Genomic DNA, 51,089 nt, shown 5'->3' with positions numbered 1-51,089 from the left:
CCTTGCGGCCGGTGGCGGTCGACAGATCCGGCACGAACGCATTGATCTCAGCCTCGACGTGATCGCGAAGCCGGGAATAGAGGTTGTCGTCAATCAGAACCGAAACAGGATTGGTCTCGATGATTGTGGCAATATCGTTTACTTCGGCGCGCGCGTTCATGCCGGCTCTCCTGCGTTGATGGTATTGCCTTCCTCGTCGAATTCGGTGCCATCCGGCCCATAACGATGCGCGCCGTTCGGATGCTTCGATGCCCGCTGCTCCTCGGTGCGGACGTCGCGCCGTGCGACGGCGACCTTCGCGACCTCGGAATGATCCTTGATCTCGACGACCTCGACCGAGATTTCCCCACCTCGCATGGGGACCATGACGCGATCACCGATGGCGAGATTGAAGCCTCCGCTGAGATAGTCGTAGAAGCGGCCGTTCTCACCGAACTTCACGGCGACAGCCTTGTTTTGATCCGACATTTGCAACCGATCCTGTTTCACGTGAAACCAAAATGGCACCATTCGACGCATGCCGACGCGGGAAGGGGACACCCGCGCCGGCTACGCCGCGCAGCACTCAGAACATTTGCTTGAACCAGGGGGTTTTGGGACTTACGCCTACGGGGACGGGCGGCGTTTGCTGGTCAATCAATCTGCGCAGGATCAATGTAACCATATCGGTTACCGTCCGCAATAGCGTAACCAGAGCGGCACCAAAATTATTTACTGTGCTTCGTTAAATTGTGGAAATCTTCAATCGGGCCCGGCCTATGATGCTCAAATCGCCCGGTTTTGCCGTTTCCTCGGGAATATTCGGATTGTCCGAGCGAACCAGAATCGTTCCAGCGGTTGTCGGCGACAGGAACCGCAACTGGAGCTCGCCGGCGATTCGCATCGCGTAAAGCCCGGGTCGCGTCGGAGTCTTGGCGTCCAGGTCGAGGATGACCGCGTCGCCACGGCGCAGATGCTGGTTCATGTCGTCGCTGTCGACGATGACGAGCTGCAGTTTGTGGCTCGTCGCGCCCGGCATGAGGTGCGCCAGAAGATCCTGCTGGATCGAAATACTTGGTTCGGATGGAAGTGCGCCATCCCCGCCAGCGATCTCAAACACGCTTTGGAACCGATTTAGATCGGCCTTTGCGATGTTCGGGAAGATCAGCTCTTGGGGTGTCGTCTCCAGGTGGGGCGCGATGCGGACGGCCCATTCGCTGGTAAGTTTGCGCTTGGAGCTCTCCAGCCGGCCCATGTGCTGGCGCGTGAGGCCGACGCGGCGAGCAAGCTCCGAGATGCTCATCTTCTTGCGCTCGCGGAACAGTCTGATGCCGTTTTTCATGTCAGTCATGCGGACGCCAACGATTTCCCCCAGGATGGTCTTCATTGGCGTAGCCGAAGAACGTCCACAACGGAATTGCGCCAAATTGGTTACAAAGGCTTGACGAGTAACCATTCAGGTGACATCTCTTGTGACATGGAAACAGCGGTTCATCAACTCACGGCATGGCTTGACAGGCCGAACGCGCCTCCGCGCTCGGCCTTCGCCGCCAAGATCGGCATCGCGCGCCAGGTCCTCTGGCGCTATGAGAACGGCCGCATGCCGAAGCGGACCATCCTTGAAAGGATCGTCGTCGAGACCGACGGCGCCGTCACCGCCAATGCCTGGCTCGGGAAGGAGGCTGCGGATGTCGTTTCGACACGACCGACTGCCGCTTGATCCGGGCCACGCAAAACCTTTCCGCCCGGCGCTCAGCGCGCCCCAACGTCCGCTGAAGAACCCGTGTCGCCACAACACTCAAGGGTTCCCAGTTGTCATCGTCGATAGCCATCTGCAGCCTCCAGGTAACGGCGGCAACGATGGCACCGAAAAAGGTCGAGGTGTCTCACAGGTCGTTCTGAATCCACGACAAGCCGTCCCCCCTTCTCCTGTTGTTCGTGAGGGATTGATGACGCAGCATGCCATTGCTGAGGAACTAGAGCGTCTGGTCAAAGACGCAGCCGGCGAGATTGTGCCCGGCATGACAGTGAAGGCCCAGATCAACCGGGCCTGCGAGAACCTCGGCTATTCCCGCGGCAACTGGCGTGTTCGCCAGGCCTGGTATGGATTGGCCGAGAACTGGCGCTCGGAGCCGGTCTTCGACCTGCTCGGCCGCTACAACCGATTAGTGCAGCAGCGTACCGCGTGCGGGTCGCATACCGTCCAGGCGGTTGACCCACTTTCCAATTTGATGGCCGCCGCGACGCGCAGGCAATAACCGTCCGTTAACCGAAGTTAATGGCGCGGCAAAGCTTTGCTTGCTTGTGGCGACTTTGTCCAGAACGAGATGATGGCGTGAGGCCAATGTTGCGATGGCCTCACGTTTTTTGCGGAAAAGCCCAGGGGGAGTGTGAAATGGACGCCAGGGGGGCGAGGACGCGCTCAATTGAAGGGGCCGCGCATCTCTTCGATCGGGCTAATATTATCGGCAGGCAAAGCGCTGTTGATGACGCAACCGCGAGTATAGTCGCGTCCACGGTCTTTCTTGAGCAGGCGATGGGCGTCGAGCGCACCATCGCTATTCTCACCGCCACAATCGAGGCCGTGCGGAACGGCCGAATGTCAAACTGATTTTCTCAGGCATCACCATCTGTACCGAGTAGGGGTTGCCTCTCCAGCCACCCGGGGAGACGACGTTGACGATTGTAACCCGCAAGCGACGGGATAACTTCGCTATCATACCGAATGAGGTCGCAAGCGATGAGCGGCTGACGTTCGAGGAGCGTGGTGTGCTGGTCTATCTACTGGCGAAGCCGCACGACTGGAACGTCAACGTCAAGAACTTGCAGACTCAGGGCGGCATCGGCCGGGACAAGGTCTATCGGATCCTGCAGAAGCTGGAGACGACTGGCTATTTGACCCGCGAGCAAGCCACCGATAGCAAGGGGCGCTTCGGCTCCTACAACTACACCATCCACGATGATGCTGTGCCGCAGCTGCTCCCGCTGCCGTCTCCTGATATGCAGGAAGCGGCCTGTCCGCGTCCTGATAATAAGGAACCGGAGTTGCCGCTTCCTGAAAATCCGTCAACTGGTTTTCCGGTTAACGGAGAATCCGACACATACAAAGAACCTATTCAACAAAAATCCCCCCTAGCCCCCCTCACGGGGGGGACAGATGGTCTTTTGGATAAAATTGTCTCCTCCTGGCCGCTGGAGCAACTCGGCAAGCGAGATGTGGCTGAGCGAGAACTGGTGAGCCTGTCGCCTGAAAAGAGGCAGCGAGCAGTCGACTGCGTCTCGGCATTCCTCCGGCACTGCAGGCTCCGCAAAGAGCGAATTCCCAGGCTCTCAGTTTACCTATCGGCGCAGATGTTCGAAATCGTCTACGGCGCCCCGGAGTTGGACCATGCCGGGTATTACCGCATTCATCCGAGGCGGGCAGAATGGAGCCCTTGGTTGGAGTGCATCAGGGCTAAGCACGGCGAGGCGAAGGCGGCCAAGTGCGAGGCCGACGAATTGGTCCTCGCAAAAACACGGTGGCCGGCAGATCTTCCGCTTGCCAGCCGTGTAACCAATTTGGCACCATCGGCAACGGGATCGGTTGCTGATTCGCGATCAGCTGGGGGTTCGCTGCTTTGACCAAGCTTTTTCTCGACACGCCAAAGGAACTCGAGAAGCGGATCGACCGCCTCGTCGAGCACCTTCGCCACGCCGAGTTCCTGTTCTTCAACGTCAGCAAGCACGGACTGCCGTCGCCGCGCGATCTTCTGTGGCTGCTTCTCTCCGATGCGATGGAAACGGCCAGCAACGTGCCGCGCGATGATCTGCGTATGGTCTCGCATGTCGGCACGGTAATGCCTGGAACGCGCGACACAGCCGACCTCGCCTACGCTCGCGAAGTCGCGAGGCTGCAAGCCGGCATGCCGCAATACGATCGCACCTCGGTCAAGTCGGTGCCCAGCGAGCAGGCGATCGAGCGCATGGTCGACGTCTTTGACCTGATGCGCTTCGTCATCGCGGGGCGCGCCGGCAAGGACGTGCTTCGCATGAAGCGCACAGTGATGGCGCGCGCCGCCGGGCTCTCGCTCGAGCAGTGCGGCAGGATCTGGGACCGGCATCGCATCGATTTCGATCGAAGGGCCATGCACGACCTCAAGCAGCTCGTGTTGGGGCAAATCCTCAAGGGCATTGAAAAGCAGTTCGGCCTGGTCCGCACCAGCCGTTCGTTCCGGCGCCTCACCGTCAGAGAAATCGAGGAACGAAAAAAGGCTCGCAAGCGCGAGGAAGCCCGCCGCCGGCGCGAGAAGGCGGAAGAGCAACAGGAGCAGGCAAATGGATGACCCTCAGGCAGAGACGATACGCCGCCAGATCGCTGAAGCGAAGGTGCGCCGGATCGTTGCGGAAAACCTCATGAACGAGATGCGCCAGGGGCCTCTGGCCTGGCTCCGTTATCAGATGGCTTCCACCGTCTCGCCGCTTGCGTTCGCCAGGCGGTCGGCCGTCGCCGATGCCAATTGACATCAGCACCCCGAAGGATCTGCGGATCAGGCGTAAGAGCATCGGCTACTGCGCCATCTGCGCCGTCAGCATGGTGACGGATCCAGCGGTGTTCCGCCTCGCCACGGCCGAGAACGTCGAGGCGCATCTCTCCCAGCTGCAGCCCGGCACATGGCAGGCGCTCCAGTTCGAGCGCGTGCTGTGGACGCCAGGCTTCGCAGTGGCGCGCACCATCGTCGTCGGCGTCGAGCGCTTCCTCACCGACATCGGCAAATCGCTCGGCAACCACTGGTACATGGCGCCGCTCGATCTGCTCGATCAGCTGATCGTGGCCCAGCAGATGACGCTGAAGGCCCGGCTCTGGACGCACCAGGAACTGGTCGCGCGGCTGCGCAACCATGCCAACGAGGAAGCCGACCGCTTCGCCAAGGGGGTTTTCTGAACGTGGACGAGAGCGCGCTCCTTTATCGCTTCACCGTCAAGTGCGACCGCGACACCAATCGCGCGATCGAGAAGCTGGCGAAGGCCTGCAATCTCTCGCCGACGGCCTACGTCCAGCGGCATTTCGAGAGCATCACCGGGGAAGAGTTGGCCGGGGATGCGGCGGACCCGATTTTGGCGCCGCCCAGCGGTTTTGTCACCGCCTCAGAGCCGGCAATCGTCACGCGCCTCACCCCATCGCAGGCGGTGCGCATCAAGAAGCGCGGCCCGGTCGAGCGCATCATGGCGGCGCTCGACGACGTCAGGCGCGCCGATGGCCTTTCAAGTCTGGCTCAGCCGCGACTGGCGCAGCTCGCGCAAACCTCGATTCCGACCCTGCTGAAATATCTCGACCAGATGATCGAGGCCGGCTCGGTCGAGATCGTCCGCGAAGGCCAAAAGGGCAAGCCGACGCTCTACCGCGTGCTCGCGATACCCGCCTCCCAATCTGCACCAAGCAAAGGACCGACCAGGAATGGATGACGCCGCCGCATTGAAGGACATCGCCGAGCATCTCAACGCCTCGCTCAACAATGTGGTGCCATTCGCACCATTGAAGCCCGAAACGGAGCTTGAGCGCCTCTCTGCGGCCCATCGCAAGGCCATCGCCAAATACGATCAGCGCGCCGCAGATGCGCAGAAGCTGCTTCGGGAGAACCTCGACAAGATCGAGGCGGACCGCGCCGCCGAGCTGAAGCGGCACCAGGATGAGATCGCAGCGCTCGACGCACGACGGGCCGAGGAGCTCGCCCGGGCCGAGAAGGACATCGCTGCCGATCAGCGCCTTTCCGCGTCGTGCCGCGCCGCGCTCGCTGCGCTGGACCAAAAGCCATGAGGGGCGCGGTTCTCATCCTGCTGCTTTCGACGGCGGCCGCCAGTGCGCACCACGCGCCGAGCGGCGTCAGCTACCCGCCAGAATGCTGCAACAGCGCTGCAACCTCGCCCACGGGCGATTGCGCCCCGATCGACGATCGCTACGTCACCGAGGAGCCGGACGGCTACCACGTCAACCTCCCGGCCGGCGCACACCCGAGGCTCAAGACGCATGGCTATTCGGGGATCGTTCCCTATAGCGCCCGGCGCCAGCCGATCGACAACTCCTACCACATCTGCCTTTCGAACGAGGGCGCGTACCGCTTCTGCTTTTTCCCGAAGCCGGGAGCAGTGTGAGCATGAACGAGGTCGCCACTCTCGACACCTCCAGCATTGCCCAGGTCGTGGAGCGCGCTCGAGCGCTTTTCGATGACGGCGATATCCAGGCGGCGCATCTGCTGGCCGCCATGGCTTATGACCAGGCAAAGTCAGCCGCCACCTATGCGGCCCGCTTCCGTGCTGGCGAGCAACTCATCAACAAATCGCGCCGGATGCAGGGTGAAGCACTCCTGATCGAGGCAAAGGCCAAGATCCGGCTCGCCGATGAATATGATGCGGCACAGCGGAATGGCGAAGCTTCGAAGGGGCGACCGAAAACTATTCCAGACGGGAAGACTTTCACTCAGGCGGAAGCCGGCCTTTCAGCCAAGCAGATCCATGAGGCGCGCCAGCTCGCCGAGGCGGAACGGAAAAAGCCTGGCATCGTCGAGCGCGCCATCGCGGTTCGCCTCGAGGAAGGGCTCGAACCGACGCGGGCGAACCTTCGCGCCGCAATCGGCACCGATAGCGCCAGCGCAGCCGAGCGCGGCAACAACCTCTATGAGACGCCGCTGGAAGCGACGCGCACCCTGTTGGCGCTAGAAAGCTTCTCGAACATCGTGAAGGAGCCGGCCTGCGGCAAGGGCGCGATGTCGAAGCTCATGGAGGACGCCGGCTATGAGGTAGAGATCGCCGACCTGGTCGACTACGGAACCACCACGCAGTTCGGCGAGGTCCAGCGCGTCAGCGATTTTCTGACGGCTGAGCCGTGGCTCGTCGGCGCCGACATCGCCACCAATCCGCCCTATGGCCAGGCGCTCAACGCCTTTGTCGCGCATGCGCTACGCGTGCACAGGCCACGCAAGATGGCGCTGCTGCTCAACCTCAATTTCCTCTGCGGCTTCGACGATCCGGACCGCAACTACGCCATGGACGAGTGCAAGCCGGCGAGAGTCCACGTCTTCACCCGTCGCCTGCCGATGATGCATCGCGACGGCTGGGACGGCAACGAAGCGACCAGCCGCATGAACACCGCCTGGTTCATATGGGAGCAGAATGAAGCCGGCCTCTATGCCGGTCCGACCGTTCTCAACCGCATCGACTGGAAGGATTTCCAGTGATGGGCGCGATCAGCCGCAAGTTCCACCGCGATCTGATCGGCGAGGCGAAGGAGATCGTCGAGGCGGCCGGCGGCACGTGCCGGCTCGAGCGCGGGCGCGGTCCGCACGGCAAGCTCGTCATCTCACTTTCCGGCAAGACCCGCACCACGGCGGTTTCCTGCTCGCCTCGGTGCTCTGACAATTCGATCTACATGAAGCTCGCCGATGTGCGGCGGATCCTGCGGGAGATGATGCGTTGAACCCGTATCTGATCGAAGGGCCGGCTCTGATCTCGTTCTCCGGCGGGCGGACTTCGGCATTCATGCTGCACCAGATCGTCCATGCGCACGGCGGCAAGCTTCCAGATAATGTCGTCGTGGCCTTTGCCAACACCGGCAAGGAACGCGAGGAAACGCTTCGCTTCGTGCACGAGTGCGGCTCGCGCTGGGGCGTCGAAATATACTGGATCGAATGGCGCAACAGCGGCATCGGCTATGAGCGCGTAGGCCTCAACTCTGCGAGCCGCGACGGCGAACCTTTCCATGAGTTGATCAGCAAAAAGCAGCGCCTTCCCAACGGCGCGGAGCGCTGGTGCACGGAATATCTCAAGGTCCGCCCGATATTCGCACTCATGCGTCACCTGCTCGGGCTGGAGCCCGGCTCTTACGAGGAAATCGTGGGCCTTCGCTATGACGAAGGCATGCGGATATTTCGCGGCCTCGATCGCGCTGCGAAAGACGGCCGCCGCATGTCCTACCCGCTTTCCAGGGCCAAGATCAGGAAATCCGATGTGTCTGCCTTTTGGGAGCACCAACCATTTTTCCTCGACCTGGAGCCTTGGGAGGGAAATTGCGATCTCTGCTTTCAGAAGGGAAAGGGTATTCGGAAACGCATCATTCGCGACCATCCAGGCGTACAGACCTGGTGGTTGGACGAAGAGAATCGGATCGGCGCCCAGTTCGACAAGCGGGATAGCGTTGCCGACCTCGTCGAGCAGGTTCGCCTCACGCCCATGCTCTGGGAGGCTCTTGCCGACAGCCTAGACGACAGCATGGAACACGACGTCGAGTGCGGCCTTCATTGCAGCGGGGAGGCGGCATGAGCGGCTACGACCTCGGCCGCTGGTCTGGCGGCCTCGCCGAATGGACTGAGGGCGACACCGCCTATATCTCGGTCGTGTTCACATGGCGGCTGGGTGAGGCCTATTCCCGCGCCTGCTGGTATCGCGCCGAGGGCATGAAGGTCCGCGTCGGTGGTCCGGGCGTGTTCACGCGCAAGAAGTTCCTCGCTGATGTCGCTGAGATCGGCGGCGATATCCCGGATGCTGTCGCCCGACACAATCCCGTGGCGACGATCGCGAGCCGAGGATGCCCGGTCGGCTGCTGGTTCTGCATCGTCCCGAAGATGGAAGGCAAGGCTTTCACGCTGCTGCCTGACTTCCCGGTGCGCCCGGTGCTCTGCGACAACAACCTCTCGGCTTTGCCGGCAGACTTCCAGGATCACATCATTGCGCGCTACCAGGCCGCCGGGGTGCCGCTGCTGGACGCCAACAGCGGTTTTGAGCCGCGAACCTTTGACGACGATGTTTACGCCCGCTGGCAAGCCATCAATCGCGGCCCGTGGCGCTTCGCCTATGATGACGCGGCCGAGCGCCCTTACGTCGAGCGCGTCATGCACATGCTGGCCGATGTCTCGCCTCGCCGGAAGCGTGTCTATGTTCTGATCGGCAATGAGCCGTTCGCAGCCTGCATGGATCGGATCCGCGAGGTGATCGCTTGGGGCGGCGAGCCGCACGTGCAGCCTTTCATGAAGCTCAACTCGCTGGAGCGCCGGCCTCATCCGCGATTCGACTGGAACGAGCAGCTGCTGCGCGACGTCGCCCGCTGGGCGAACTCGCCCGCCATCTGGCGGAAAACGCCGTTCTCCGATTATCGCCGATCGGCAAAGACGCGTGAGCGCTACGACGAGCAGACAGGGATGTTCGCATGAATTGCTTTCAAGGATACACGGTTCGCGTCCGGGCCGGCTTCCAAGCCATGCTCCGCTTTGCCGAGGACGGCCAGGCCGAGCCAGTGCTGGCCGATGGCGGCAAGCCGATGGTCTTCCTGACTGAACTTGAGGCTCAGAAAACCGTTACCCTCCATCTGCTTCGGTGGATGAATGGCCATATGAGGCGCGAGGGTGACGTCGCTGGCCGCGCCAAGGAAGAGGCGAACCGCATCTTCCGCAAGGGCCGGATGATCCCGGTGGAGCGCATAGTGACATGACCGGAGAGCGATTGAAGGGTTTCCGCGAGGGCTGGGCGGCCAAGACGCCAGGCAAGGCGCACTACTTCATGCGCGCCGGTGCCGGAATTGCGCATTCGCTCTGCGGCGCCCAAGACGCGCCGGCCGGCTATCTGTTCGAAGAAGGATCGTCAACGCGATGCAAGCGGTGCGAGAAACTTGCGGCCGAGCTCAATGCCGCGCCATCAGCTCAGCGATCTTCGTCAACCCCTTCGGCGTGATGCGGACCTGCTCCGTGACCTTTTCCGTCCCGTCGCCGCGGAGAACCGTCGTCACCTTGTGCTCCAGCAATCCCGCCTGCGTCCTCGACTGATAGCCGAGATAATGGTCCGAGCCCGGCCGCTTGTAGATCCAGCCGTTCCGCTGCAACCGGGCGAACAGTTCCTTGGGCTGCATCTGGAGGGCTTTTGCAGCATCCGTTATACAGAGCGAGCCGTCGGCCACCGAAATGCGCTCCAGCGCGATTTGCGAGGGGCGTAGCTGGTCGACCTCTTTCTGGAGTTCCAGCGCCTTGTCAGCATAGGAGGCGAGCAATCCGCGAAGGGTTGCAGGGTCATTGAGATCGAGCGGCGGGGAAGCTTTTTTCAGCGCCGCCTCCATCCGGTCGAAAGCCTCCATATAGGCGAGCTTGAAATCGAGCGCCTTCTCTCCAGTGAATCCCATGCCAAGCAGAGTGAAGCCTTGGCGGTTCATATCGAAGTAGCGATGCTGCTGCGAACCTGTCTCCGGAAGGTGATAGACCCCCTGCGCAAAATGGCGCAGGGCTAGGCTCGGCTTCTGATCGAGCAGATTGTCGATCGCGCGGGTGACGTCGCGGTGGTTTTTTTCGAAGTAAGCCGCCACGTCGCGGCTCGTCGCATAAACCTCGCCGTTTCGTGCGAACACGACCGGCGTCGGGCCGTGGATATAGTTGGGTGCCAGCTGTGTCATGGTGCATGCACCTCGACAAAGTGGATATTGGCCGGAAGTTCGCACTTGAGCTTTGGCGCGACGGCAATTCCCATCTCGGCATCGTAGACGGTCATGTACCGATGGAGCTGCTTCAGCGCTCTATCGTCGAAGACGGTGAGCTTGACCTCTACCGGGCATTCGCGCCTTTTCCATTCAACGAAGCCATCTGGGATGTTCCTGCGAATAATTTCCACGGTCGTCTGATGCGCGCCAGGCAGGTAGCGCTCCAGGTTCTTGTAAAACTCGTCGCGGATGTCGGACTCCTGCACTCTGCCGTCCAGAAGGGTTTTGTGGATGAGCATGACCACGCCGTCTCGCAAATATGACAGAAGGCCGGTTTTCTCGATTTCCCCCAATAATTCCCTAGCCTTTGCCGGATCGCGCATGGCTACGCGCGCCGCTTCATCCAAGAGCAGTGCCTCCCGGCAAACTCGAGCCGTGTGAGCCGCCAGTTGGAGATCGCTTAGTTGCGTCTGTTCCATGTCATGGCTCCAGTCGGTTGAATGGAAAAAGGCCCGCAGCGGAATCGGCACCGCTGCGGGCCAGGCAAGGCCGGCCTAGGGAGTGGGAGCCGGCCCGGGGGTTCATGCGGGCACCGCATCGATGTTGCAGCGCTCGACTGTGAAAGAGACGGCGATCACCCAGGGATTGGCGTTCCAGCCGAAGCCGCGCGACTCATTGAGGCTGTTCCAGAGCTTCCGATACCAGAATATCGGCGTTCCCATTTCGTTGAAGCCGACCTGACAGAGCGGGTGCCCGATGGTGCCTGGCACTGTCGACACGGGACAACCTTCAGCAATCGCATCGGTCTCGCTGATCGCCTGCAGCTGCTGGACGCGAACATCGGTCACTGTCAGCGTGAGGCGCGACGCCCAGCGCGGCATGTGCATGCCAGGCTTCGGCTTAGTCCAATCGCCATCGGACGGATTGCCGTCGGCCCAGCACCACACGGGAGCGGCTGGGATTACGTCACGCGGAGGGACGCCGGCCCACGAATGGCAGAAGCTGTATTCTTCACGGACATAGAGGCGATCGCCGACCGCATAGCGAGGGTTCAGCCAATAGTGATCGCCGGCGGCGTCGACCGGCCAGCGCCTGAGCTTGCTAGGCGGTTTCTTCTCTTCCTCGCTCCATGCCCAAAGACCTGACGGCACCCATTGATGAAGTGCGTTCAGCATCGTCGGCTGTTGGCAAAATGTCGCCCATGATGGCGGCTGCGGCTTCAGCACGCGCCGCGTCTGCGACTTCGTGCTGGCGAGCAGCGCGCGCACCATTGCGCTGGAAAATAAAATAGGACGGTCTGTCATGACGCCCTCCGAGCAAGCTCGGCGCGGCCCGCGTCAGTGATGCGCCACTCGAACCCGTAATAGCCGTCCGGGCCGCCGACGCACTCAATCAGCCCGCGCTTTTCGAGTGAGCGAAGCCGCCGAAGGACCAAGCCCGTCGACGGCGGATGCCCGATTGCGCCAGCCTTCACCGCCTTAGCGTGAGCGCGCTGGACCTGATCATTGATATAGGCGCCGCGCGGCGAGACGGCGGTAGCAACGGCGGCCAATACTTCGATGCCTGGAAGCTTCATCTCACTGCACCGTTTCCAGAGCCGCCGCTTGCGCGCGCCGTTCGCCGCCCAGCCATTGAACATGGCGCTCAAGCGTATGGATGTTGAAACTCGCCGGCACGCTGATGGAATCGCCCAGCTTCGAGGCGCCGCAGACGATGGCGCGGCCACCGTGAATCGCGCCGTAGCCGTTGAAGGTGAAGAACTGCTGGCGGCTGGTGGCGTCGAAAAGACCTTGCTCGTCGATCCACATCTCGACCTGGTCGGTGAGTTTGACGCGCCGCACCCAATCGCAGCCGATCTCGGCGCGGAAGAAATCGCGCGTCAGCGGCTTCGGAGTCTGATGCTCACGGATGCGTTTGGTGAAGGGGTCGATCATCAGGAAACGCATGTGAGCCTCCGCTGGGCGATGCGCTCGTCGATCGGCGGCAACTTCGTCGCGCCAAACAGATCCAACCACCAGGTGATCAATTCAGCGTGGTAGAGATCGTCGAGTTGCCGACGGCGAGGCCGCTGCACCTCGCGCTCGATCCACGCAAGCCGGTCTTTCAGTTCGTGCCGGTAGAGCATGGCGCGGAAGGCGTCGGCCAGAAGCATGTCGAGCGCATAGTCGCCCGTTGTTCCCTGAGGAGGGCAGTCTCCGTGCCACGAGCTCAACATCTCCAAGGAATCGATGATCGAAACGTGCACCGCGAGGCTTCTTTGGTGCCAAAATGGTTGCAATCTGGTCATGGTTGGTCTGTCTTTTGGAGGGATTAGCGGAGCGACGGGCGACCGCCGCTCCTATCGAAGGGATTTTGTTGCCTCTATCGGTGCATCGCGTCTCCTTCTTCCGTTGCCTGAAAATGGTGGAGAGAGGCGGTTTCGAACCGCGCTTCCGGGTAACCATCGGCGTCACCGCCAACGGACAAGGGGCGTTCCTTCCCCGTCCCGAGCACCATGCCAGTCTCCCCAAGGATGCGCTTTGCGTCCTCGAACCCGTCGCGATAGCCGCGCATGTAGGCGTCCTTCTTCGGGCTCATTGCTCGTCTTCTCCGGTTTCCTCAGCCGCTGTCGCCTCGTCCCGCGCCTCCCGGCACGAAGGACAGCGGCAGCTCTCGTTTCCATCGAAAGGAAAGGGCGAAAGGCAGTCGTCGCAGTAGGGCATCAGGAGAAGCGGCTCCCGTCCGCGTGCGTGATCCGGAACGTGTCGGCCAAGCGCTCCAGTTCAATGATCCGCTCGTCGGAGAGATCATCGATGTACGTGTCGGCCAGACGGGCAACGAGCCGGTGGAGGCGCGAGCCGGGTCTGAGGTGGATCTCGTCGCGCAAGTAATCTTCGGCGACAGGCTTGAGGTCGGCGCTCATCAGAGCTGCGCCTTGGCGCGCGCCATGTCGAGCGACGGGCAAACGATCGGATCGGAGAGAACGCCGTAGACGTAGAACTCCACGCCCCACGCCTCGGCGACTTCCCAGATGGCGATGTTGCCGTGCTTCTCGATCAGTCGCATTTTCGTGCTCCCTTGTAACCACTTCAATATACGATGTAACCAAAATGGTTACAAGCGGGTCAAGCAGAAATATCCTCGTCGGGGATATTGCCGCGATCGTCGACGGCAAGAGCGACCGCAACATCGCGCACCCAGATAGGTTGACTGCTGAGCATGAAGGTCTCGCCCGTCATCGCCAGGAGAAGGGTCGTCGCCATGACGCTGGCGATTGCCGCTGCGGCATGAGGCGGCACGGCGTTGCCGATCCGCTCGCGCCAGGCGGAATCGGACTGGCCGTCGAGTTTGAAGCCGTCCAGCTCGTCCGGATCGACGAGGCTCTGGAGCGCCGCTAGTTCCAACGTCGTGAACGGCCGGTGCCATGTGTTGTCGAGGGCACGGATGACTGCAACTAGACGATCTTCCGGCTTTGGCAGTTCGAACAGAGGCTCGGCATCGGTGTCGCGCGGATCGGCAACGGACCAATGGCCGCGATCATATTTCGCGAAGCCTGGAACGGCGTAGCCTGTCTCGTCCCAAGGCACGACGCCATAGTGACCGCCGGTCTTGTAGTGGTCCCGGTTCGCATTGAGCCCGACCGGCCGAGGATCCGCGACCGAGAATGCGCCATTCGTCGGAAAGCTCTCGCCCTGCACCACGCCGGTCGGCTCATCCCATTTCCGCACGCCGTAAGTGGATGAACGGTCCGCCTCGACGCGCGGGTCGGCCACCGCTCCGCCGCCCGACAGGATCCTGGCACCAGAGACGACGTTGGCGGGCTCATCCCAGCCCTTCACCGCAAGCTTGGTGCCATGGGCGTTTTCGCCCCAATTCATTGCCGGGTCTGCTACGGCATAGGCGCCGTTGCCGGTAGTCGACGCGCCAATGACAGCGCCTGCAGCTTCGTCGAGGCCAGTGACGCGGTATTTCGTCTGCTTGTAGTCGTCGCGCTGCGAGGGACGCGGATCGGCGACGGCCAAGCCGCCAGCTGGGCCACCAGGACCGGCGACGGCCGGCGCATTCGCCGCCCATGGCACGATGCGGAACGTATTGTTGAAGCGCGGCTTGCCTTCCATGCGCGGGTCGGAGACGGCGTAGGGACCCGAGCCGACCGAAACGTCGCCCTTCACCACGGCCGCCGGCTGGTCCCATCGGCGCACGCCGAGCTGCACCGATCTCTCATGACCATCAACTCGCGGGTCGGCGACGCTCTGCGCGCTCGATCCCGGGCTGCGCTGCGTCGTGATTGTGCCGGCCTCATGCCCCCAATCGACGACGCGAAGGCCCTTGAAATCTTCCGATGCCTTGGGCACTCGTGGATCGGCGACTGAAAAGGAGCCATTGGTCGGGGTCGATCGACCGGCGACAACGCCGCTGGTATCGGTCCAGCGATGCACGCCGAGCACGCCGGCTTGCCACTCGACGTCGGGGAGAATCCCGAAATCCCGTAGCATCCCATTCTCGACCGTCAGCTTGTTGAGCGAACGCCAGTCCGAGCCGGCCTCGACGAAGGCGAGGCGAACCCATGTTTTCCATTGCAGCGCCGGCATACGGTGCATCGGGCCGGCGTTCATGTCGCCCGGGCGCGGCAGTTTTTCGAGGATCTCGCCGACGCCGCGAAGGCGCCGCTTCTCTGGCTCGTAGAGGAAGGGCGGCACCTTCGCCTCGTGGCGCGCCACCAGCAGGAAACGCTTGCGGCTCTGGCCGAGCCCGCCCAGCTCGCCGCAATCGTGGGTCGTCTCGCGCACCGCGTAGCCATAGGAGCGGAGCAGCGCGACGATCTGGTCGAGCAGCTTGCGGCCGCGCTTGGCGATCCGAGGCACGTTCTCGAAGACGATCAGCTCGGGCGGATCATCCTTCCATGCCTCCAGCATCAGCCAGACGCCTCGGAGCGTCAGACCATTCAGGGCCTGATACTTGTCGGTCGCGCTCGAAGCTTCTGGCAGAAGGCCCGAAAACCCCTTGCATGGTGCCGAGAGAAACACCGCGTGCGGGCGCTCGCCATGTGCGGCGCGGCGGATATCATCCGGGGTCGCTTCGCGCCAGTCAGCGGCAGGCTCGCGCCCATGGAACGCCACGAACTGCTCGCGTGAGAACATATCAAGAACTGTGCCTTGAACGTCTGCCGCTCGACTGAAATCGCGGATGGCGGCCGGGTCGTTGTCGACACCGCCGATGCAGCGCCATCTTGCCTGGAGGCTGCCGACCCGCGCGTGGCCTTTGTTGAAACCCTTCGCTCCGCCGCCGAGGCCGCAGAAAAGATGGAAATGCCGATATTCGACGACGGATGAGAGCTGGTTCACTCCGCCGCCTCCAGTTCGGTCTCGTCTTCCTCGGCATCCGTAAGCTTCGCAATTTCCTCCAGCGCGCCAAAATCGTCGATTTCCTGGAAATCGACCTTCACTTGCTCGCCGTTCTCGTGGATGACGGTGAACACGTTCGCGGTCGATTCCGGCTTGCGCAGGGTGGCCCAAGCCCAACGGGCCGCTGCTTCGGGATCACCTTCGCCTTCGAAGTCGATCTCCCAGATGACGCGATAGCGCCTCGTTTTGCCCTGTGGATTGGTCAAATCCATAAAAATCTCTCCTCTTGACACAAAGGGGGAGGGTCGGCGATTAATCGTGCAGCCTGATCTTGCTGTGCAAATCAGCGCCTACCCCCTGAAACAGACCGCCGATCTGCCCTTGTCGTTTCTCTAACGGCTGATCTTCGTCGGTCACCTTGTAACCATATTGGTTACATTGGTGCCAAAAGCAAGAGGGGTCGGCGGGAAAATCACAAGAGCGGGCGATTGGAGCAAACTTCTGATGCGGCCGTTCCCGCCCGAAAGCGTTCTCGACGCCGGCGACATCTTCATCGCCGCGCCCGAGATCATCGCTTGGGCGCGGGAGACCTTCGTTGATGACGGCGCTTCGCTTCAAAACGAGGACCATCGCCATCTGCAGCACGCCTCGCTCGGCGCATTGTGGACCAACGTCACCAACGCAAGGCAGGGCCGCTCCGTTGTCGGCCAGTGCGAGCACGGCCTTCCGCCGCTCTCTTCATGGCAGCGCGCCAGATTCGAGCAGCAACTCGTCGGCTGGTTCGGCGAGGTACCGGACTTCGTGCTCACGTTCGACGCGCGCTACGCCGCCGACTGTTCCGACGACGAGTTCTGCGCGCTTGTCGAGCACGAGCTCTATCACGCCGGGCAGGAGCGCGATCAATTCGGCGCGCCCAAGTTCCGCAAGAGCGGCAAGCCGGCCTTCGGCATCAGGGCACACGACATCGAAGAGTTTCTCGGCGTTGTCCGTCGCTACGGGGCAGACGCGGCTCATGTCCAGGCCATGGTCGAGGCCGCAAAAAAAGGACCAGAGATCGCCCGGGTACGGATAGCGCAGGCCTGCGGCACCTGTTTGTTGAGGGGCGTGGCATGATCAAGTTCGAGCCAGTTCCCGGCACAAGGCCGAAGCGAGAACGCGCCATCAAGCCGAAGCCAAAAAAAAAGGCGGTAAGGGGTAAGGCCAGCAAGGCCAAGGCTGCCCGCAAATCCCCGACCGGTCTTTGACGGGATCCGACGATGGTCGCCAAGCTCTCCAACGAGGTCAAAACCTTCATCGTCCAAGCGCTTGCCTGCTTCGACACGCCTTCCGTCGTCGCCACGGCGGTCAAGAAAGAGTTCGGGCTCGACATCTCCCGGCAACTCGCCGAGAGCCATGACCCGACCAAGCGTACCGGGCGCGACCTCGCCAAGCGCTGGAAAGCGTTGTTCGAGGAGACCCGCAAGGCGTTCCTCGAAGACACGGCGGCCATTGGCATCAGCCATCGTTCGGTCAGGCTGCGCGCTCTCCAGCGCATGGCGGCCAAGGCCGAAGACATGGGCAACATGCAGTTGGCGACGCAGATCCTGCGCCAGGCCGGCGAGGAGATGGGCGGCGCCCTCACCAATCGCCGCGAGCTGACCGGAAAGGACGGGAAGGATTTGCCGGCCGCACCCGCGCCGGTCAACATCTTCCAGCTTCCAGACAATGGCAGAGGGTAACGCCGGCCCGAGGATCATCCGTCCGCAGCCGGGCCCTCAAACAGCCTTCCTCAGTAGCGCGGCAGATATAGCCATCTACGGCGGCGCCGCTGGCGGCGGTAAAAGCTGGGCGCTCCTGATGGAGCCGCTCCGGCACGTCCACAATCCGGACTTCGGCGCGGTTTTCTTCCGGCGCACCACGGTCCAGGTGCGCAACGAGGGCGGCCTCTGGGACGAGAGCGAGAAGCTCTACCCGCTGCTGCAGGCCAGGTCGCGCGCCGCCCCGGATCTCGACTGGACGTTCCCCGGCGGGGCAACGGTTTCCTTCGGCCACCTCGAGCACGAAAAGACCGTCCAGAACTGGCAAGGCAGCCAGATCCCGCTGATCTGCTTCGACGAGCTGACGCATTTCTCGGCCAAGCAGTTCTGGTACATGCTCAGCCGCAACCGCTCCATGTGTGGCGTGCGGCCCTATGTGCGGGCGACCTGCAACCCGGACGCCGATTCCTGGGTCGCCGAGTTCATCGCCTGGTGGATCGATGAGGAATCGGGCCTCGCCATCCCCGAGCGCGCCGGCGTCATTCGCTGGATGGTTCGCATCGGCGACGCCATCATCTGGGCGGACAACCCGCAGGACCTCGCCGAGTATCGCGCGCCGAACGAGCGCGGCGAGATGGTGCCGATACTGCCGAAGTCGGTCACCTTCATCCCGGCGAAGCTGACTGACAATCCCGCCCTGATGGCGGCGGACCCGAGCTACATCGCCAACCTGATGGCGCTGCCGACAGTCGAGCGCGAACGCCTTCTCGGCGGCAACTGGAAGATCAGGCCCGCAGCCGGCCTCCTGTTTCAGCGCGGCTGGTGCAAGGTCGTCGATGTGGCGCCGTCGATCCTCAAGGCGGTACGCGGCTGGGATTTGGCCTCGACGCCGAAGACCGAAGAAAACGATCCCGACTGGACGACAGGGACGAAGATCGGAAAGCTCGCCGACGGCGCATTCATCGTGCTCGACCATCGACGCGATCGCCAGGGCCCGAACGGCGTCGAGACGCTGCTCAAGAACACCGCCGACGAAGACGGCAAGACGGTGGAGATTTCGCTGCCGAAGGACCCGGGCGCCGCCGGCAAGAGCTACGCCGTCACGCTCACCAAGAAACTGCTCGGCTTCAACGTGCGCTCGACGCCTGAAACCGGCGACAAGGTCACGCGCTTCAACGCGTTCTCCGCCCAGGCCGAGGCCGGCAATGTGCTGGTGCTTCGCGGGCCATGGAACACGACCTGGTTCAACGAGCTCGAAGGGTTTCCGGAGGGCGCGCACGACGACGACGCGGACTCCACAAGCCGGGCCTTCAACGCGCTGACGGCGCGCTTTGAGACCAACGACGAATTTGCAGCACCAATAAGGGTGGGAGGCGATGGCTAAACGACCGCGCAGCGCTATGCCCGCCGCGGCACCGGTGGCCCCGACTGTCACCGCAGGCGTTCCAGGCTTTGCCCATTTCGGCGGCTTCATCGCCTCGCAGGAAAGGCGAAACGAGGTCGTCGGCCCGCAGAAGTGGGTCACGTTCTCCGACATCGCGACGAACTTCTCCATCGTCGCCTCCGGCATCCGGCATTTCCTCGGGCTGATCGCCCGCACCGAATGGACGGTCGAGCCCGCGGGGAGCGAAGACGATCCGGAGGAATTCAAATCGGCGGCCAAGGAAGCGGCCGATTTCGTCGAGAGCTGTCTGCATGACATGGTGACGCCATGGTCGCGCGTCACGCGTCGCGCCTCCATGTACCGCTTCCGCGGCTTCGACATCCAGGAGTGGACGGCCAAGCGCCGCATGGATGGCAAGATCGGCATGCTCAACGTCGCGCCGCGTCCCTGCCACACCATCGACCGCTGGGAACTCACCGACATGGGTGAGGTGCTCGGCATGTGGCAGGCGAACCCGAACACCGGGCAATACCTATTTCTTCCCCGCTCCAAGGTGCTCTACGTCGTCGACGACGCTCTGACCGACAGCCCCGATGGGCTGGGCCTTCTGCGCCACCTGGTCGAGCCGGCCGAGCGGTTGAAGGAATACCTTCGCCTCGAGGGCATCGGCTACCAGCGCGATCTGAGGGGCATCCCCGTGGGTCGCGCTCCGATCAGCGCGCTCAACGCCGCGGTCAAGGAAGGCAAGCTCACAAAAGAGCAGTCGCAGCTCCTGCTTGACGCGATGACCGACCTGGTCAAGATGCAGGCCAAGACGCACGACACCGGCGTCATCCTGGATTCCAAGACCTACGAAAGCCAGACCGACACCGGCGTCCAGGTCTCCCCGGTACCGCAATGGGCGATCGATCTGGTCACCGGCAATGCCACCGGCATCGATTCGCTCGGCAACGCCATCAACCGCGTCAATCGCGAGATGGCGCGCATCCTCGGCGTCGAGCAGCTGATGCTGGGCGAAGGCGTCGGCACCAGGTCGCTCTCGGAAGACAAGACCTCGAACTTCTTCCTCCAGGTCGAGGGCGCGCTGGCTGACATCGCCGAAAGTGGCGAGAAGGATTTCATCGGTCCGCTCTGGCAGTTGAACGGCCTCGATGACGAGTTGAAGCCGACGCTCAAATACGAGGCGGTCCAGTTCAAGGACGTGGCGAAGATCACGGCCGCTCTGAGGGACATGGCAACGGCCGGCGCTGTGCTGCAGCCGAACGATCCGGCCATCAACGATGTGCGCGATCTGCTCGGCGTGGCGCGCGAGCCGGAAATCGATCCGGAACTGCTCGACGCCATGAACCGCATAAAGGCGGGTCTGCCGGCCGACGATAGCGTGCCGCAGGATCCGGAGGAGCCGATGCCGAATGATCCGGCAGCCGGCGCCAAGCAGCGCCAGAAGGTGCCAGGCAGGCGCAAGGTGATGAAGCGCAACGTGATCGCGATATGAGAGTTTCGGCCGACCCCACCAGCCCGTTCTATCACCAAGGCGTGCTCTACAACGTCATCCTCGACGGCGTGGAACAGAAGATGGTGATCGAGGCGGACGACGAGGAAGGCTGGATCATCCGCACCGTGCTTGATGCCGAGGGCAACGTTGCGATCACAGAGGACGGCGAGAACATCAAGCACGAGCTCGTCGAAGGCACCGTCAAGTTGGAGCCGATGTAATGCCGACCGTCACAATCGGTGGAAACACCTACACGACGTATTCCACCGTCACCGATGCCGACATCTATCTCGGCGGATCGACGACGGCAGACGCATGGCGCGCGGCGGACGCTGACACCAAGGCACGCGGGCTCGTCTCGGCGACGCGCTGGATCGATGAGCAGTCATGGGTCGACGCCTATTCGACCTTCGACCTTCGCCTCGCAAACCCGGCCTTCATCAACGCCTGCATCGAGCTGGCGGCCCTGCTTGTCGACGACGCCGATTTCCGCACCACGTTTGGACAGGTCCAACAGAAGCGGATCAAGGCCGGCAGCGTAGAAATCGAAAACTTCAGGGGCACGACGGTCCAGACCGACACGGCGTTCCCGTCCAACGTCATGCTGCTGATCGGGCAGTATCTTGCCGGTTCGGAACCGGCGTTCGGCGGCGCCATCACCTTCGGCACATGCCGGGAAACCACGCTCGACGAAGGCTACGGCTTCAACCGCGGCATCTTTTGAGGAACAGGATCGATGGGTAAGCCCTACGGGAAGATGATCTTGCCGGCCTCTTCGCAGGTCGCTGTAACGCCGGATGACAGCAACGATCTGCCGGGCGGCGTCTGCAATGCGCTCGAGGTGATCGCCACAGGCGACGTGGCCTGCATCGCCGCAGCGGATACGGCGGCCATCACGCGCACCGCAGTCCCCGCTGGCACCGTGATCCTGGTGCGCGCAAGGCGGGTGAAGGCGACCGGCACCACCGCGACGGTCGTCGCGCTCTACTGAGGATTTGCACAGCCGCTCTTGACAGGGCGCGGGTGATGTAACCAGAATGGCACCAAATCAGGTGGCAACCTGCAAATAGAGCTTTTCCTGCGCGGGAACTGGCTTTGGCAAGACAGAGGAATGGAACGCTTAATCCGCGCTAGGCAATCCCTCCACCTCGGGGTCGTAGATGGGGTAACCGCAATACCCTTGCAGGCCGAGGAAGCGGTGACAGCCGGGAGAGACCGGCGCGAGATCCATGAGGGGCCTTTGCCGCAAGGTGGTAAGGGCATGTGGGCATCGGGATCAGAGCGTTGGTGCTCCCTGATGCACAAGGCGGCCAGACTACTCGGCCAACGGGAATAAACATCGCACCAACTACCGGCCCCAATACGCGGTCCTGGGCATGACATAAAAAGGCCCATCGAACACCGAGCGCCGGTACACTCCCCGGCCGCGACCACGACCGTTTCCGGTACATCGGCGTGCATGGCGAAACGAGAAACCGGCGGGCACGGCTCGCCAACAGGCGGCTCCAAGCCCGACAGTTTCACAGGCACGTGCCAGGGTGCGCCAGAAGGCAGAGGATCGATCGGCGTTGTTAACCGGGTCAATGGTCCTCTGCCTTTCGCTTTTCACGCGTCAAAATCAAATCGGCAGTGGCGGCACCAGTCCGCCGGGCCGGTTCTCCTCGTCCCACATCTCGGCGAGCATCGCCACGCCACGCCAATAGTCCTCGCCGCGCTCGATCCGCTTCGAAGCGGTGAGCAGTGCGGGATTGTCTGTTTCCTTCCATGTCGCCGGATCGTTGAGATCCTGCGCCGGGTCACGGGGGTCGTAAGCGAGTTTAGAGATGGGTTCCTCCTGTTCGATCGAAGGTTGCCGCAAGCCGGCAAGAGCCAGGGGATGGTGCACGAAGCACTGGCACCGTTGGCGGACGCAACCGGTGAAATCGCTCGCTGCAGAGTTCGGCGTCAATGCATCGACGATCCGAAGCATCTTGCAGCGGAGGGCGTGGAATTGGCTGAGTTGATGGCGCGCGCCTCATCGCTGACACGCTATGCGCTCGACGCAAGCTTCGCCAAGCGTAAATCCGACGATCATCTGCGCGTCGAACAACTCGTCGCGAAAATGGAACGCTCCGTCAGGCAGGCGTTCCTCACCTTTGTCCAGAATGTCCGCTCACAAGTCGTGATGCGTGAGGTGGCCGAGCTGCTCGGCCGCTCCGATGTCGAGAGCGCGCTCAAGATCGTCGATCGCTACGTGGTGCGCATGGCGCCGGTGGTGTCGAGCGTCTTCATCGCCTCGGCCAATGACGAGACGAAAGCTCTGGCCGAGCAGGTCAACCGGATCTCGCCGGCAGTGGGCATCTCGTTCGATCCGACCTATCAGCGCGCCGCCGACCTGATGGCGGATGCGCAGTTGAACTTCATCCAGGATTTCACGGCGACCCAGCGGGAAGCAGTGCGGACGGCGCTGACGCAGGCGCTGATCGATGGCGAAGGCCCGATCGGTACCGCCGCCGCGTTCCGCAATGCCATCGGGCTCACGGCCAGACAGCTCGCGGCGATCCAGAACTACCGCAACCTGCTCGCCCAGGGGTCGAGCGAGGCGCTGGACCGCGACATCCGCGACCGCCGCTTCGACAGGACGGTGCAGCGCGCCGTGAACACCGGCGAGCCGCTGAGTACGAAGCAGGTCGACGCCATGGTCGACCGGTACCGGGATCGGTACCTGATGTCTCGCGCCGAGACGATCGCCCGCACCGAGACCGGAAATGTCGTCAGCCAGGCTCGCGACGAGGCGTTCAAGCAGGTCGCGGCCGAAGCCAACATCACCAGCGACATGGTCGAGCGCACCTGGCGCGCCACCCGCGACAGCCGCACCCGCGATAGCCACGCCGCCATGAACGGCCAGAAGGTCGAGGGCACCGAGGAAGCGTTTATCTCCGGCGCCGGCAACCGGCTGATGCGGCCGCACGATCCGGCCGCTCCGGCTTCGGAAGTGATCAACTGCCGCTGTGTGCAGACACTGAAAATAAAGAGGCGTACCCCGTGATCTCAGACCCCAACGACGCCGACGCGCAGCGCATCGCCGCGCAGTTCCAGATCGGCGACGAGGTCGTCTACGTGCCGGAAGGCGTGATCACGACAGTCGCCGGCTATGTCTGGCAGGAGAAGGTCGGCACACCACCGACCATCGCGCTCTACGGGCTCGCCTGCGGCATCAGCGTTCCGAAGGATCTTCTTGCGGTGTATGTCGGATGACCCAGATCGTGAAATGGGCGGTCTTCGCGCCGCCGGCACTGCAAGCGCTGCTCTCCCGCGAGCCGGAAGCGATGGCGCAGGTCCAGGCCTTCGCCGAGGACCGCGGCGAGCCTGATTTCGACATCGCCGGACCGCCCGATCGCGAGGAAGCGCTCCGCCACAAGAAGAGCTGGGGCACACTGGAAGGCGTGCCGCTGCCATGCGTCCGAATCCGCATGCGCAAGACCAAGCACCACCTCACTGGCGATCGACTGATCGAGATCGCCTGCACCGACGCCCACTTGGTCGAGGTGACGCGCTGGAACTTGCTGGCCTCGGCGCCAAAGCAGCCGGCCTTGGTGAACTGATGAGCCAGCCCGGTTCCGGCGACGTGCACGTGCCTTCGACGCAATGGCCGAAGGGCAAGAAGCCGAAGAAGGATGCGATGGCAAAGGACGCGCCGCGCTCGCTGAAGCCGCTCGACGAGGACACGGCGCACACCCCCTTCCCGTATGACGCCACGGCGCTGGGCAACCTTCGCTCCGACCAGAAGCCGCGCTTCTTCGGCGTGCTCACCAATCCGGAGCTTTTGCCGGACAAGACGCTTCCGGTCGACAGCCTGGTCGCCATGCAGAACCGCGTCGATCCGAAGAAGGTCGAGGCGCTGCGCGGCGTGAAGCATGGCAAGCCGCCGGTCGTGGTGCACATGAACGGCCGCAACTACATCGCCGACGGTCATCATCGTGCCAGCGCTGCCTGGCTCGACGGCGAGGACAACATTCCGGTCAAGTACAAGGATCTCGAACCCGTGAGCAACGCCATGAAGATGGCCGATCCTTCGATCCGCATCTGCAAGGTCGACGAGAGCCTGGGCATGGTCTTCGGCTGGGCCATCGTCTGCAAGATCAATGGCGAGGACTATTACGACCTCAATATCGACAAGGGCGGCGAGCGCGTTCCGGAGCATATCCCGGAAGACGCCATGCTCAAGGCCACCATCGATTTCATGAGCGGCGCCCGCGCCGGCAACGAGATGCACGCCGGGCCCGACAAGGGAACCTTCGTCTGCGCCTGGCCGATGACGACTGAGATCGCCAAGACCATGGGCATCACCACCGACCGCACCGGCCTGATGGTGGCATATCGTCCGCCGGCCGATGTGCTCGCGAAGTTCAAGAGCGGTGAATACACCGGATTCAGCATCGAAGGGGCTCGCCTCTCGTCGATGGAGCAGGAGGTCTGATGGCCAAGACACGCATCCTCACGGGTCTCCGGCTGGACAAGATCGCCGCGGTCGATCGCCCCTGCCAGGAGCATGCGACGGTTGCGATCATCAAGCGCGCCGGCGGCGCGAAGATCGACGCCGATCGCATCGCCAAGGACCTCTATGGCGTTATGTCAAGTTCCGGCAATCCGCCCGGCCCGCGCTCCTTTGCCGATCTGTTCGCCGCAACGGAAGAGTGTCGGCGCCAGTCGGAAGTCAGCCAGGAGCTTTGGCCGTATTTCGATGCGCTCACCGATTCCATCCGTTCGATCGTCGCCGACACCGCCATGGACGAGGCCGGCAAGGTCGCGGCCATCGCCACATCGATCGACCAGTTCAAATCGGCGGTGACGGCGGCCATTCCCGACGCCGAAGCCGAGATGGAGAAAGTTTTCACCGACCTCGCCAAAAGCGCGGTCACCTATGCCGGGCAGTCCGGCGATCACGTCAGGAACAAGGAGAATCCGATGTCTGACGATGCCAAGAAGGTCGCCGACCTGGAAAAGTCGGTTGCCGATCTCACCAAGCGCGCGGAGAAGGCGGAAGCCGACCTCGCCAAGGCCAATGCGGACCTCGCAACGGCCAACACCAAGGTCACCGACCTCACCAAGGCGGCCGACCTCGCCAAGAACGACGAAGTGCTCAAGGTCGGCGAGACCGAAGTGCGCAAGTCCGCCGTCGGCGAAGCCTCGTTTGCCATCTTCAAGGCGCAGGCTGCCGAGATGCAGAAGGCCCGTGACGACGCCGAGAACGCGCGCATGGAAAAGCGCGCCGATGACGAGTTTTCCCACGTTCCCGGCACCACGGCAGAGCGCGCCGGCATGCTCAAGGCGATCAGCAAGGTCGCTGACGAGAATGTCCGCAAGGCCTTCGATGCGGTGTTCAAGCAGGCTGAGAAGCTGGCAACCGCCGCCTTCACGACCGTCGGCATCAACAAGCACGAAGTCGCGGGCAGCCCCGAGGCCGAGCTCGAGAAGATGGCCGACGACCTCGCCAAGAAAGAGAACATCTCGAAGGCGAAGGCCTACAGCCAGGTGCTCGAGACCGACAAGGGCCGCGAGCTCTATGCCAAGCGGGCACAGCCGCAGGCGCAGTAAGCCACGCTTCCCAAGCATCCTCACCAACAGGCCGCCTCCGGGCGGCCTTTTCATTGGCGCCGCGCCAGCGGCAAGCAACCCTCCAGGAGGCCTAGATGGCTACCGAAAGCACCCTCAATACCCGGACGTATCCGGCAGGCGCCGACCTGTCGGGTTCGCAGTTCCGGTTCGTCAAGCTCAACACCAGCGGCCAGGTCATCGCCTGCTCCGCCGCCGGCGAGCGCGCCATCGGCGTGCTGCAGAACACGCCGGATGCGGCCGGCAAGGCCGCTACCGTCGCCGTCGCCGGCCAGACCAAGGTTCGCTTCTCCGCCTCGGTCAACCCGGGCGTGGCGATCGCGACCAATGCCAGCGGCGATGTGCAGACCGGCGCCACCGGCAACTTCGTCCTCGGCACCGTGGTCGAGAACCCCGCCGGCGCCAACCTGATCGGCTCGATCGAGTTCCAGCCGCAGGCCGCTGTTCCGTAAGACCAGCGCTTTCCACCCTCCCATCAACCGCGTCGCGACGACGCCGTTTTCCTACAAATGGAGACTTAAATGCCCAATCCTACGGCAAGCGCGGTCCACGTAAATCGGCCGCTCACCAACATCTCGATCGCCTACATGCAGGACGCAGCCGGCTTCGTCGCCGACAAGGTGTTCCCGAACATCCCCGTCATGAAACAGGCCGATCGGTATTTCCGCTATGACCGCTCGGACTTCTGGAGGAACCAGTACCAGAAGCGCGCGCCCGGCACGGAATCGGCTGGCAGCGGCTGGAAGATCGACTCCACGCCGACGTACTTCGCCAATGTCTGGGGCCTGCATAAGGACGTCGACGACCAGATCCGCGCCAATGCGGACTCGCCGCTCAACATGGACCGCGACGCCACGCTGTGGCTCTCGCAGCAGGGCCTGATCAGCCGCGAGGTGACCTGGGCTGCGAGCTACTTCACCACCAGCGTCTGGACCGGAATCGACGGCACCAACGGCGACATCACCGGTGTTGCGTCCTCGCCTTCTACCAACCAGGTGCTGCAGTGGAACGACGCCGCGTCGAACCCGATCAGCGACGTCAAGGCGCAGTCCGACAACATCCACCTTCTCAACGGCCTTCGCCCCAACAAACTGGTGCTCGGCCGCCAGGTGTGGACGCAGCTGTCGGAACACCCGGACCTGATCGACCGCATCAAGTACACCTCGGGCAACAACAACCCGGCGATCGTTTCTCGCCAGGCTGCCGCCGCGCTCTTCGAGCTCGACGAGATCTCGATCATGGATGGCATCCAGGCCACCAGCGCCGAGAACCCGACCTTCGAAACGTCGATGACCACGGCGTTCATCGCCGGCAAGAAGGCGCTTCTCGTCTATGCCGCGCCGCAGCCTTCGATCCTGCAGCCGTCCGGCGGCTACACCTTCTCGTGGACCGGCTACCTGCCGGGGCAGGGCAACATGGGCCAGGTGATCTCGTCCTTCCGCATGCAGCACCTCAAGGCTGACCGCGTCGAAGGCGAAATGGCCTACGACCAGAAGCTCGTCGCGGCGACCTGCGGCGTCTTCTTCACCTCGATCATCGCCTAACCGGGCGCCGGTCACCCAATCCAAGCAGAGGACAACAAGCAATGGCAAAAGCGTCCATCTGGCTCAAACTATTCGACCGGGAACGAGACTTCGTCGCCAACAAGGTCATGATCCTTGGCGGCCAGGACCTCGTTCCCGGCGATCCCATCGACAAGACCCTCGTCAACACCAGGCGCCTGCGCCAGATGTACGAGGCACGCAAGATCCTTATGGTCGAGGCGGTGGAGGCCGAGATCGAGCACATCGGCGAGGAAATCGCCGAAGGCTGGCGCGATCTGCCATGGCTCCCCGAGATCAAGGGCGGCCCGACCATCCGGCAACTCGCCGCGAAATTCACCGACAGCGCCATCCGCAATAAGGATGCCGCCATCGCCATCATCGAAGCGGAGATCGCGCGCCGCGAGGCAGCGTTGAACCCGACAACAAATGTCGTGCAAAATATTCCTGAAAATATTCCGGAGCACTGGAAAGAGCTTGCCGAGGCCGACCGCATCGCGCTCGCCAATGCGCTCCAGCCCGGCGCCGAGCCGATCACCGATGTCGCCGACGCTGACGCGCTGATCGAACTGGAGGTTGAGCAGCGCGCCGCAGCAGTGCAGCCGCCGGCCACCGACACACCGGCTCCGGTCGAGGAGCCCGCGCCCGAACCGGAAGCGGAGCCGCCGCCGGCCGAGACCAGCGAGCCGGTCGCTGAGACCAGCGAGCCGGTCGCTGAGACCACCGAGGAAACCCAGCCGGCCGAAGGCGATGGCCAGTCAGCTTGAGGCCCAGCTCGCCAAGACGATCGCCAAGGCCTTCAAGGGCAAGCTGCTGAAAGGCACGCTGCGCCGCGAGGTGCCGGGCACCGGCAACGACAGTTTCGGCGATCCGAACAGCGGCAGCGTCGCGACATACCCGTTCGAGGGCATCCGCGAGGACTATACCGCGACCTTCCGCGCCCAGGCCGGCATCCCCTCGACCGACGTGCGCGTGCTGATCATCGCCGGCAGCATCGGCACCGCGCCGAAGCAGGACGATCAGGTCCTGATCCGCAGCGCATGGCACAAGGTGCGCGCCATCGAAAGCATCGACCCGGCGAACGCCACCTATGCGCTCCAGTGCTTCGAGATCAGAGACCAGACCGCCTAGGTCACTTCGAGCATAGCGGCGACAACCCGGCGGGCGTGAGTCTTGCCAAGTGTCTTCGCCAGGAACTCGACGGCGCCGATCATCTCGGCGACGGCTTCATCTATCGCTGTAGTTCGGCCGACGACTTCTTCGTTGGCCGCATGTCGGCAGAATGCTTGAGCAATCGAAGCGCTGCGCCGCTCGACGGCTCCCATGTCAGTCTGAGGCAATTCCCGGATCCCCAATGGTCAGGCTGACAATAAGTCTAAGCTCGCTGACTGTGTCTGTGCGTTACATCTTGTGAGCAGCGTTAATAAAGTAGTACCGCTTTTCGCAATATTGGCCATTTGTGGAAGCATTTCAGCGGGATAGGGTTTGTGGATAAGTGGCGGGTATGAAGAAGACCCCGCCGCGCCACTTTCATGTTCGTTTGCCGGAAGACCTGTTCGCTGACATCGTTGAAGGCATGCGTCGCAAGGGCGGCAAGAGCCTGAATCGGGAAATCGTTGAACGCTTGAGTGAGACGAACGCGGACGACGCTGCCAGCCGCATCGCCGAGGCATTGCGGCCGCTTCTCGGTACGCTCGACGAGGCGGAGAGCGAGAAGGTCGCAGGCCTCATCGGCGAGGTGGCGCAAGTCCTCACCAAAAGCCGGACGCGAAAGCGAAGTCGGCCGAAATAGTCCCTACAGACCGGAGACTGCCTTGAGCGTCCAATGGAACGGAGCGGCCGTGATGGCCAAGGTCCGTCAGGCGGCGCTGCAGGCCGTGGTGCGCGCCACCGAGAGCGTGGTCGAGGAAGGCACCAGCCTGATCCTCGACACGCCGAAGTCGGGCAAGATCTATGAGCGCCGCGGCATCAAGCACCAGGCCTCGGCGCCGGGCGAACCGCCGGCGAGCGACACCGGCCGCCTCGTCCAGTCCGGCCACGCTGAGTACGACACCAAGGCGATCAGCGGTACCGCCGTCTGGTCGGCCGCGCATGCCGAAGCGCTCGAGCACGGCACGCAGAACATGGAGCCGCGTCCCTTCGCCCGCCAGGCGCTCGCCAACAAGCAGGACGAGATCAACAAGGACTTCGCCGAGGAAATCGCGGCGGTGCTGAAATGAGCGCGCCCTCGCTCGACGGGCTCTTGCCTGGCCTGCGCGCCGCCATCATCGCCAACACTGCCATTGCCAATCTGCACGGCCTGTTCAACGGCGAGCCGTCGGTGCATACGCGGCGGCCGATTCCGGCGGATGCGGTGGCGCCCTCTACAGTCATCGGGCCGATCGCCGCGCTGCTCGACGGCGACGGCCTCAGCGACTACCGCCCGACCGTCTCGATCGACATCTCGACCTATGGCGAACAGTCCAAGGACCTGCGCACCGTCGACAGCATCGCGGAGAAAATCCGCCTGCTGTTCCACCGCCAGCCGCAAGCGCTCACGGTCAACCTTTACAAGGTCGTGATGATCCGCGCCCGCGGACCGGTGCCCGCGCCCGTCGATGACGACACCGATGTCGGCCGCCGCGTCACGCTGACGATCGACCTGTTCGCCCAACCGTAGAGAAACCGGCCCAGCAAGCCGGCTCGGCCCGTCGTGAGACGCGCCAGTCCCAGCGTCACCGCGCCGTGAGGCGTCAGACCAGAAGGAAGCCTCTGGCTCAACCCCCGACCGCTGTGAAGCGGCCGATCCCAACGAAGGAGACCGACCTTGTCCATTTTCGCCACAGCCGGTGCAAAATTCTACCTGGGCACTACCGCCAGCATCGATTTCACCTCCTACGCAACCGCGCTCGCCGCATTCCAGGCCGACACCTACACCCAAGTCAAGCCGATGGAGACGGTCGGCGATTTCGGCGATACTGCCACGGACGTCAAGTTCCTCGGCCTCGACGATTCCCGCGCGCAGCACCTCAAAGGTTCGAACGATGCCGGCGTCCAGCAGCTCATCGCCGGCTTCGACGCTACCGATCCCGGCCAGATCGCGGTGAAGGCGGCAAAAGCGTCGCCGCAGGACTTCAATGCCAAGGTGGTGTTCAACGACGCACCGGTGGCGCGTTCCGCGACCTTCACCGTCACCATCGCCGCGCCCGGCGTCTTCACTGCCACGGGCCACGGCCTCGAAGTGGGCGACGTGATCCAGCTTTCGACCACCGGCGCGCTGCCGACCGGTCTGGCCGCTGCGACCGACTACTACGTCAAGACTGTCCCCACGTCGGACACCTTCACGCTGTCGGCGACATCTGGCGGCTCGGCGATCACCACCACGGGCACCCAGAGCGGCACCCATACCTTCACGACCGTTCCCTCGGGCACGGTTGCCTACTACCGCGGCAAGGTCATGGCCTTCAAGCGCGTGATGGGCACCGGCCCGGACAACGTGATCAAGCTGCAGTTCGATTTCGGCATCAACTCCGACATCATCGAAGTCCCGGCGGCTGAGTAAGCCGCTTCCCTCGGGGCCGCCACGAGTGCGGCGGCCCTTTTCCTCAAGCGTAAGGTGAACCATGTCTCTCGCAGACCTCAAGAAAGCCCGCGTTGCCGTCGAGATCGACGGCGTGGATTATGAACTCATTCCTTCCCCGGACGCGATCATCACGCTGTCCGGCAAATATGACGGCCTCGCGCCGCTGATTGGCGCCATTCAGAGGCTCAACGTCAAGGCGATGGGTGACACCGTGGTCGCAGGGCTTGGCTTGGAAGGCAAGGCCGCCCGCGAGATGATGATGTCGGTGGCGTGCACGCCTCTGCTCGAGCTTCTGCCACAGCTTTCGACGTTCGCCTCGATCCTCACCAATGGCGGGCGACCGCTGACACAGGCGGCGGATGACAAGGACGATCAGGAGGGCGACAAAGGCCCTTTGTAACTCTTGAGGAATACGCGGAGGGTCTCGTACGCGTCGCCATGGGACGGTTGCTCTGGTCCTTCGACAAGGCCATGAAAACCGATTGCCTCGCCATCCTGATGGCGATCGATAGTCAGGCAGATTTCCTCAGGGGCCTTTTTGGACGCAGCGACGCGCCGGCGCCGAAGCCGGCGGAGCTGCCGAAATTCACGCCGGCCGTGCTCTTTTCGATGGCGCCAAGGCGCGTTCTGCGGCCGCCATGAATTAGAGGAAGCCATTCCCCTTACAGACCGCGATCATCTTGCGGGCGAAAGCGATGGTTTCTTCGTTCCAGCCGAGATCGACGGCGTTCTCCAGGTTTCGCTTGGCCTTCTTGCAGGTCGCGGTCGCCGCTTCGACATCGCCAGATTTCGCATTGAGAAATTCGAACACCGCGGCTTGGTGCTCGGCCGCGTCACGGCTCTCTCGCCAGACCGACCAGATGTAGATGCCGCCTGCGGCGCAGACTACCAGGCAGGCCAGCGCGACCAGTCCTTTCAGCCAATTGTCCATTGGCGTCCCTCCCGTCCCTTCGATCCTCAGAAGCTAATCCAGGCGCTCGCTTGGTGGCAATTAAGGAAATTCGCTCGTGGAAGTAGCCGGTACCGTTACGATCCAGATCGGCGGCAATATCGCGCCGTTCGAGCAGGCTCTTGCCAAGGCCAACCAACTCGCCGCGACGTTCGACGCCCAGATCAGCCAGAAGCTCTCCGGTGCTGGTGTCTCGGAAAGCCTGGCGAAGATCGCGGCCAGCGTTGACCAGACCAATGCGCTTCTCGCCAGGATGTCGGGCTCCAGCACGCAGGCCACGGCGGCGTTGGGCAAAGTCACCACGTCGTCCCAGCAGGCATCGGCCGCCATTTCACAGGCGGGTTCGGCGGCCGCCGCCGCTACCGCCGAGATCAATCGCATCGGAACGACTGGCGCGACCGCGGGGCTCGGCGCCGCCACGGTTAGCGCGAAAGAGTTTGCCGCAGCGCTTGAGGCCGCCGGCGGCGATCTGAAAAAGGTCAATGTGACGCTGGAAGAGCAGTCGCAGGAGGTGAAGGCAGTCACCGACGCGCTGCGCGGCTATTCGCAGGCCCAGATCGATGCCTTCCGCTCGCAGCAGCAAGGCGAGAACTTCAATCGCGACCTGACCGAACGCATCGGCATCATCGACACGGCCACGAAATCGGCCCGGGAGTCGGCAGCCGTGTTCCAGGCCCTCGGCGTCACCGAGACGGAAGTTGCCCTCGGCGCGCGGAGCATGGCCACCGAATTCACTCACGGCGCTTCTGCTGCGCGCCTTTCAGGCGCTCAAATCGCCGAGCTTGGCCACATCGCCCGGTCCACCGCTGGAACATTGCTCGCTGGCGGCAGCGCCATGCAGGCGCTTGGCTATGAGGCCAATCGCATCGCATCAGTGCTCACGATCGGGCAGGGCGGCGTCGGCGGCACGCTCAAGGCCCTGGGTGACATGGCCGGCGCCACGTTCGGCAGACTGACGTCGTTGGCGACAAGCACTCCTGGCCTGATCGCGACCGCCGGCATCGGTGCGATCGCGGCGGTCAGCGCCTACGTCATCTCCGCACGCAACGATATCAAGAGCGTCGACGAGGTGCTGAAGGAGCACAAGGCGCTGATCGATGAGGTTGCGGGAGCTTATCCGGAGGCGGCGAAGGCCGCTGCGTCTTACGCCGAAGCGGCCAAGCGGATCCCGAAATCGGTCGCCACGGCCGACATCGTCGAGCAGGCCAAGGAGAACAAGAAGACCCTGGACGACACGATGGGCTATCTCTCGACTCGGCTGACGATGCTCAGCCAGGAATGGGGCCTTGTCGGTACCGCCGGCACCAAGGCCTTTGCTGATCTGGCGGAGATTGCCAAGTCAGGCGCCGCGGACGCCGCCGATCAGCTCGAAAGCGCGCTCGGTCGGCTGCGCATCGATCCGGCCTTGAACGAGAATGCGCATCAATTCGCGAAGGAGCTTCAATCCGACGCGACCGCGGCCGCAAAGCTTCAGGATGCGCTGAAGGAGAAGAACGCGATTAAGGACATAGTCGCCGACGGGAAAAGGGCGTCGCAGTCGCTCTATGATGTCTCGAAGGGCTTCAAGGACATTGGTTCGAGCGCAGGCGGCGCCGACGCTACCATCGCCAAGCTCTTCGGCACGCTGAATTCCGGTGCGACGGACCGCTTCGGCGTCCTGCGATCGGCGGGCAACATCGGCGGCCAGTTCGCGAGCAGCGTTCAGACGACGCTCGGCGCTTTCCAGCAGGTCAACGATGCCGTCCAACTGGCGCGCCAGTCCCAACTCCAGAGCTATCTCGAACTCGGTAGCCAGCTTCGCTCGACGAAGCAGGATATCGACACGGTCAAACAGGCCATCGCGACGTCCGCCGGCAGGGACAACATCGACGCCTATTTCGGCGACATCTCGAACATCAAGGGAGCGCAGCAGGCGATCTCCGACGCCACGTCCACGGTGCATAAGCTGTTCGATGCGCTCAAGACTGGCAACGCCAGCGTCAGCGGCGTCTACCAGTCCCTCGACATGGTGCGCCAGTCGCTCATCGGGGCAGGCCTTGGCGCCGACCAGGTCAACAAGTTCGTCGACTCGCTCGTCCGCGCCTATCAGCAGATGAACGCGGATTCGAGCGCAGCGAGGCAGCTCAACGCCGCCATCCAGGCGATCAAGAACCGCACCGTTACCATCACTGTGGTGACCCGCAAGGTCGGCACTGGCACGCAGACGACCTATGATGTGCCGAACAGCAATGGGGGCACCAGCGGCGTCGGCGTGACGCGCTACGGGGGGGCAGATGGGGAGTCTTCCGGACCTTCGCTCTCGTCCTATTCCGTGCCGACGGAAGGCGGAAGCTATGGCAGTCAGGGAGGTAGTGGAGGCAGCGGTTCGAGCACCGTCAACGTCACCCGGTTCGGCGGCGCGCGCGCTGCCGGCGGCCCGGTGGACGCGCAAACGCCCTATTGGGTAGGCGAGCATGGGCCGGAGCTAGTCGTGCCCAAGGGCGCCGGCACAGTCATCCCGAACGCGCAGTCGGTCATGTTTCATCAGGCTCTCGCCGATGCACAATCCGGCTTCACCGGCCGCGAGCCGACCCGAGAGGATGACCGCCTTTGGACCGTGTTGATGAATGTCGAGGCCAACACGCGCAAGACGGCGCAGATCCTCGACGATATCAAGACGGCCACGGCCAGCAGCGCGTCGGCGCTCAGCGGCGGCTCATCCTCTGGCGGGTCATCGACCGGGACGGGCACCACGCGCGATCCGCAGTATCAGCAATACCTCGACGTGCTGAAGCAGGTGCGGGCCAACTTCCAGGCCGCTGGCGTGCTCTCCGGCCAGCCGATCGGATACGGCCTTGGCAGGAGCGCGTCGCCGCAGCAGATCGCCCACAACATCGTCTACGGCGGCGCGTCGCCGCTCGGGGCGGCGGGCTCGACTTCCTACGAGAGGGATTCGGCGGCGGCCTATAGCGAGGGTATTCGCAGCGTCTTCCGCGGCGTGAATAATCTGGTCGACGCCAATGGCCAGCCCGTCAAAACCTACCCCGGATTCGACACCGGCGGCATGATCGGCGGCGGTCCGGGCGACACCCAAAAAGTCGAGTTCTTCAAGAACCCGAACGAGCGCGTCATCATCGCACGGCCGGATCAGTTCCAGGACGTGCGCCAGCAGCCCGCAGCGAACCAGAATAGCGCCAGCAGCGCCACCGACCGGCCCATCAACATCTCCATGCCGATATACATCCAGGGCGGCGCGCAAGTGAGCAAGGACAGCATCGCTGAGATGAAACGGCAGGCGACGATGGCGGTTCGCGAGGCGATCAGAGGCATCAATGGTCGATAACCTGATCATGCCCGAAAGGGTCTCGCAGGGCTTCAAGGGCGGCCCGACCTTTTCGACGGATAAGTCGACCCAGGTCAACATGCAGACCCGGCGCCTGATGAACGTATCGATCGCCAGGCACGTCTACACCTGGTCGATGCAGGACGCGCCGGCCGACCTGGTCAAGGCACTGCGCGCCTTCTTCTACGATCGCCGCGGCGATTTCAAAGTCTTCCTGATGAAGGACTGGACCAACTTCCAGTTGGTCGACGAGCAGATCGCGCTTGGTGATGGGTCGACCGTCGCCTTCCAGATCACCAAGACCGAGACGGCAGGCGTCAATCCCTATGTGCGCGTCATCCGCCACATCAAGGCAGGCACTCTGGTGGTCAAGGTCGACGGCGTCACCAAGACGCTGACGACCGACTACACCGTGAATTCGACGGGCCTGATCACCTTCGTCTCGGCACCGGCACTGGATGCCGTCATCACCGTGACGGCCGATTTCTATGTGCCGGTGGCCTTCGAGGGCGACGTCTTCGAGGCAAGCGTGCCCTATCAGTCGCTGGACATCATGAGCGTCGATGGCCTGCAGGCCAAAGAGGACATTCCGTGAGGGACTGGTCGCCGACGCTCATCGCCAACCTCGCCTCGCTGCAGGTCACGCGCTGCTTCCTGATCGAGATGGTGAACCCGATCGCGCTCTGTGGCACGGTGCGGTTGACGGATTTCGACCAGGATCGTGTCGTGGGCGGCAACACCTTCCTGAAATCGCCGGGCTTCAACGTCACCAAGTTCACGGTCTCGAATGGCGGCCGGCCGGCTGGGCTCGACATCGATCTGCCGTTCGATAGCGTCGGGCCTGTCTATGCCGACCACGTCAAGCGCGGCGCCTGGCGCGGCGTTCCCGTGACGGTATGGCTGGCCGACTTCACCAATCCGTCGGATCGCGAAATCGTGCTCTCCGGCTTTGTCGGCGAAACCGAGTTTACCGATCGGCTTGCCGGCTCGTTCAAGCTCATCACAAAGGCCGATGCCCTAGCCGATATCATTCTCTTCACCGTCCAGCCGAAGTGTTCCTTTCGGTTTGGCAGTTCGCAGTGCGGCGTCGATCTCACGCCCCTCACGCTCCCCGCCACTGTCGCGACGGTCACAAACAATGGGAAGTTCACCATCACCGTGACCAATCCGAGCGGCCTCAATTTCACGCACGGTAAGGTGGTCTTCACTGGTGGAGATAACGCCGGATGGAGCGACAACGCGCGCCGCTGGGTTTCCGGCACATCGCTTGTGGAATTGGTGTTGCCAGCCCCCTTTGATGTCCAGGTGGGTGACACGATTAACATCAGCGCTGGCTGCGACCTCTCTCGGAGCGGGTCGTTCGGCTGCAAGCATTACAACAACGTCAACCGCTACCCCGGCTTCGATTTCACGCCGGGCGAATTGCTGAGCTAGCAAATGGCCTATGTTCTTGGCGCCCGGCCGACCATCCACCTCGGCCCGACCCAGCAGGACAATACCAAGCAGCCCGAGGACGTATCGGCTACGCCGACCTTCTCGGTCTCCAAGGTCTTGGGCCGGTCGATCCCGATCGTTATCGGCACCGGCAAGGTCGATGGTATCCCGGTAGTCGGCGGCGCCGTCACCAGCCAGGTGATCAGCGGATACACCCAGCAGCAGCTCACGACACTGCAGAACCTCGGGGATTTCCCGCCCGGCACGAAGTGGCTCAACAACGACCCGTTCAGCCGCACCGTCGAGGTTCCGCAATATGGTTCGCAGCAGGCGGCCATGCTGGGCTATCTCTTGGCCTACGACCCGTTCGGCGACGGCTACAAGTTGGTGCGCCTCGAGGTCAACGGTGACGTCGTCTATGACGCGGAGAATGGCATCGGCGCATCGACAGCCTTTCGCTTCGATGGCGGCACGCAAACCGCTCCGGACGCCATCACCCAAACCAACATCGGCACCGATGCCGGCGCCTGGCAAAACTTCGCCATAGTCTACCTGTCTGGCTATCAGGCCGACAGCGCGCCAACCGTCAAGGCGGTGATCTCCAATGCCGCGACCGATGGCGGTGGCACGCATGAGATCGCCTGGACCGGAACGACGCCGGTCATTTACACGGAGAACTCGGCGGGTCGAGCGGCGGCCTATGACCCGACGCAGGACGTCATCTATCAATTGCTGGGGCAGAACGAGATTCCTGGCACTCCGCAAATCTATCTCGCGGTCCTCGACGCGCAGACCTACACCGAGCGCTATCGCGTTCCGCTTCAAGGCTCGGAAAATTATGTCGACGACGCCTACTGGCTCATGGCGATCCGAGGATCAGGGTTCGTCTTGGCGCGTTTTGCCAGCACGAGCTGGCCAGAAGTCGACATCGTCTATGACGTCGCCACCGGCAAAATCGTTTCCTCGCATGAGGAGAGCGGCGAAATCTTCGACTGGAAGATCGGTTTTCCGTTCGGCGAAAAGTACATCATCACGGGCTTCGATTTCGGGGCCGGATCGGGCCTGCCTTATGCCCTGATCGACATTCTCGGCAACGTCACGATTGGCCGGGTCACGGGCGCAGGAAGCGGCAGCCTTGTCTATGGTCGAGTGTCATCTGGAACCGTTTCCTTCTTCATCGACGCATCTGGTAGCGTAAAAGAAGCGACTTTCGATGGCGATGCCTGGACGACGGCCACGGTCTACACATCGGCCGGCGTGACGACCGGGAGCTGGTACGATCCGCAGACCGGCTATCTCGTCGTCTTCGAAACTGTGTCGGGCGCCTATTACGTCCGCTATGTCGACCCGAACACGGGATCCGTAGCGGACAGCATTACGGTAGATCGGACGTACTTCATCACCATGGGCACCCTCGTGACCGGCCGAGAGCGTTACTGGCCGCGCCCCGGCTATGTGATGATGACCGAAGGTGTCGACGACGACGGCAAGGTCTATCTGCTCGATGTTGGCGCCAAGACCATCTCGATCTTTGCCTCGCATACCGGCATCACCAACCTGGAATTCACCAGCGGCATCTTCGACCAGAACAAGAGCGCCTATTTCGAAGCGTTCGGCGATGATCACTGGGTCGAGCATCAGCTTCCCAATGTGAAACCCGGCCTTGTCAGCCTGACGTCGCTGCTCACAAAGATCATGTTCCTCGCCGGCTACGGGCCGAGCGAGTTGACCTTCGACGGCTTGGGCGGGATCGCGGCCTATGGGTTTGTCATCGGCAGCGACACCAACGTCCGGACGGTGCTGCAGTCGCCGTCGGAAATCTACGGCTTCACCTATGCCGACACCGGCGACGGCTTCTATTTCAAGAAGCCGGGGCAAGACACGTCCTTCGCGCTCGATCTGGCGCTGACGACGGCCGAACTGGTCTTCCAGGACAATGATGCCTCGGTCAAGAGCGTCGACGACGCCGAGATCCGCAGCGTGTCGCGCGTCGAGGTGGAATATGTCTCCCGCGACCAGGGCTATGAATCACGCCCGGCTTCCTTCACCATGCCGGCGACCAGCAACTCGATCCGGGTCGAGAAATACTCCACACCCTTGGTGATGTCGGACGCCGACGCGCAAAAATTCGTCACCGAGAAGTATTTCGAGCTCCAGGCCAAGCGGCGCTCGCATTCCTTCTCGCTCACCGGCGAGGTCCGGCTGCTGCCGGGCGACGTCGTTTCCGTGCCTAGCGGGACGATCACCTATACTGTCCAGGTCGATACCGTGGCGCTCGGCCGCAACATCGTTGCCGACATCGCATGCACCGAATTCCAGACCTCAGTGTCGACCACGATCACCCCGGTCACGAACCAGAGCCTTGGCAATCAACTGCCCGTTACGCTGGCGACGCAGTATATCCACCTCGACGTGCCGCTCTACCGCTACGCCGATGATCTGGCCGGGGCAGGGCTTAGGCAATACGGCATCCTCGCCTCGCGCGGCCAGCAGGGCTGGGGAGGAGGTGCTCTCTATCGCGGCGATGTCGCCTCGGCCTTGTCGCTTCTGCTCACCCAGGCGCCGCACAAGGGCGTCGTGGGAACATGCGTCATCGCGCTTGGCAACCCGCTCGATCCGTTCGGCACCGACGACACCTCGACCGTCACCATCCGGCGCACGGCCGGCGATGTGGCGCTGCTCGTCGACGCGACAGAGGACCAGGTGCTTGCCGGGGCGAACTTCGCCTATATCGGCGCGCAGGGGCGTTGGGAGGCGGTCGGCTATAAGACGGTAGTTGCCAACGCCGACGGCAGCTACACGCTCTCCGGCTTCTCCCGCCGCGGCTACAGGGGCACGGAAGTGTTCTGCGACACCCACGCCATCGGCGACCAGTTTGTCATGGTCGATGCGGCCTGGCTGAAATCGGTCAATCATCCCGTCTCGGACCTTGGCCTGTCGAAATTCTACAAGGCGATCGGCCTGACGCAGGATCCGTCGACTGGCATCGTCACCCAGAAGCAGATCATCGGCGCGGCCGAGACGCCTTACGCCTGCGTCAATCTCGACGCAGTGGCGGGTTCGCCCGACGGCATCGACATCTCGTGGGACTATCGCTCCCGGCTGACCGATGGGCTCAATCCGGCGAACTTCGGCGAGGCGGCACTGTCCTTCGAGATCGATATCTACGACGGCGTGACCTACAAGCGCACCCTGACGGCCACCGCCAATTCCGTCCACTATGCCAGCGCCGACGTGATCTCGGACCTCGGTTCCGATCCGCCAGCGGAAATCACCTTCGACGTCTTCATGATGAGCGCGCTCGATATCCTGGTGCCGAACCAGACGCGCGTCGGCGCGGGCCGGGGCTACCGAGCGCGCGGCCATATCGTGCTCGCGCCCGGCTCCATGACTGCCGACAATACGCACATCACCGCCGACAGCACCGCCTTCACGGCCGACGCAGCTTAGGACCATCCATGACAAAACAGGTCATCAACATCGGTTCGGTCGCCAACGACGGAACCGGCGATCCTCTGCGCACTGCGTTCAGCAAGGCGAAATCGAACTTCGACGAGCTCTACGCCAATTGGGAAATGACGGTCGCCGCCTCGGACGAGACGACGGCGCTGACGACCGGCACCAAGGTCACGTTCCGCATGCCGCGGGCGATCACGCTGACTGCGGTGCGGGCCTCGCTGACGACGGCCCAGGCCTCCGGCTCGATCTTCACCGTCGACATCAAGAAGAACGGCACGACGGTTCTCTCGACCCTGCTGACGATCGACAACACAGAGAAAACCTCCGTCACTGCCGCCACGGCCGCAGTGATCTCGGTCTCGTCCCTCGCCGATGATGACGAGATCACCATCGTCATCACCCAGATTGGTGACGGCACCGCCAAGGGCCTCAAGGTGACGTTCTACGGCTCGCGCGCATGAGCATGCTGCTCAACCCCTATGCCTTCGCCACAGGTGGCGGGGGAGGCGGCACGCTGCCGCCTGGTGCCACCTCATTCCTCGATTTCGTCAACGGCTTCTATTATGCCGGCGGATCCTGGCAGTCCGTTTCGGCCATGCTTGGCGGCGGATTCGATCCGAGCGCGATTTCCGGGTCGGGGATGTATATCGATTTCAGCAACGCCAACCGGCCGACCGTCATCGGCGTGCTTCTCACCCAGTTGCTGGCGGGGCTCGCGGCCGGAGTGACGCTGCTCTTCGAGGTGTCGACGGCTTCCTCGCTCGGCGGCTTCCTGATCTTCATCAGCGACACCGGCAACCTCGACACCGCCGGTGACGGCATCATCGTCAGCGTCGATGGCGCGATATCCGATTTCATTGCCCTTGGGCTGTATATCGGCACGCCGGTCTCCGGCAGCGGTGTCCACAAAATAGCCATCACCCTCAACCGCGACATCGGCGGCGGCGATTATGAATATGCCTGGTCGAATGACGGCGACGCCGCCGAAACCCAGAGCGTCTCCTATGCCGCGCCGATCATGAGCGATGTCACCATCGGCCACGACGGCGCCGGCAACGGCAACACGCTGTTCCAGACCTACATCCGCTCGATCACGATCTACCCGGCCATGGATCCAGCCGATCTGCCGGCGCTCACCGCCTGATCACAACTCCCGAAAAGGAAAACACCATGCCTGGCATCGCCTTGGCCCTCGGCCTTGGCCTGGGGAAAGCCGCGAGCGGTTCCACAGGACCACGAACAGCCGGCCAGCCCATCGGCCTCCTCCTCACTCTGACGAAGGCTTCCTGACATGAGCGACACCGCTGTCCAGATCACCCAAGGCACCGGCACCAACATCGATACGCGCACCGAATCCACCAATGGCAATCACCGCCAGGTGGTCGTTCTGGGTGATCCGGCGACCAATGCCGGTGTCGCTCCGGTGGACGCTACGGCCGGCCTCAAAGTCGACCTCGGCGCCGACAACGATGTCGGTCTGAATGCCGGCACCAATCTGATCGGCAAGGTCAAGACCAAGTTCATCGAAGCGGTCGCCGCGACGATGACGCGGCCGAACGATACTAGCGCCTACGCTGCCAATGACGCCATCGCCAACAGCACGACGGCTGGATCGGTGACGCCGTTCTCATTCACGATGTCCGACGTCAACGACGATCTGGTCACCATCGAGCGGCTGCGACTGATCACGACCGACACCGGTGTCGCCGGCAAGGCGCTGCGCATGTGGCTGTTCCGGGCCTCGCCGACAGTCGGTGCCGGCGACAATGCCGCCTTCTCCAATCCGCGCGCCACCTTTATCGGCTCGCTGTCCGGCACGATGCGCACCTTCAGCGACGGTAGCGGCGGCATCTTCGTTCCCGACGAGGGCGCGCGCATCATCACGCTGCCGACCTCCGGCGGCAAGACCGTGTTCGGCCTGTTGCAGACGCTGGAGGCGATCGCCTCGCCGCTGGCGCAGTCGACGTGGATCGCCACGCTCGAAGGCTTTCAAGGTTCAGCCTGATGACCGCCGCGCCCTATCTTCTCGGTCGCAAGGGGCCTGGCGCCGCCGTGATTGTCGGTGGCGGCTCCGGCGACAGCGATGGCGGCTTCGTCGAGCCGCCGGTTGTCACCGTCACTGCCGCCGGCGACGTCACGGTCAAGGGCAAGACCAAGGCGGGATCGTTCGGCAAGTTCGTCTATCCGCTCGCCACCATCGCGGCCGGCCGGCAATACACCTTCCGCTACACGCCGCAATTCTCGCAGCTCGCCCAGCAGGGCAAGCTCGCCATGGTCGGTTTCGGCCTCAAGAGCAACAATGATTTCCACATCGTCGGCCTGCGCGGCGACGGCTCAACCGGGCTCAACAAATACAAGGTCTATGGCACGCCGCCGAACGGCTGGAATGCCCAGACCGGCCATACCACCAGCGATGGCGGCGCCGCCGCCCACGGCACTCAGGGTGGGCCGAACTGGATCCGGCTCGTCGTCTCGGCCGACGGCACGACCTACAAGTTCCAGACCAGCGCCGACGGCTCGACCTGGAGCGACGAATATGCCGGTGCCGTGCCGTCGCCGTTCTCCAACGTCTCCGGCGTCGCCACCTTCGGCATCGCGCTGTGGTTCAACAATGCCGACGCCGGGCCGTTCTCGATCCTGATCGACCAGTTCGCCGACGAGGTGGCGATTGTTCCGGTGTCTGTCGCCGCAGTCAGCACCTACACGGCGCCGGAGCAGGCGGGATCGACGATCACCGGTGCCGGCATGTCGTTCGGTGCGACGGCTGCTGACCGGCTGCTCTATATCTCGGTCGCCTACGACCACTTCAGCAACACCAGGACGCTGGACAGCGTGACCGTCGGCGGTGCCGTTGCGACTCGCCTGGTCAGGGCGCAAGGCTTGGCAGCAGTTCGCAACGCCGAGATCTGGGTCGTCGACGCCGGCTCCGGGTCTTCGATCGCCAGCGCGACCTCCGGCAACGTCGTGCTGACATTCAGCAGCAACGGACTGGCTGGCACCATCACCGTCTACCGTGCCACCGGTGCCTCGCAGACCGCATCCTCGACGGCGACCGGAACCACCAGCGCGACGATAACGATCCCGCCGGGAGGCGAAGCCCTGTTCGCGTTCTGCAACAATGGCAGCGGCACCGGCTCGCTGAGCAATATCACAGAGGACTACAACTCGAATTCCAGCACCGACATGCGCGGCATTCATGGCTCGAAGGCGTCGACGCCCGGGGAATCGGTGACATCGACATTTTCGGGAACCGCGTCGGGCTCTCAGATGGCCGCAGTCGCGATCCAGCCGGCATAACTTCAACTTCCACGATAACGTAAAGGATCTGCCGTGCCCGTGTTTGGTGCGGCCTCTGCGGCTGCCTTGTCGAAATGCCATCCGAAGCTTCAGCTGATCGCCAACGCGGCGATCAAGGTCATCGACTTCCGCATCCTCGATTCGACGCGCGGCCGGGACGCGCAGGAGCGCGCCTTGCCACTGGCAAGAGCAAGGCGCATTTCGGCCAGTCGGCGCACACTGGGCAATATGCGGTGCGGTGCAGCTATGGCCTCGGGTCTCTCTGCCACCAGGCTACAAGCGTCCAGGCGACGTCGAGCGCCGGCTTCGAGGCGATTGTCGCCGTATCGTTCCGATGATCACCGGGCGCGACGTAACGCCGCCGCGTCCAACGCCAGATCATCAAAACAGTGGCGATCGACACATAGCCGTCTATGGCATAGTGCCAGCCCGCATAGACTGACCCGAACAGGATCAGCCCGGCATAGAGCCAGGCGATGGAACCTACCCGGCGATTGAGACTCCAGAGGAACAGAGCGTTCAAGGTGACCATGGCGACATGGAAGCTCGGCATTGCTGAGATGCCGCTGCCGACGACAGTCTCATTGCTGGCGTAGGATGCATAGAGGTAGTCGGCGATCTGCAGCGTTTCTGGCCCTGAATCGCTGGTCTTCAGAGCGCTCATGAGATCGGCAAAACGATCGCCGCCGAACAGCCGATCATAAAAGATCGGGCCGGCTGAGGATCCAGCCAGACGGGCCACGACGCCGAGTAGGATGGCCGTGGACAGCAATGCCGTGAAATAGCGTAGTCTGGTCGCGGCATCCTCCATCCATGCGGCGAAAACGATGATGCCGGCGACAAGCGCGAGCCAGAGTTGCGAGTAGAGGAAGTAAAGCATCCGGTCGAAAAACCCGGGCAGCGGCAGCGCCCTTGTCCAGCGCCATGGATCGCCGAAGTGGATGGTGGCATCCAGCCTCGCGAACAGTGGATCGGCGAAGAAGCTGACCAAGCTGGAAAATTCGTGCTTATAGGTCGTGAACGCGCCGAGGCAGAGCGTGAAGACTCCGATCGTCGTCATGGCGCCAATGCCGCGCGATCTGATCTTGGCGCGGACGTAACCCAGCGGCGACCCTGGTTGCTGGATGATACCAGCGAAGGCCAAGCCAAGCAGCATCAGGATCGGCAAGAGAAGATAAAACATCAGCAGCCGAATGCCGCCGAACGATGCCGCGAATGAGGTCGGAAACAGTACCGCGGCGGTCCCGGCATAGACCGCGGCGACAACCACAAGCCCGACAGATGGCGTGAGCCGAGTCCGCCAAGCGGTCGGCTCAAGGACTATGTCAGGCGTCGTTTCCATTGTCGCACCGGCTTCTGCTTGATGATTGGAAGCGGAGGCGGCTCCCCGGTTAGTGCAGGCCGAGGCGGCTCAAGCACCAATCGTTCGATGATCGCTACCGCGCCAGCAGCAAGAGCCGCACAGAGCACTACGATCATCAGCTTCTTCAGAAAATCCAAAGGAAACACCCCGCTCCCGGCGGGGAGAATGCGGCGCCTCGCCGCAAAATGCAACTTCCGCGATCACGGGGCATGAAAATGCGACTCATTGACAATTGGAAAACCGTTTTGTGGCGCAGTTGGGCGGTATGGGCCGGTGTGCTCGCCGCGATTCTCAGCGGCGCGGCGACAAGCGTCTATTTCTACACCATCGCGCAGCCGTATCCGTCGAGGCAACTCATTGTCCTCAATGGAGTGCTGACGGCCGCTGCCGGCATAGCGGCAGCCATCGTGCCGTTGCTGCGAGTCACCCGCCAGAAGAACATCTCAGGAGATCCCGATGCCAATCGGTAGAATTATCGCCACGCCGCGTGGCAAGGCCGCCGCCGCCGGCGCGGCGCTGTTCGCGGCCGCGAGCGGTTGGACCGCCTTCATCGCAAGCCAGCCAGACCCCAGGGTTGCTGCGATCCATGAGGCCATCGCCAAGGGCTACACGCCACCGGCGGTGCGCCTTGCCGTCGACAAGCTGATCAAGCCTTGGGAAGGGCTCCGGCTCGTCGCCTACCAGGACAGCGTCAAGGTCTGGACGATCTGCTGGGGTGAGACGAAGGGCGTGAGGCCAGGCATGCGCGCGACGATCGAGGAGTGTGAAGCCAAGCTGATCTATCGTGTCACGCACGACTACTACCTGCCTCTCGTTGATGGGGTGAACGACTATTGGCAGGCGCCGATCACAGTGCAGGCCTCGATGCTCTCCGGCGCCTACAATTTCGGGGTCGGATCCAAGAAGCCGCGGCGCGGCCAGATCGGGTCGAGAGCTTCGGAGTTCATCACCAAGCACGAGTATCGCCATGCCTGCGAAGCCCAGACAGCGTGGAACAAGGCCGGCGGCGACGTGCTTCCCGGCCTGGTAAAGCGCCGCGAGATGGGCGACGCGCAGCGCCTTGGTGAGGCCGAACTCTGCGTCTCCGGGCTACCCTGATGGAGCCGATCGTCACCGAGATCATCCGCATGGTTCTCCCGTGGGCGGCCGGGACTGTGGCTTTCCTGATCGTCTTCGCCATCACGAGGCATTTCGCATGAGTGAGTACAAGATCCGGTGGCTTGAGCCCACCGACCGCGAACGCCAATGGCTTCGGCGGTACACGTCGAGCGACAAGCATAAATGCACGTCGACCGGCGGCTATTGCAATGCCATGTTCGAGCTCGGTGAGGCCGATATCCTTTACACCAAGGATGGCTATATCGACGGCGGTCGGGAAGACCGCAAGCCGCCGGAAAACGACCCGCGGTGGCCGACATCCTGCAGCGCCTGCGGACGGCCATTCAGTGCCGATGACCCGTTTCAGCTGTTCGGCCGGCAAGTTTATCTCTGCGAGGCAACTGGCGAGCGGACGACCCTCGACAAAGCTCCAGTGGGAAGCTGCTGGGACGCTTGGTGGATCTCAGGGGGTCGGAAGGACGGCCCAACTGGCTGCGCATATATGGTCGGTCCGGATCACCGGTCTCTGGTAGTGAAGCTGCCGGGCAACCACGACTGGCAGATCGATAGCCGCGCCAGCAACTGCACGATGCCCGACGACAACGACCATTTCTGCTGGGTGCGCCACGGGCGCCCCGAAGATGGAACGTTGCATGTCGACAAGAACGACCGAACCTGTGCGGCCGGCGCTGGATCAATCGCCGTCCCCGGCTTCCACGGCTTCCTGCATCACGGCGTGTTGCGGGATTGCTGATCCGATCCGCGCCAGGCGGATCCTGGCAACCCCACTCATGGAGATGAAGAGATGGGTATTCGTGCAAAAATGCGCTTGGAGAACGTGTTCGCTCAGGCTTGGGGCGGAGCGAAAGCGATCTTCCGATGTGAGTATGACCAGAAGGTCGCCGAGGATGTTTCTTTCCAGAAAGCGACCCCGTCCGGCCATGCGGAATTCCAGATCGACAACCCGAAAGCGGCCGAGCAACTCGTGATCGGCAAGAGCTACTACGTCGACTTCGCGCCCGTCGATTGATCAGCTTTGGCCCGTCACCACGGTGGCGGGCCTTTCCCATTGAAGGGCAAATCCCAATGAAGTTTCAAAACCCGGCCATGTTATCGCTTCGCGACAGGCCGCAGTCGCAGGAATTGCGCCCGTGCTTCTGCACCGGCCCGCGCAACGGCGATCCGGTCTGTCCGTGCCAGATGCAGCATCTCAGCCACCATGAGGCGGCAGATTTTGAACTCTGGCTGAAGCGGCGCCTCGCGCACCTGCCGAAGCCACGCGTTCGCGTCAAAGCGATCAGCCGCCGGGTCGAGGTTGCGGGCTGATGGGCGGCGGCGGCAACAATCCCGATTTCTGGGGCGAGATGATGTGGACGGCCGCCTGGATCATAGCGGCCTTCCTTGCGGTAGCAATCGCGGTCGGCGTGGCGCTGATCGGCCTTGGAGTAGGGTGGCAATGATGTCGCTCTTCGCTCCGGTGCTCGCGCCTCTGGCGCCCGCGCTCGTCATCCTCAATGCGGTCTGGCAGTTCGCCACCTCTCGCTTCGGCCTGCCGATCGCCGTCGCGGGCGCCATCATCCTGTTCTATGAGGGCCTGCCGCTCGGGCCGGTGCGCGATGTTCCCTACCTCGGGCCGGCGCTCTCCCGCTTTGTCGATGGCCGCGTCGATCGGGAATATGCCGCTGGCCAATTGAATGAGCGCCTGGTGTGGCAGGAAAAGCAGCGCCGCGCCGAGCTCGAACAGGCAGCGAAGCTCAAGACCAAGCAAGCCGACATCGATGCTGCGGCGCAACAACTCGCCGACAGCATGCGCAATGGCCGCGCCGACACGCTGCGCCTCGCCGATCTAGAAGACCGCATCCGGCAACAGAAGGACGAAGACAATGGGCCGAAACCGGCTGGTGACGCTGCTGGCGCTTGCCGGCCTCGGCATGGCATCCCTGCAAGGCTGTCAATCGGCATCGATGCCGTGGGCCGATAGCCTGAAGCCGCATGTCGATCCGAGCGTGATGGGCGAGTGCGGCACCGTCGTCGATGTGCCCCACCGCTTCGTTCCGGACGACGAGACGAGCCGCCTTTGGGCGCAGGATCGCGCCACGCTCGCGGACTGCGGGCGCCTCAACCACGCCAAGGGCACCACGATCAAGGCGCTGGTGAAATGAAGCGCGTCTGGGTCATCGCCGCCGCGCTGATCGTGCTCTGCCTCGCCATGATCTGGCGCCTCACGCCCGCGCATGCGCAAAGCTCCTGCGCGCCGCTCCAGGCCATGCTCGATCGCCTCGCCAAGGCCTATCACGAGTTCATCGTGATCCGGGGCACAACTGGCGACCAGCAGATGCTGTTCACGCTTTCACAGGCCGGCACCTATTCGGTGATCGTCTCCGACGGGCGCACCGCGTGCGTCGTCCTGGTCGGGGAAAAGGCCGAACTCGACAATGGCATCTAGAAAAAGCAGGGGCGGCACGGGGAGAAATGGCGGAAGAGAGCATGGATGTTCAGATTGTGCGCCTCGAGGAGAGGCTCAAATCGATCGAGGCGATGCTGGCGGCAATCGCCGAAGAACAGAAAGCAGCGGCGGAAGGGCGACGACGAGGGTATGAGGCCCAGGAACGCGCCGAGCGTGAGATGATCGGCATCAACTTCCGTCTAGGCGCCGTCGAGAAGAGCGTTGAGGCGATCCGACCGACGACGGTCGAACTGGAGCGAGTTCGCGACCGCGTCGTTTTCGCCGGCTCGCTCGGGCGCGTGCTTTGGAGCTTTGGCAAAGCGCTGATCTCCGCTGCGGCTGGTGCGGCCGCCGCCTATTACACGCTCACGGGCAAGCCGCCTCCCTGATCCTGCTTCACCATTCCAGTCTCCCTGTCGGCTTCGGCCGGCAGGGGTCTTTTTTGCGTTTCAGGCCTAACGATTTCGACATCTCGCGCGTTTAGATTGCTTCAGAGTTGAGGTGTTTTTGATGCGTAATCGAGTAAACCGCGACCGGCTGCGGTTCATCAAGCCGCAGGAGCCGGCGCAGGTGCTCGAGCCACCTGTCAGCGACGACTGGCTCCATGAGATCAAATACGATGGCTTCCGCACCCAACTGATCCTCGATTGGGCAGGCGCCCGGGCCTTCACCCGCACTGGCATTGACTGGTCGAAGCGCTACTGGCCGGTGATCGCTGCCGCGGAGAAACTGCCCGCGAAATCCTTCATCATCGATGGCGAGATGATCGCGCCGGATCCTGACGGTCGGCCGAATTTTCACGCCATGCACTCGCGCATGGCCTGGAACGCCGAGCAACTCGCCTTCGTCAGCTTCGATCTTCTGCACCTCGACGGCGAGGATCTGCGGGCCATGCCGCTCGTCGAGCGCAAGGCGAAGCTCTGGGACTTGGTGAAGCCGGCCGACGGCATCATCCAATTCAGCCAGCACGTCGAGGGCAACGGCGCCGAGTTCTTCGCGGCCGTTGACAAGATGGGCCTCGAAGGCATGGTGTCGAAGCGCAGGAATGCCCCCTATCACAGCGGCAAGGGCGAGTCCTGGGTGAAGGCGAAATGCTGGGACGTCGGAGATTTCGAGCTGCTGGGCATCAAGCGCGAGCCGGGCAAGCCGGCCGTGGCACTGGTGGCGCGCGAGGGCAAATACGCCGGCGGCGCGATGATCAACGCAAACCGCTCCATCAAGGAACGGTTATGGAAGCGGGTGCAGGAGGCGCGGGCGAAGCAGCCCGCCGGCGTGCCGAGCGCGGTAGTCGACGATGTCGAATGGGTAAAGCCTGGCATCACGGCGCGGGTGCGATATCTTCGGGGCGAGTCGAAGCTGAGGCACGCCACGGTCCAGGATGTCCGAGAAGGTTGAACGGGAGCGGATCAGGGGCGCGGCCTACCTTGCCGACTACCCGGCCGACAAGATCATCGTCGAGTGCGAGCAATGCGGCTGGCGCGCTCAGTTCGACAAGGCAGCCATGATCGAGGCAGGCGGTGATCGGCCGATGACGCATCTCCTCGACGACATCGCCAGGCGCAAGGGCTGCACGCGCGTCGCGCTCGACATGAACGACATCAAGAACCACTGCCGCGCGCGGTACGTCAACATCGATCCGAAGCCGTCGGACTATGCCAAGGCGAAGGGCGTCTGAAAAACTACCAGTCGCGCGCATGCCGAGCGGCTGGTTTTCTCGCTCTAGGCCGCCCTGGTGCTTCGCCACCCATGTCAGTGGCCACGTCAATCTGGAGCTGCTCCGTGATTGCGTCCCGCGCCAAATCGGCGAGTTCATCGGTGGCGCAGCGGATAAGGCCGGCCCCATCCTGGTGCTTGAACAGGCATATCGAAACCGCACCGCTGTCTTCATGCTCTCGCTCGATCGCCGCAGTCACGTGCCTGGAGCGCCAGGCGAGCCATGCAGGCAGTTTCGCCATGTCGTCGCGATCTTCGAGCCAGAAGATCCTCGCGCGGGCTTTACGGTTCATATTTCCGGCGCCTCCCACTAGCGGTCATAGCGCAAAGTCGATTTCAGGGTAAGGCCGGAGGTCCGATGGCATCCACTCGCCTCGGGGACGGGGCAAGGACGCGCGAGGAGGCCTTCGCCGGCAGTGGGTGAAGGCCGAGGGTGCAGAACACGCTCCTGCGCCCCATTCCGGTCATAGCCGGGTGTACCCTTCCTCGAACGCCTTCGACGGCGACCATGACGCATAGCCGCCATCATAGACGACATAGTAGCCAAGATCGTCGTCGATGGGCTTGAAGCGGCGCTCCCAATCGCGCGTCACCTCGAACGGGGCGTAACCCTCATCGGCGGGAGCTACCAGCATCGCCCCATTTTCTTCGTTGATCACGAAGGTTGCGATTTTCAACGCATGCACGATCTTGTGGCACTGGTAGCGGGGCATCTCACGATCAGTCGTCATTATTGCCTCCAAAATGGCACCGATATGGTTACAAAAGCGGTGTAGCTCTCGTCAAGATGGTGTGGACTGATTGCGGTTCCGTGGGTGCGCGGTGCCAACATGGTTGCAAAGCGTGACGCTGGAACATTCTGCCCCGTCAGATCGGAACGCCTTGCAATTCAAGGCGTTCACGGCTATTGAGGCCCGCGTCGCTGCGGTAGCTCAGTGGTAGAGCACTCCCTTGGTAAGGGAG

At 63.0% G+C, this 51,089-nt stretch carries 78 protein-coding genes (1 of these 78 running past the window's edge); 58 read left to right on the top strand and 20 right to left on the bottom strand.

What is annotated here, in order from left to right:
• The 3 genes from EN781_RS00360 to EN781_RS00350 all read right to left on the bottom strand — a co-directional run.
• Window positions 1-160, bottom strand: partial view of a hypothetical protein gene (locus EN781_RS00360; protein ID WP_127399621.1) — the beginning only. 938 nt of this gene lie to the left of the window's left edge; the window shows 160 of its 1,098 coding nt (coding positions 1-160); it begins with the start codon at window positions 158-160; its stop codon lies beyond the left edge, outside the window.
• On the bottom strand, window positions 157-468 hold the full coding sequence (locus tag EN781_RS00355; RefSeq protein ID WP_127399620.1) for a hypothetical protein: 312 nt from the start codon (window positions 466-468) through the stop codon (window positions 157-159). The genes EN781_RS00360 and EN781_RS00355 overlap by 4 nt, the downstream gene beginning before the upstream one ends.
• A 256-nt stretch (window positions 469-724) precedes the next feature.
• Window positions 725-1,366 carry a LexA family transcriptional regulator gene (locus tag EN781_RS00350; protein ID WP_189347219.1) on the bottom strand — a complete coding sequence of 214 codons (642 nt, stop codon included), beginning with the start codon at window positions 1,364-1,366 and terminating at the stop codon, window positions 725-727.
• A gap of 90 nt (window positions 1,367-1,456) precedes the next feature.
• Here EN781_RS00350 and EN781_RS00345 point away from each other — a divergent pair, with 90 nt between their 5' ends.
• The 15 genes from EN781_RS00345 (at window position 1,457) to EN781_RS00275 (ending at window position 9,436) form a co-directional block, all read left to right on the top strand.
• Window positions 1,457-1,699, top strand: coding sequence for a helix-turn-helix transcriptional regulator (locus EN781_RS00345; protein WP_127399618.1), 243 nt, complete (start codon window positions 1,457-1,459; stop codon window positions 1,697-1,699).
• Window positions 1,668-2,237 carry a hypothetical protein gene (locus tag EN781_RS00340; RefSeq protein ID WP_127399617.1) on the top strand — a complete coding sequence of 190 codons (570 nt, stop codon included), beginning with the start codon at window positions 1,668-1,670 and terminating at the stop codon, window positions 2,235-2,237. The genes EN781_RS00345 and EN781_RS00340 overlap by 32 nt, the downstream gene beginning before the upstream one ends.
• A gap of 137 nt (window positions 2,238-2,374) precedes the next feature.
• Complete coding sequence (locus EN781_RS34675) at window positions 2,375-2,590, top strand: hypothetical protein (RefSeq protein ID WP_127399616.1); 216 nt, start codon at window positions 2,375-2,377, stop codon at window positions 2,588-2,590.
• Between the two features lie 65 nt (window positions 2,591-2,655).
• Window positions 2,656-3,600, top strand: a complete 945-nt coding sequence (locus EN781_RS00330) for a helix-turn-helix domain-containing protein (RefSeq protein WP_127399615.1) — start codon at window positions 2,656-2,658, stop codon at window positions 3,598-3,600.
• A complete protein-coding gene (locus EN781_RS00325; RefSeq protein ID WP_127399614.1) occupies window positions 3,597-4,301 on the top strand; it encodes a hypothetical protein in 705 nt (234 codons plus the stop codon). The genes EN781_RS00330 and EN781_RS00325 overlap by 4 nt, the downstream gene beginning before the upstream one ends.
• On the top strand, window positions 4,294-4,479 hold the full coding sequence (locus EN781_RS00320) for a hypothetical protein (RefSeq protein WP_127399613.1): 186 nt from the start codon (window positions 4,294-4,296) through the stop codon (window positions 4,477-4,479). The genes EN781_RS00325 and EN781_RS00320 overlap by 8 nt, the downstream gene beginning before the upstream one ends.
• A complete protein-coding gene (locus tag EN781_RS00315; protein WP_127399612.1) occupies window positions 4,469-4,900 on the top strand; it encodes a hypothetical protein in 432 nt (143 codons plus the stop codon). Before EN781_RS00320 ends, EN781_RS00315 begins: the two co-directional genes overlap by 11 nt.
• 2 nt (window positions 4,901-4,902) lie before the next feature.
• Window positions 4,903-5,421 (top strand): hypothetical protein, encoded by a 519-nt coding sequence (locus EN781_RS00310; RefSeq protein ID WP_127399611.1) that lies wholly within the window; start codon window positions 4,903-4,905, stop codon window positions 5,419-5,421.
• Between the two features lie 10 nt (window positions 5,422-5,431).
• On the top strand, window positions 5,432-5,773 hold the full coding sequence (locus tag EN781_RS00305; protein WP_127399610.1) for a hypothetical protein: 342 nt from the start codon (window positions 5,432-5,434) through the stop codon (window positions 5,771-5,773).
• Window positions 5,770-6,108, top strand: a complete 339-nt coding sequence (locus tag EN781_RS00300) for a hypothetical protein (protein WP_127399609.1) — start codon at window positions 5,770-5,772, stop codon at window positions 6,106-6,108. The genes EN781_RS00305 and EN781_RS00300 overlap by 4 nt, the downstream gene beginning before the upstream one ends.
• Window positions 6,109-6,110: 2 nt before the next feature.
• Window positions 6,111-7,190 (top strand): SAM-dependent methyltransferase, encoded by a 1,080-nt coding sequence (locus EN781_RS34990; protein ID WP_245492514.1) that lies wholly within the window; start codon window positions 6,111-6,113, stop codon window positions 7,188-7,190.
• Complete coding sequence (locus tag EN781_RS00290) at window positions 7,190-7,429, top strand: hypothetical protein (protein WP_127399608.1); 240 nt, start codon at window positions 7,190-7,192, stop codon at window positions 7,427-7,429. The genes EN781_RS34990 and EN781_RS00290 overlap by 1 nt, the downstream gene beginning before the upstream one ends.
• Entirely contained in the window at window positions 7,426-8,271 is an 846-nt protein-coding gene (locus EN781_RS00285) for a 3'-phosphoadenosine 5'-phosphosulfate sulfotransferase (RefSeq protein ID WP_127399607.1), read from the top strand. Before EN781_RS00290 ends, EN781_RS00285 begins: the two co-directional genes overlap by 4 nt.
• A 134-nt stretch (window positions 8,272-8,405) precedes the next feature.
• Window positions 8,406-9,158 carry a hypothetical protein gene (locus EN781_RS00280; protein WP_127399606.1) on the top strand — a complete coding sequence of 251 codons (753 nt, stop codon included), beginning with the start codon at window positions 8,406-8,408 and terminating at the stop codon, window positions 9,156-9,158.
• 47 nt (window positions 9,159-9,205) lie between these two features.
• Entirely contained in the window at window positions 9,206-9,436 is a 231-nt protein-coding gene (locus EN781_RS00275; RefSeq protein ID WP_127399605.1) for a hypothetical protein, read from the top strand.
• Between the two features lie 189 nt (window positions 9,437-9,625).
• Here the strand turns inward: EN781_RS00275 and EN781_RS00270 are convergent, their stop codons facing one another.
• The 11 genes from EN781_RS00270 to EN781_RS00225 form a co-directional block, all read right to left on the bottom strand.
• Complete coding sequence (locus tag EN781_RS00270) at window positions 9,626-10,384, bottom strand: phage regulatory protein/antirepressor Ant (protein ID WP_127399604.1); 759 nt, start codon at window positions 10,382-10,384, stop codon at window positions 9,626-9,628.
• The gene (locus EN781_RS00265; RefSeq protein ID WP_145965428.1) at window positions 10,381-10,887 is read right to left on the bottom strand and encodes a hypothetical protein; all 507 of its coding nucleotides are present in this window, start codon (window positions 10,885-10,887) and stop codon (window positions 10,381-10,383) included. Before EN781_RS00265 ends, EN781_RS00270 begins: the two co-directional genes overlap by 4 nt.
• Before the next feature lie 102 nt (window positions 10,888-10,989).
• Window positions 10,990-11,712, bottom strand: a complete 723-nt coding sequence (locus tag EN781_RS00260; protein WP_127399602.1) for a hypothetical protein — start codon at window positions 11,710-11,712, stop codon at window positions 10,990-10,992.
• On the bottom strand, window positions 11,709-11,984 hold the full coding sequence (locus EN781_RS00255) for a hypothetical protein (protein WP_127399601.1): 276 nt from the start codon (window positions 11,982-11,984) through the stop codon (window positions 11,709-11,711). The genes EN781_RS00260 and EN781_RS00255 overlap by 4 nt, the downstream gene beginning before the upstream one ends.
• A gap of 1 nt (window position 11,985) precedes the next feature.
• Window positions 11,986-12,354 (bottom strand): hypothetical protein, encoded by a 369-nt coding sequence (locus EN781_RS00250; protein WP_127399600.1) that lies wholly within the window; start codon window positions 12,352-12,354, stop codon window positions 11,986-11,988.
• Window positions 12,342-12,560 (bottom strand): hypothetical protein, encoded by a 219-nt coding sequence (locus tag EN781_RS00245; protein ID WP_127399599.1) that lies wholly within the window; start codon window positions 12,558-12,560, stop codon window positions 12,342-12,344. The genes EN781_RS00250 and EN781_RS00245 overlap by 13 nt, the downstream gene beginning before the upstream one ends.
• A 209-nt stretch (window positions 12,561-12,769) precedes the next feature.
• On the bottom strand, window positions 12,770-12,985 hold the full coding sequence (locus tag EN781_RS00240) for a hypothetical protein (RefSeq protein ID WP_127399598.1): 216 nt from the start codon (window positions 12,983-12,985) through the stop codon (window positions 12,770-12,772).
• A 124-nt stretch (window positions 12,986-13,109) separates the two neighbouring features.
• Complete coding sequence (locus tag EN781_RS00235; RefSeq protein ID WP_127399597.1) at window positions 13,110-13,310, bottom strand: hypothetical protein; 201 nt, start codon at window positions 13,308-13,310, stop codon at window positions 13,110-13,112.
• Window positions 13,310-13,453: a hypothetical protein gene (locus EN781_RS34055; protein WP_189347217.1), complete on the bottom strand. Its 144-nt coding sequence runs from the start codon at window positions 13,451-13,453 to the stop codon at window positions 13,310-13,312. Before EN781_RS34055 ends, EN781_RS00235 begins: the two co-directional genes overlap by 1 nt.
• A gap of 59 nt (window positions 13,454-13,512) precedes the next feature.
• Entirely contained in the window at window positions 13,513-15,732 is a 2,220-nt protein-coding gene (locus EN781_RS00230; RefSeq protein ID WP_127399596.1) for a DNA cytosine methyltransferase, read from the bottom strand.
• Window positions 15,729-16,004, bottom strand: a complete 276-nt coding sequence (locus EN781_RS00225; RefSeq protein WP_127399595.1) for a hypothetical protein — start codon at window positions 16,002-16,004, stop codon at window positions 15,729-15,731. The genes EN781_RS00230 and EN781_RS00225 overlap by 4 nt, the downstream gene beginning before the upstream one ends.
• A 232-nt stretch (window positions 16,005-16,236) precedes the next feature.
• On the opposite strand from EN781_RS00225, the gene EN781_RS00220 reads away from it, so the two are divergent.
• The 8 genes from EN781_RS00220 to EN781_RS00190 are packed head-to-tail and all read left to right on the top strand — an operon-like array spanning window position 16,237 to window position 21,338.
• The gene (locus EN781_RS00220; RefSeq protein WP_127399594.1) at window positions 16,237-16,845 is read left to right on the top strand and encodes a putative metallopeptidase; all 609 of its coding nucleotides are present in this window, start codon (window positions 16,237-16,239) and stop codon (window positions 16,843-16,845) included.
• Window positions 16,842-16,976 carry a hypothetical protein gene (locus EN781_RS35740; RefSeq protein ID WP_281034349.1) on the top strand — a complete coding sequence of 45 codons (135 nt, stop codon included), beginning with the start codon at window positions 16,842-16,844 and terminating at the stop codon, window positions 16,974-16,976. The genes EN781_RS00220 and EN781_RS35740 overlap by 4 nt, the downstream gene beginning before the upstream one ends.
• Before the next feature lie 12 nt (window positions 16,977-16,988).
• On the top strand, window positions 16,989-17,450 hold the full coding sequence (locus EN781_RS00215; RefSeq protein WP_127399593.1) for a DUF2280 domain-containing protein: 462 nt from the start codon (window positions 16,989-16,991) through the stop codon (window positions 17,448-17,450).
• A complete protein-coding gene (gene terL / locus EN781_RS00210) occupies window positions 17,437-18,852 on the top strand; it encodes a phage terminase large subunit (protein ID WP_127399592.1) in 1,416 nt (471 codons plus the stop codon). Before EN781_RS00215 ends, terL begins: the two co-directional genes overlap by 14 nt.
• Complete coding sequence (locus EN781_RS00205) at window positions 18,845-20,347, top strand: hypothetical protein (RefSeq protein ID WP_127399591.1); 1,503 nt, start codon at window positions 18,845-18,847, stop codon at window positions 20,345-20,347. The genes terL and EN781_RS00205 overlap by 8 nt, the downstream gene beginning before the upstream one ends.
• On the top strand, window positions 20,344-20,568 hold the full coding sequence (locus tag EN781_RS00200; RefSeq protein WP_127399590.1) for a hypothetical protein: 225 nt from the start codon (window positions 20,344-20,346) through the stop codon (window positions 20,566-20,568). The genes EN781_RS00205 and EN781_RS00200 overlap by 4 nt, the downstream gene beginning before the upstream one ends.
• On the top strand, window positions 20,568-21,071 hold the full coding sequence (locus tag EN781_RS00195; protein WP_127399589.1) for a hypothetical protein: 504 nt from the start codon (window positions 20,568-20,570) through the stop codon (window positions 21,069-21,071). Before EN781_RS00200 ends, EN781_RS00195 begins: the two co-directional genes overlap by 1 nt.
• A gap of 12 nt (window positions 21,072-21,083) precedes the next feature.
• Complete coding sequence (locus EN781_RS00190) at window positions 21,084-21,338, top strand: hypothetical protein (protein ID WP_127399588.1); 255 nt, start codon at window positions 21,084-21,086, stop codon at window positions 21,336-21,338.
• A 627-nt stretch (window positions 21,339-21,965) separates the two neighbouring features.
• Here the strand turns inward: EN781_RS00190 and EN781_RS34050 are convergent.
• On the bottom strand, window positions 21,966-22,205 hold the full coding sequence (locus tag EN781_RS34050; RefSeq protein WP_189347215.1) for a hypothetical protein: 240 nt from the start codon (window positions 22,203-22,205) through the stop codon (window positions 21,966-21,968).
• Here EN781_RS34050 and EN781_RS00185 point away from each other — a divergent pair.
• The 9 genes from EN781_RS00185 (at window position 22,197) to EN781_RS00150 (ending at window position 28,614) form a co-directional block, all read left to right on the top strand.
• Window positions 22,197-23,375 (top strand): phage minor head protein, encoded by a 1,179-nt coding sequence (locus tag EN781_RS00185; RefSeq protein WP_189347213.1) that lies wholly within the window; start codon window positions 22,197-22,199, stop codon window positions 23,373-23,375. The two genes, EN781_RS34050 and EN781_RS00185, sit on opposite strands and share 9 nt — an antisense overlap.
• Window positions 23,372-23,584 (top strand): hypothetical protein, encoded by a 213-nt coding sequence (locus tag EN781_RS00180; RefSeq protein ID WP_127399586.1) that lies wholly within the window; start codon window positions 23,372-23,374, stop codon window positions 23,582-23,584. The genes EN781_RS00185 and EN781_RS00180 overlap by 4 nt, the downstream gene beginning before the upstream one ends.
• The gene (locus EN781_RS34045) at window positions 23,581-23,931 is read left to right on the top strand and encodes a hypothetical protein (RefSeq protein WP_189347211.1); all 351 of its coding nucleotides are present in this window, start codon (window positions 23,581-23,583) and stop codon (window positions 23,929-23,931) included. Before EN781_RS00180 ends, EN781_RS34045 begins: the two co-directional genes overlap by 4 nt.
• Window positions 23,931-24,806 carry a ParB N-terminal domain-containing protein gene (locus EN781_RS34040; protein WP_189347209.1) on the top strand — a complete coding sequence of 292 codons (876 nt, stop codon included), beginning with the start codon at window positions 23,931-23,933 and terminating at the stop codon, window positions 24,804-24,806. The genes EN781_RS34045 and EN781_RS34040 overlap by 1 nt, the downstream gene beginning before the upstream one ends.
• Window positions 24,806-25,924 carry a hypothetical protein gene (locus tag EN781_RS00170; protein ID WP_127399585.1) on the top strand — a complete coding sequence of 373 codons (1,119 nt, stop codon included), beginning with the start codon at window positions 24,806-24,808 and terminating at the stop codon, window positions 25,922-25,924. Before EN781_RS34040 ends, EN781_RS00170 begins: the two co-directional genes overlap by 1 nt.
• A 95-nt stretch (window positions 25,925-26,019) precedes the next feature.
• Complete coding sequence (locus EN781_RS00165) at window positions 26,020-26,394, top strand: hypothetical protein (RefSeq protein WP_127399584.1); 375 nt, start codon at window positions 26,020-26,022, stop codon at window positions 26,392-26,394.
• A 69-nt stretch (window positions 26,395-26,463) separates the two neighbouring features.
• A complete protein-coding gene (locus EN781_RS00160) occupies window positions 26,464-27,486 on the top strand; it encodes a major capsid protein (protein ID WP_127399583.1) in 1,023 nt (340 codons plus the stop codon).
• A gap of 41 nt (window positions 27,487-27,527) precedes the next feature.
• Window positions 27,528-28,250 carry a hypothetical protein gene (locus tag EN781_RS00155; protein ID WP_127399582.1) on the top strand — a complete coding sequence of 241 codons (723 nt, stop codon included), beginning with the start codon at window positions 27,528-27,530 and terminating at the stop codon, window positions 28,248-28,250.
• Window positions 28,234-28,614: a hypothetical protein gene (locus tag EN781_RS00150; protein WP_127399581.1), complete on the top strand. Its 381-nt coding sequence runs from the start codon at window positions 28,234-28,236 to the stop codon at window positions 28,612-28,614. The genes EN781_RS00155 and EN781_RS00150 overlap by 17 nt, the downstream gene beginning before the upstream one ends.
• On the opposite strand, the gene EN781_RS00145 is transcribed toward EN781_RS00150, so the two are convergent.
• Entirely contained in the window at window positions 28,611-28,808 is a 198-nt protein-coding gene (locus tag EN781_RS00145; RefSeq protein ID WP_127399580.1) for a hypothetical protein, read from the bottom strand. The two genes, EN781_RS00150 and EN781_RS00145, sit on opposite strands and share 4 nt — an antisense overlap.
• A gap of 179 nt (window positions 28,809-28,987) precedes the next feature.
• Here EN781_RS00145 and EN781_RS00140 point away from each other — a divergent pair, with 179 nt between their 5' ends.
• From EN781_RS00140 to EN781_RS34035, 6 genes are all read left to right on the top strand, one after another.
• The gene (locus EN781_RS00140) at window positions 28,988-29,275 is read left to right on the top strand and encodes a hypothetical protein (protein WP_127399579.1); all 288 of its coding nucleotides are present in this window, start codon (window positions 28,988-28,990) and stop codon (window positions 29,273-29,275) included.
• A gap of 52 nt (window positions 29,276-29,327) precedes the next feature.
• Complete coding sequence (locus EN781_RS00135; protein WP_127399578.1) at window positions 29,328-29,702, top strand: HK97-gp10 family putative phage morphogenesis protein; 375 nt, start codon at window positions 29,328-29,330, stop codon at window positions 29,700-29,702.
• On the top strand, window positions 29,699-30,142 hold the full coding sequence (locus EN781_RS00130; RefSeq protein WP_127399577.1) for a hypothetical protein: 444 nt from the start codon (window positions 29,699-29,701) through the stop codon (window positions 30,140-30,142). Before EN781_RS00135 ends, EN781_RS00130 begins: the two co-directional genes overlap by 4 nt.
• 147 nt (window positions 30,143-30,289) lie before the next feature.
• Window positions 30,290-31,024 carry a hypothetical protein gene (locus EN781_RS00125; RefSeq protein WP_127399576.1) on the top strand — a complete coding sequence of 245 codons (735 nt, stop codon included), beginning with the start codon at window positions 30,290-30,292 and terminating at the stop codon, window positions 31,022-31,024.
• Between the two features lie 61 nt (window positions 31,025-31,085).
• The gene (locus tag EN781_RS00120; RefSeq protein WP_127399575.1) at window positions 31,086-31,445 is read left to right on the top strand and encodes a hypothetical protein; all 360 of its coding nucleotides are present in this window, start codon (window positions 31,086-31,088) and stop codon (window positions 31,443-31,445) included.
• A gap of 71 nt (window positions 31,446-31,516) precedes the next feature.
• On the top strand, window positions 31,517-31,687 hold the full coding sequence (locus tag EN781_RS34035) for a hypothetical protein (RefSeq protein ID WP_189347207.1): 171 nt from the start codon (window positions 31,517-31,519) through the stop codon (window positions 31,685-31,687).
• Between the two features lies 1 nt (window position 31,688).
• Here EN781_RS34035 and EN781_RS00115 read toward each other — a convergent pair whose 3' ends face one another.
• Window positions 31,689-31,976, bottom strand: a complete 288-nt coding sequence (locus EN781_RS00115) for a hypothetical protein (protein WP_127399574.1) — start codon at window positions 31,974-31,976, stop codon at window positions 31,689-31,691.
• A 76-nt stretch (window positions 31,977-32,052) separates the two neighbouring features.
• Between EN781_RS00115 and EN781_RS00110 the strand changes: the two genes are divergently transcribed.
• The 8 genes from EN781_RS00110 to EN781_RS00075 all read left to right on the top strand — a co-directional run bounded on the left by EN781_RS00110 (window position 32,053) and on the right by EN781_RS00075 (window position 43,506).
• Window positions 32,053-35,316, top strand: coding sequence for a hypothetical protein (locus EN781_RS00110; protein ID WP_127399573.1), 3,264 nt, complete (start codon window positions 32,053-32,055; stop codon window positions 35,314-35,316).
• Window positions 35,306-35,911 carry a DUF2460 domain-containing protein gene (locus tag EN781_RS00105; protein WP_127399572.1) on the top strand — a complete coding sequence of 202 codons (606 nt, stop codon included), beginning with the start codon at window positions 35,306-35,308 and terminating at the stop codon, window positions 35,909-35,911. Before EN781_RS00110 ends, EN781_RS00105 begins: the two co-directional genes overlap by 11 nt.
• The gene (locus tag EN781_RS00100; protein WP_127399571.1) at window positions 35,908-36,750 is read left to right on the top strand and encodes a DUF2163 domain-containing protein; all 843 of its coding nucleotides are present in this window, start codon (window positions 35,908-35,910) and stop codon (window positions 36,748-36,750) included. Before EN781_RS00105 ends, EN781_RS00100 begins: the two co-directional genes overlap by 4 nt.
• Window positions 36,751-36,753: 3 nt before the next feature.
• Window positions 36,754-40,200, top strand: a complete 3,447-nt coding sequence (locus tag EN781_RS00095; protein WP_127399570.1) for a phage tail protein — start codon at window positions 36,754-36,756, stop codon at window positions 40,198-40,200.
• An 8-nt stretch (window positions 40,201-40,208) separates the two neighbouring features.
• Window positions 40,209-40,670 (top strand): hypothetical protein, encoded by a 462-nt coding sequence (locus EN781_RS00090; RefSeq protein WP_127399569.1) that lies wholly within the window; start codon window positions 40,209-40,211, stop codon window positions 40,668-40,670.
• Entirely contained in the window at window positions 40,667-41,353 is a 687-nt protein-coding gene (locus EN781_RS00085; protein ID WP_127399568.1) for a hypothetical protein, read from the top strand. Before EN781_RS00090 ends, EN781_RS00085 begins: the two co-directional genes overlap by 4 nt.
• 147 nt (window positions 41,354-41,500) lie before the next feature.
• A complete protein-coding gene (locus EN781_RS00080) occupies window positions 41,501-42,214 on the top strand; it encodes a hypothetical protein (RefSeq protein ID WP_127399567.1) in 714 nt (237 codons plus the stop codon).
• On the top strand, window positions 42,214-43,506 hold the full coding sequence (locus EN781_RS00075) for a hypothetical protein (protein ID WP_127399566.1): 1,293 nt from the start codon (window positions 42,214-42,216) through the stop codon (window positions 43,504-43,506). Before EN781_RS00080 ends, EN781_RS00075 begins: the two co-directional genes overlap by 1 nt.
• Window positions 43,507-43,750: 244 nt before the next feature.
• On the opposite strand, the gene EN781_RS00070 is transcribed toward EN781_RS00075, so the two are convergent.
• Window positions 43,751-44,848 (bottom strand): phosphatase PAP2 family protein, encoded by a 1,098-nt coding sequence (locus EN781_RS00070; protein ID WP_127399565.1) that lies wholly within the window; start codon window positions 44,846-44,848, stop codon window positions 43,751-43,753.
• Between the two features lie 230 nt (window positions 44,849-45,078).
• On the opposite strand from EN781_RS00070, the gene EN781_RS00065 reads away from it, so the two are divergent.
• The 12 genes from EN781_RS00065 to EN781_RS00015 all read left to right on the top strand — a co-directional run bounded on the left by EN781_RS00065 (window position 45,079) and on the right by EN781_RS00015 (window position 50,088).
• Window positions 45,079-45,339 (top strand): hypothetical protein, encoded by a 261-nt coding sequence (locus EN781_RS00065; protein ID WP_127399564.1) that lies wholly within the window; start codon window positions 45,079-45,081, stop codon window positions 45,337-45,339.
• Window positions 45,326-45,967 carry a lysozyme gene (locus EN781_RS00060; RefSeq protein ID WP_127399563.1) on the top strand — a complete coding sequence of 214 codons (642 nt, stop codon included), beginning with the start codon at window positions 45,326-45,328 and terminating at the stop codon, window positions 45,965-45,967. Before EN781_RS00065 ends, EN781_RS00060 begins: the two co-directional genes overlap by 14 nt.
• Before the next feature lie 97 nt (window positions 45,968-46,064).
• Window positions 46,065-46,721 (top strand): hypothetical protein, encoded by a 657-nt coding sequence (locus EN781_RS00055; protein ID WP_127399562.1) that lies wholly within the window; start codon window positions 46,065-46,067, stop codon window positions 46,719-46,721.
• Window positions 46,722-46,772: 51 nt separating this feature from the next.
• Window positions 46,773-46,997 carry a hypothetical protein gene (locus tag EN781_RS00050; protein ID WP_127399561.1) on the top strand — a complete coding sequence of 75 codons (225 nt, stop codon included), beginning with the start codon at window positions 46,773-46,775 and terminating at the stop codon, window positions 46,995-46,997.
• A 56-nt stretch (window positions 46,998-47,053) separates the two neighbouring features.
• Window positions 47,054-47,293: a hypothetical protein gene (locus tag EN781_RS00045; protein WP_127399560.1), complete on the top strand. Its 240-nt coding sequence runs from the start codon at window positions 47,054-47,056 to the stop codon at window positions 47,291-47,293.
• Window positions 47,293-47,427, top strand: coding sequence for a hypothetical protein (locus tag EN781_RS35735; protein ID WP_281034348.1), 135 nt, complete (start codon window positions 47,293-47,295; stop codon window positions 47,425-47,427). The genes EN781_RS00045 and EN781_RS35735 overlap by 1 nt, the downstream gene beginning before the upstream one ends.
• On the top strand, window positions 47,424-47,948 hold the full coding sequence (locus EN781_RS00040) for a hypothetical protein (RefSeq protein ID WP_145965427.1): 525 nt from the start codon (window positions 47,424-47,426) through the stop codon (window positions 47,946-47,948). Before EN781_RS35735 ends, EN781_RS00040 begins: the two co-directional genes overlap by 4 nt.
• Window positions 47,932-48,129, top strand: coding sequence for a hypothetical protein (locus EN781_RS00035; protein ID WP_189347205.1), 198 nt, complete (start codon window positions 47,932-47,934; stop codon window positions 48,127-48,129). The genes EN781_RS00040 and EN781_RS00035 overlap by 17 nt, the downstream gene beginning before the upstream one ends.
• Window positions 48,126-48,413 (top strand): hypothetical protein, encoded by a 288-nt coding sequence (locus EN781_RS00030; protein WP_127399557.1) that lies wholly within the window; start codon window positions 48,126-48,128, stop codon window positions 48,411-48,413. The genes EN781_RS00035 and EN781_RS00030 overlap by 4 nt, the downstream gene beginning before the upstream one ends.
• A 41-nt stretch (window positions 48,414-48,454) precedes the next feature.
• Window positions 48,455-48,802 carry a hypothetical protein gene (locus EN781_RS00025; protein WP_245492512.1) on the top strand — a complete coding sequence of 116 codons (348 nt, stop codon included), beginning with the start codon at window positions 48,455-48,457 and terminating at the stop codon, window positions 48,800-48,802.
• A 121-nt stretch (window positions 48,803-48,923) separates the two neighbouring features.
• Window positions 48,924-49,808: an RNA ligase family protein gene (locus tag EN781_RS00020; RefSeq protein ID WP_245492511.1), complete on the top strand. Its 885-nt coding sequence runs from the start codon at window positions 48,924-48,926 to the stop codon at window positions 49,806-49,808.
• Window positions 49,792-50,088 carry a hypothetical protein gene (locus tag EN781_RS00015; protein WP_127399555.1) on the top strand — a complete coding sequence of 99 codons (297 nt, stop codon included), beginning with the start codon at window positions 49,792-49,794 and terminating at the stop codon, window positions 50,086-50,088. The genes EN781_RS00020 and EN781_RS00015 overlap by 17 nt, the downstream gene beginning before the upstream one ends.
• Before the next feature lie 4 nt (window positions 50,089-50,092).
• Here the strand turns inward: EN781_RS00015 and EN781_RS00010 are convergent, their stop codons facing one another.
• Entirely contained in the window at window positions 50,093-50,419 is a 327-nt protein-coding gene (locus EN781_RS00010; protein WP_127399554.1) for a hypothetical protein, read from the bottom strand.
• 171 nt (window positions 50,420-50,590) lie between these two features.
• Entirely contained in the window at window positions 50,591-50,857 is a 267-nt protein-coding gene (locus EN781_RS00005; protein WP_127399553.1) for a hypothetical protein, read from the bottom strand.
• Window positions 50,858-51,089: the final 232 nt, after the last annotated feature.

This window comes from Mesorhizobium sp. M4A.F.Ca.ET.090.04.2.1 (assembly GCF_003999085.1).
Classification (GTDB): domain Bacteria; phylum Pseudomonadota; class Alphaproteobacteria; order Rhizobiales; family Rhizobiaceae; genus Mesorhizobium.
The sequence above is the reverse complement of the archived record's forward strand: the minus strand, read 5'-3'. Positions and strand labels throughout refer to the sequence as shown.

Excerpts from the sequence above, each read along its gene's own strand:
- EN781_RS00055 (WP_127399562.1), top strand. The coding sequence starts at position 46,065 with ATGAGTGAGTACAAGATCCGGTGGCTTGAGCCCACCGACCGCGAACGC.
- EN781_RS34045 (WP_189347211.1), top strand. The coding sequence starts at position 23,581 with ATGACCCAGATCGTGAAATGGGCGGTCTTCGCGCCGCCGGCACTGCAA.
- EN781_RS00050 (WP_127399561.1), top strand. The coding sequence starts at position 46,773 with ATGGGTATTCGTGCAAAAATGCGCTTGGAGAACGTGTTCGCTCAGGCT.
- EN781_RS00200 (WP_127399590.1), top strand. The coding sequence starts at position 20,344 with ATGAGAGTTTCGGCCGACCCCACCAGCCCGTTCTATCACCAAGGCGTG.
- EN781_RS00340 (WP_127399617.1), top strand. The coding sequence starts at position 1,668 with ATGTCGTTTCGACACGACCGACTGCCGCTTGATCCGGGCCACGCAAAA.
- EN781_RS00165 (WP_127399584.1), top strand. The coding sequence starts at position 26,020 with ATGGCTACCGAAAGCACCCTCAATACCCGGACGTATCCGGCAGGCGCC.
- terL (WP_127399592.1), top strand. The coding sequence starts at position 17,437 with ATGGCAGAGGGTAACGCCGGCCCGAGGATCATCCGTCCGCAGCCGGGC.
- EN781_RS00120 (WP_127399575.1), top strand. The coding sequence starts at position 31,086 with ATGTCTCTCGCAGACCTCAAGAAAGCCCGCGTTGCCGTCGAGATCGAC.
- EN781_RS00070 (WP_127399565.1), bottom strand. The coding sequence starts at position 44,848 with ATGGAAACGACGCCTGACATAGTCCTTGAGCCGACCGCTTGGCGGACT.
- EN781_RS00270 (WP_127399604.1), bottom strand. The coding sequence starts at position 10,384 with ATGACACAGCTGGCACCCAACTATATCCACGGCCCGACGCCGGTCGTG.
- EN781_RS34040 (WP_189347209.1), top strand. The coding sequence starts at position 23,931 with ATGAGCCAGCCCGGTTCCGGCGACGTGCACGTGCCTTCGACGCAATGG.
- EN781_RS00115 (WP_127399574.1), bottom strand. The coding sequence starts at position 31,976 with ATGGACAATTGGCTGAAAGGACTGGTCGCGCTGGCCTGCCTGGTAGTC.
- EN781_RS00155 (WP_127399582.1), top strand. The coding sequence starts at position 27,528 with ATGGCAAAAGCGTCCATCTGGCTCAAACTATTCGACCGGGAACGAGAC.
- EN781_RS00225 (WP_127399595.1), bottom strand. The coding sequence starts at position 16,004 with ATGGATTTGACCAATCCACAGGGCAAAACGAGGCGCTATCGCGTCATC.
- EN781_RS00075 (WP_127399566.1), top strand. The coding sequence starts at position 42,214 with ATGACCGCCGCGCCCTATCTTCTCGGTCGCAAGGGGCCTGGCGCCGCC.
- EN781_RS00265 (WP_145965428.1), bottom strand. The coding sequence starts at position 10,887 with ATGGAACAGACGCAACTAAGCGATCTCCAACTGGCGGCTCACACGGCT.
- EN781_RS34035 (WP_189347207.1), top strand. The coding sequence starts at position 31,517 with ATGAAAACCGATTGCCTCGCCATCCTGATGGCGATCGATAGTCAGGCA.
- EN781_RS00130 (WP_127399577.1), top strand. The coding sequence starts at position 29,699 with ATGAGCGCGCCCTCGCTCGACGGGCTCTTGCCTGGCCTGCGCGCCGCC.
- EN781_RS00315 (WP_127399612.1), top strand. The coding sequence starts at position 4,469 with ATGCCAATTGACATCAGCACCCCGAAGGATCTGCGGATCAGGCGTAAG.
- EN781_RS34990 (WP_245492514.1), top strand. The coding sequence starts at position 6,111 with ATGAACGAGGTCGCCACTCTCGACACCTCCAGCATTGCCCAGGTCGTG.
- EN781_RS35740 (WP_281034349.1), top strand. The coding sequence starts at position 16,842 with ATGATCAAGTTCGAGCCAGTTCCCGGCACAAGGCCGAAGCGAGAACGC.
- EN781_RS00290 (WP_127399608.1), top strand. The coding sequence starts at position 7,190 with ATGGGCGCGATCAGCCGCAAGTTCCACCGCGATCTGATCGGCGAGGCG.
- EN781_RS00215 (WP_127399593.1), top strand. The coding sequence starts at position 16,989 with ATGGTCGCCAAGCTCTCCAACGAGGTCAAAACCTTCATCGTCCAAGCG.
- EN781_RS00260 (WP_127399602.1), bottom strand. The coding sequence starts at position 11,712 with ATGACAGACCGTCCTATTTTATTTTCCAGCGCAATGGTGCGCGCGCTG.
- EN781_RS00150 (WP_127399581.1), top strand. The coding sequence starts at position 28,234 with ATGGCCAGTCAGCTTGAGGCCCAGCTCGCCAAGACGATCGCCAAGGCC.
- EN781_RS00245 (WP_127399599.1), bottom strand. The coding sequence starts at position 12,560 with ATGCTTCTGGCCGACGCCTTCCGCGCCATGCTCTACCGGCACGAACTG.
- EN781_RS00095 (WP_127399570.1), top strand. The coding sequence starts at position 36,754 with ATGGCCTATGTTCTTGGCGCCCGGCCGACCATCCACCTCGGCCCGACC.
- EN781_RS00080 (WP_127399567.1), top strand. The coding sequence starts at position 41,501 with ATGAGCGACACCGCTGTCCAGATCACCCAAGGCACCGGCACCAACATC.
- EN781_RS00140 (WP_127399579.1), top strand. The coding sequence starts at position 28,988 with ATGAAGAAGACCCCGCCGCGCCACTTTCATGTTCGTTTGCCGGAAGAC.
- EN781_RS00135 (WP_127399578.1), top strand. The coding sequence starts at position 29,328 with ATGGCCAAGGTCCGTCAGGCGGCGCTGCAGGCCGTGGTGCGCGCCACC.
- EN781_RS00085 (WP_127399568.1), top strand. The coding sequence starts at position 40,667 with ATGAGCATGCTGCTCAACCCCTATGCCTTCGCCACAGGTGGCGGGGGA.
- EN781_RS00190 (WP_127399588.1), top strand. The coding sequence starts at position 21,084 with ATGGGTAAGCCCTACGGGAAGATGATCTTGCCGGCCTCTTCGCAGGTC.
- EN781_RS00060 (WP_127399563.1), top strand. The coding sequence starts at position 45,326 with ATGCCAATCGGTAGAATTATCGCCACGCCGCGTGGCAAGGCCGCCGCC.
- EN781_RS00235 (WP_127399597.1), bottom strand. The coding sequence starts at position 13,310 with ATGAGCGCCGACCTCAAGCCTGTCGCCGAAGATTACTTGCGCGACGAG.
- EN781_RS00160 (WP_127399583.1), top strand. The coding sequence starts at position 26,464 with ATGCCCAATCCTACGGCAAGCGCGGTCCACGTAAATCGGCCGCTCACC.
- EN781_RS00145 (WP_127399580.1), bottom strand. The coding sequence starts at position 28,808 with ATGGGAGCCGTCGAGCGGCGCAGCGCTTCGATTGCTCAAGCATTCTGC.
- EN781_RS00300 (WP_127399609.1), top strand. The coding sequence starts at position 5,770 with ATGAGGGGCGCGGTTCTCATCCTGCTGCTTTCGACGGCGGCCGCCAGT.
- EN781_RS34055 (WP_189347217.1), bottom strand. The coding sequence starts at position 13,453 with ATGCGACTGATCGAGAAGCACGGCAACATCGCCATCTGGGAAGTCGCC.
- EN781_RS35735 (WP_281034348.1), top strand. The coding sequence starts at position 47,293 with ATGGGCGGCGGCGGCAACAATCCCGATTTCTGGGGCGAGATGATGTGG.
- EN781_RS00015 (WP_127399555.1), top strand. The coding sequence starts at position 49,792 with ATGTCCGAGAAGGTTGAACGGGAGCGGATCAGGGGCGCGGCCTACCTT.
- EN781_RS34675 (WP_127399616.1), top strand. The coding sequence starts at position 2,375 with ATGGACGCCAGGGGGGCGAGGACGCGCTCAATTGAAGGGGCCGCGCAT.
- EN781_RS00205 (WP_127399591.1), top strand. The coding sequence starts at position 18,845 with ATGGCTAAACGACCGCGCAGCGCTATGCCCGCCGCGGCACCGGTGGCC.
- EN781_RS00280 (WP_127399606.1), top strand. The coding sequence starts at position 8,406 with ATGAAGGTCCGCGTCGGTGGTCCGGGCGTGTTCACGCGCAAGAAGTTC.
- EN781_RS00220 (WP_127399594.1), top strand. The coding sequence starts at position 16,237 with ATGCGGCCGTTCCCGCCCGAAAGCGTTCTCGACGCCGGCGACATCTTC.
- EN781_RS00170 (WP_127399585.1), top strand. The coding sequence starts at position 24,806 with ATGGCCAAGACACGCATCCTCACGGGTCTCCGGCTGGACAAGATCGCC.
- EN781_RS00040 (WP_145965427.1), top strand. The coding sequence starts at position 47,424 with ATGATGTCGCTCTTCGCTCCGGTGCTCGCGCCTCTGGCGCCCGCGCTC.
- EN781_RS00355 (WP_127399620.1), bottom strand. The coding sequence starts at position 468 with ATGTCGGATCAAAACAAGGCTGTCGCCGTGAAGTTCGGTGAGAACGGC.
- EN781_RS00240 (WP_127399598.1), bottom strand. The coding sequence starts at position 12,985 with ATGAGCCCGAAGAAGGACGCCTACATGCGCGGCTATCGCGACGGGTTC.
- EN781_RS00320 (WP_127399613.1), top strand. The coding sequence starts at position 4,294 with ATGGATGACCCTCAGGCAGAGACGATACGCCGCCAGATCGCTGAAGCG.
- EN781_RS00025 (WP_245492512.1), top strand. The coding sequence starts at position 48,455 with ATGGATGTTCAGATTGTGCGCCTCGAGGAGAGGCTCAAATCGATCGAG.
- EN781_RS00345 (WP_127399618.1), top strand. The coding sequence starts at position 1,457 with ATGGAAACAGCGGTTCATCAACTCACGGCATGGCTTGACAGGCCGAAC.
- EN781_RS00005 (WP_127399553.1), bottom strand. The coding sequence starts at position 50,857 with ATGACGACTGATCGTGAGATGCCCCGCTACCAGTGCCACAAGATCGTG.
- EN781_RS00035 (WP_189347205.1), top strand. The coding sequence starts at position 47,932 with ATGCCGTGGGCCGATAGCCTGAAGCCGCATGTCGATCCGAGCGTGATG.
- EN781_RS00045 (WP_127399560.1), top strand. The coding sequence starts at position 47,054 with ATGAAGTTTCAAAACCCGGCCATGTTATCGCTTCGCGACAGGCCGCAG.
- EN781_RS00350 (WP_189347219.1), bottom strand. The coding sequence starts at position 1,366 with ATGAAGACCATCCTGGGGGAAATCGTTGGCGTCCGCATGACTGACATG.
- EN781_RS00065 (WP_127399564.1), top strand. The coding sequence starts at position 45,079 with ATGAAAATGCGACTCATTGACAATTGGAAAACCGTTTTGTGGCGCAGT.
- EN781_RS00020 (WP_245492511.1), top strand. The coding sequence starts at position 48,924 with ATGCGTAATCGAGTAAACCGCGACCGGCTGCGGTTCATCAAGCCGCAG.
- EN781_RS00090 (WP_127399569.1), top strand. The coding sequence starts at position 40,209 with ATGACAAAACAGGTCATCAACATCGGTTCGGTCGCCAACGACGGAACC.
- EN781_RS00030 (WP_127399557.1), top strand. The coding sequence starts at position 48,126 with ATGAAGCGCGTCTGGGTCATCGCCGCCGCGCTGATCGTGCTCTGCCTC.
- EN781_RS00255 (WP_127399601.1), bottom strand. The coding sequence starts at position 11,984 with ATGAAGCTTCCAGGCATCGAAGTATTGGCCGCCGTTGCTACCGCCGTC.
- EN781_RS00195 (WP_127399589.1), top strand. The coding sequence starts at position 20,568 with ATGCCGACCGTCACAATCGGTGGAAACACCTACACGACGTATTCCACC.
- EN781_RS00010 (WP_127399554.1), bottom strand. The coding sequence starts at position 50,419 with ATGAACCGTAAAGCCCGCGCGAGGATCTTCTGGCTCGAAGATCGCGAC.
- EN781_RS00250 (WP_127399600.1), bottom strand. The coding sequence starts at position 12,354 with ATGCGTTTCCTGATGATCGACCCCTTCACCAAACGCATCCGTGAGCAT.
- EN781_RS00105 (WP_127399572.1), top strand. The coding sequence starts at position 35,306 with ATGGTCGATAACCTGATCATGCCCGAAAGGGTCTCGCAGGGCTTCAAG.
- EN781_RS00275 (WP_127399605.1), top strand. The coding sequence starts at position 9,206 with ATGCTCCGCTTTGCCGAGGACGGCCAGGCCGAGCCAGTGCTGGCCGAT.